Annotated in this window: 44 protein-coding genes and 1 rRNA gene (1 of these 45 cut by a window edge); 28 read left to right on the top strand and 17 right to left on the bottom strand. The window is 36.5% G+C overall.

All coding sequences use genetic code 11. The features are described from left to right. Together IGJ18_RS01340 and IGJ18_RS01345 are read left to right on the top strand one after the other, a co-directional pair. Window positions 1-826: the 3' portion of a PTS transporter subunit IIBC gene (locus IGJ18_RS01340; protein WP_438842761.1), read on the top strand. It extends 1,352 nt beyond the left edge of the window; only the last 826 of its 2,178 coding nucleotides appear in the window; its start codon lies beyond the left edge, outside the window; the stop codon is at window positions 824-826. A gap of 254 nt (window positions 827-1,080) precedes the next feature. Continuing rightward, a complete protein-coding gene (locus tag IGJ18_RS01345) occupies window positions 1,081-1,914 on the top strand; it encodes an endonuclease/exonuclease/phosphatase family protein (RefSeq protein WP_081128220.1) in 834 nt (277 codons plus the stop codon). Between the two features lie 117 nt (window positions 1,915-2,031). Here IGJ18_RS01345 and IGJ18_RS01350 read toward each other — a convergent pair whose 3' ends face one another. From IGJ18_RS01350 to IGJ18_RS01360, 3 genes are all read right to left on the bottom strand, one after another. Then, window positions 2,032-2,766, bottom strand: a complete 735-nt coding sequence (locus tag IGJ18_RS01350) for a hypothetical protein (protein ID WP_438842762.1) — start codon at window positions 2,764-2,766, stop codon at window positions 2,032-2,034. A gap of 219 nt (window positions 2,767-2,985) precedes the next feature. Next, window positions 2,986-4,602 carry a hypothetical protein gene (locus IGJ18_RS01355; protein ID WP_370566777.1) on the bottom strand — a complete coding sequence of 539 codons (1,617 nt, stop codon included), beginning with the start codon at window positions 4,600-4,602 and terminating at the stop codon, window positions 2,986-2,988. Window positions 4,603-4,897: 295 nt separating this feature from the next. Beyond that, entirely contained in the window at window positions 4,898-5,428 is a 531-nt protein-coding gene (locus tag IGJ18_RS01360; protein ID WP_034699269.1) for a phenolic acid decarboxylase, read from the bottom strand. A gap of 103 nt (window positions 5,429-5,531) precedes the next feature. Here IGJ18_RS01360 and IGJ18_RS01365 point away from each other — a divergent pair, with 103 nt between their 5' ends. After that, window positions 5,532-6,083 (top strand): PadR family transcriptional regulator, encoded by a 552-nt coding sequence (locus IGJ18_RS01365; protein WP_088775258.1) that lies wholly within the window; start codon window positions 5,532-5,534, stop codon window positions 6,081-6,083. Window positions 6,084-6,261: 178 nt separating this feature from the next. Here the strand turns inward: IGJ18_RS01365 and IGJ18_RS01370 are convergent, their stop codons facing one another. Continuing rightward, the gene (locus IGJ18_RS01370) at window positions 6,262-6,741 is read right to left on the bottom strand and encodes a MerR family transcriptional regulator (protein WP_096709682.1); all 480 of its coding nucleotides are present in this window, start codon (window positions 6,739-6,741) and stop codon (window positions 6,262-6,264) included. A 137-nt stretch (window positions 6,742-6,878) separates the two neighbouring features. Here IGJ18_RS01370 and IGJ18_RS01375 point away from each other — a divergent pair, with 137 nt between their 5' ends. The 3 genes from IGJ18_RS01375 (at window position 6,879) to IGJ18_RS01385 (ending at window position 9,469) form a co-directional block, all read left to right on the top strand. Further along, window positions 6,879-8,351 carry an MDR family MFS transporter gene (locus tag IGJ18_RS01375; RefSeq protein ID WP_010736928.1) on the top strand — a complete coding sequence of 491 codons (1,473 nt, stop codon included), beginning with the start codon at window positions 6,879-6,881 and terminating at the stop codon, window positions 8,349-8,351. Beyond that, window positions 8,348-9,061 (top strand): DUF4811 domain-containing protein, encoded by a 714-nt coding sequence (locus IGJ18_RS01380; protein WP_081128217.1) that lies wholly within the window; start codon window positions 8,348-8,350, stop codon window positions 9,059-9,061. The genes IGJ18_RS01375 and IGJ18_RS01380 overlap by 4 nt, the downstream gene beginning before the upstream one ends. Window positions 9,062-9,181: 120 nt before the next feature. Further along, on the top strand, window positions 9,182-9,469 hold the full coding sequence (locus IGJ18_RS01385) for a DUF1905 domain-containing protein (RefSeq protein WP_034699260.1): 288 nt from the start codon (window positions 9,182-9,184) through the stop codon (window positions 9,467-9,469). A 66-nt stretch (window positions 9,470-9,535) separates the two neighbouring features. Here the strand turns inward: IGJ18_RS01385 and IGJ18_RS01390 are convergent, their stop codons facing one another. The 3 genes from IGJ18_RS01390 to IGJ18_RS01400 form a co-directional block, all read right to left on the bottom strand. Further along, window positions 9,536-10,597: a hypothetical protein gene (locus IGJ18_RS01390; RefSeq protein ID WP_438842763.1), complete on the bottom strand. Its 1,062-nt coding sequence runs from the start codon at window positions 10,595-10,597 to the stop codon at window positions 9,536-9,538. An 11-nt stretch (window positions 10,598-10,608) separates the two neighbouring features. Further along, window positions 10,609-11,184: an RNA polymerase sigma factor gene (locus tag IGJ18_RS01395; RefSeq protein ID WP_240273835.1), complete on the bottom strand. Its 576-nt coding sequence runs from the start codon at window positions 11,182-11,184 to the stop codon at window positions 10,609-10,611. Window positions 11,185-11,656: 472 nt separating this feature from the next. After that, window positions 11,657-13,993 carry an ABC transporter ATP-binding protein/permease gene (locus IGJ18_RS01400; RefSeq protein WP_010736932.1) on the bottom strand — a complete coding sequence of 779 codons (2,337 nt, stop codon included), beginning with the start codon at window positions 13,991-13,993 and terminating at the stop codon, window positions 11,657-11,659. 141 nt (window positions 13,994-14,134) lie between these two features. On the opposite strand from IGJ18_RS01400, the gene IGJ18_RS01405 reads away from it, so the two are divergent. From IGJ18_RS01405 to IGJ18_RS01450, 10 genes are all read left to right on the top strand, one after another. After that, entirely contained in the window at window positions 14,135-14,809 is a 675-nt protein-coding gene (locus tag IGJ18_RS01405; protein WP_010720244.1) for a response regulator transcription factor, read from the top strand. Beyond that, a complete protein-coding gene (locus IGJ18_RS01410; protein WP_010736934.1) occupies window positions 14,806-15,831 on the top strand; it encodes a HAMP domain-containing sensor histidine kinase in 1,026 nt (341 codons plus the stop codon). The genes IGJ18_RS01405 and IGJ18_RS01410 overlap by 4 nt, the downstream gene beginning before the upstream one ends. 338 nt (window positions 15,832-16,169) lie before the next feature. After that, complete coding sequence (locus IGJ18_RS01415; protein WP_010736935.1) at window positions 16,170-16,487, top strand: PadR family transcriptional regulator; 318 nt, start codon at window positions 16,170-16,172, stop codon at window positions 16,485-16,487. Next, complete coding sequence (locus IGJ18_RS01420) at window positions 16,480-17,094, top strand: DUF1700 domain-containing protein (protein WP_010720241.1); 615 nt, start codon at window positions 16,480-16,482, stop codon at window positions 17,092-17,094. Before IGJ18_RS01415 ends, IGJ18_RS01420 begins: the two co-directional genes overlap by 8 nt. Window positions 17,095-17,111: 17 nt before the next feature. Continuing rightward, window positions 17,112-17,945 (top strand): DUF4097 family beta strand repeat-containing protein, encoded by an 834-nt coding sequence (locus IGJ18_RS01425; RefSeq protein WP_010736937.1) that lies wholly within the window; start codon window positions 17,112-17,114, stop codon window positions 17,943-17,945. A gap of 408 nt (window positions 17,946-18,353) precedes the next feature. Beyond that, window positions 18,354-18,848, top strand: coding sequence for a DUF5348 domain-containing protein (locus IGJ18_RS01430; RefSeq protein WP_010720238.1), 495 nt, complete (start codon window positions 18,354-18,356; stop codon window positions 18,846-18,848). Window positions 18,849-18,874: 26 nt separating this feature from the next. Then, the gene (locus IGJ18_RS01435) at window positions 18,875-19,744 is read left to right on the top strand and encodes an SPFH domain-containing protein (protein WP_034699254.1); all 870 of its coding nucleotides are present in this window, start codon (window positions 18,875-18,877) and stop codon (window positions 19,742-19,744) included. A gap of 801 nt (window positions 19,745-20,545) precedes the next feature. Then, a complete protein-coding gene (locus IGJ18_RS01440; RefSeq protein WP_010720236.1) occupies window positions 20,546-20,932 on the top strand; it encodes a YxeA family protein in 387 nt (128 codons plus the stop codon). A gap of 6 nt (window positions 20,933-20,938) precedes the next feature. Further along, on the top strand, window positions 20,939-21,691 hold the full coding sequence (locus IGJ18_RS01445; protein WP_010720235.1) for an ABC transporter ATP-binding protein: 753 nt from the start codon (window positions 20,939-20,941) through the stop codon (window positions 21,689-21,691). Between the two features lie 14 nt (window positions 21,692-21,705). After that, window positions 21,706-23,514, top strand: a complete 1,809-nt coding sequence (locus IGJ18_RS01450) for an FtsX-like permease family protein (protein WP_438842764.1) — start codon at window positions 21,706-21,708, stop codon at window positions 23,512-23,514. Between the two features lie 372 nt (window positions 23,515-23,886). On the opposite strand, the gene IGJ18_RS01455 is transcribed toward IGJ18_RS01450, so the two are convergent. The 3 genes from IGJ18_RS01455 to IGJ18_RS01465 form a co-directional block, all read right to left on the bottom strand. Then, on the bottom strand, window positions 23,887-25,992 hold the full coding sequence (locus tag IGJ18_RS01455) for a glucosaminidase domain-containing protein (protein ID WP_438842765.1): 2,106 nt from the start codon (window positions 25,990-25,992) through the stop codon (window positions 23,887-23,889). Window positions 25,993-26,314: 322 nt separating this feature from the next. Beyond that, on the bottom strand, window positions 26,315-27,340 hold the full coding sequence (rbsR, locus tag IGJ18_RS01460; protein WP_010720232.1) for a ribose utilization transcriptional repressor RbsR: 1,026 nt from the start codon (window positions 27,338-27,340) through the stop codon (window positions 26,315-26,317). 84 nt (window positions 27,341-27,424) lie between these two features. Beyond that, complete coding sequence (locus IGJ18_RS01465) at window positions 27,425-28,030, bottom strand: cysteine hydrolase (RefSeq protein WP_161638199.1); 606 nt, start codon at window positions 28,028-28,030, stop codon at window positions 27,425-27,427. A 163-nt stretch (window positions 28,031-28,193) separates the two neighbouring features. On the opposite strand from IGJ18_RS01465, the gene IGJ18_RS01470 reads away from it, so the two are divergent. The 3 genes from IGJ18_RS01470 to treC all read left to right on the top strand — a co-directional run bounded on the left by IGJ18_RS01470 (window position 28,194) and on the right by treC (window position 33,514). After that, on the top strand, window positions 28,194-28,895 hold the full coding sequence (locus IGJ18_RS01470; RefSeq protein WP_010720230.1) for an ABC transporter ATP-binding protein: 702 nt from the start codon (window positions 28,194-28,196) through the stop codon (window positions 28,893-28,895). Window positions 28,896-28,904: 9 nt separating this feature from the next. Beyond that, the gene (locus IGJ18_RS01475) at window positions 28,905-31,616 is read left to right on the top strand and encodes an FtsX-like permease family protein (protein WP_342082085.1); all 2,712 of its coding nucleotides are present in this window, start codon (window positions 28,905-28,907) and stop codon (window positions 31,614-31,616) included. A 269-nt stretch (window positions 31,617-31,885) separates the two neighbouring features. Then, window positions 31,886-33,514, top strand: coding sequence for an alpha,alpha-phosphotrehalase (treC, locus tag IGJ18_RS01480; RefSeq protein ID WP_438842766.1), 1,629 nt, complete (start codon window positions 31,886-31,888; stop codon window positions 33,512-33,514). 396 nt (window positions 33,515-33,910) lie between these two features. Here the strand turns inward: treC and IGJ18_RS01485 are convergent, their stop codons facing one another. Beyond that, window positions 33,911-34,477 (bottom strand): hypothetical protein, encoded by a 567-nt coding sequence (locus tag IGJ18_RS01485; RefSeq protein WP_438842767.1) that lies wholly within the window; start codon window positions 34,475-34,477, stop codon window positions 33,911-33,913. A gap of 228 nt (window positions 34,478-34,705) precedes the next feature. On the opposite strand from IGJ18_RS01485, the gene IGJ18_RS01490 reads away from it, so the two are divergent. The 3 genes from IGJ18_RS01490 to IGJ18_RS01500 all read left to right on the top strand — a co-directional run bounded on the left by IGJ18_RS01490 (window position 34,706) and on the right by IGJ18_RS01500 (window position 40,145). Next, the gene (locus IGJ18_RS01490) at window positions 34,706-34,882 is read left to right on the top strand and encodes a hypothetical protein (protein ID WP_438842768.1); all 177 of its coding nucleotides are present in this window, start codon (window positions 34,706-34,708) and stop codon (window positions 34,880-34,882) included. Window positions 34,883-34,964: 82 nt separating this feature from the next. Continuing rightward, window positions 34,965-39,635, top strand: a complete 4,671-nt coding sequence (locus IGJ18_RS01495) for a BspA family leucine-rich repeat surface protein (RefSeq protein WP_438842769.1) — start codon at window positions 34,965-34,967, stop codon at window positions 39,633-39,635. A gap of 369 nt (window positions 39,636-40,004) precedes the next feature. Then, a complete protein-coding gene (locus tag IGJ18_RS01500; RefSeq protein WP_178306220.1) occupies window positions 40,005-40,145 on the top strand; it encodes a hypothetical protein in 141 nt (46 codons plus the stop codon). A gap of 168 nt (window positions 40,146-40,313) precedes the next feature. Here IGJ18_RS01500 and IGJ18_RS01505 read toward each other — a convergent pair whose 3' ends face one another. Further along, complete coding sequence (locus IGJ18_RS01505; protein WP_223603620.1) at window positions 40,314-40,418, bottom strand: competence inhibitor ComI; 105 nt, start codon at window positions 40,416-40,418, stop codon at window positions 40,314-40,316. Window positions 40,419-41,015: 597 nt separating this feature from the next. Then, window positions 41,016-42,203 carry an AI-2E family transporter gene (locus IGJ18_RS01510; RefSeq protein WP_010720222.1) on the bottom strand — a complete coding sequence of 396 codons (1,188 nt, stop codon included), beginning with the start codon at window positions 42,201-42,203 and terminating at the stop codon, window positions 41,016-41,018. A gap of 294 nt (window positions 42,204-42,497) precedes the next feature. On the opposite strand from IGJ18_RS01510, the gene IGJ18_RS01515 reads away from it, so the two are divergent. Then, entirely contained in the window at window positions 42,498-44,015 is a 1,518-nt protein-coding gene (locus IGJ18_RS01515; RefSeq protein WP_438842770.1) for a zinc ABC transporter substrate-binding protein AdcA, read from the top strand. Window positions 44,016-44,119: 104 nt separating this feature from the next. On the opposite strand, the gene IGJ18_RS01520 is transcribed toward IGJ18_RS01515, so the two are convergent. From IGJ18_RS01520 to IGJ18_RS01530, 3 genes are all read right to left on the bottom strand, one after another. After that, window positions 44,120-44,848: a LytR/AlgR family response regulator transcription factor gene (locus IGJ18_RS01520; RefSeq protein WP_010720220.1), complete on the bottom strand. Its 729-nt coding sequence runs from the start codon at window positions 44,846-44,848 to the stop codon at window positions 44,120-44,122. 12 nt (window positions 44,849-44,860) lie between these two features. Continuing rightward, the gene (locus tag IGJ18_RS01525; RefSeq protein WP_010736951.1) at window positions 44,861-46,138 is read right to left on the bottom strand and encodes a sensor histidine kinase; all 1,278 of its coding nucleotides are present in this window, start codon (window positions 46,136-46,138) and stop codon (window positions 44,861-44,863) included. A 140-nt stretch (window positions 46,139-46,278) separates the two neighbouring features. After that, entirely contained in the window at window positions 46,279-46,881 is a 603-nt protein-coding gene (locus IGJ18_RS01530) for an accessory gene regulator B family protein (protein ID WP_010736952.1), read from the bottom strand. A 260-nt stretch (window positions 46,882-47,141) separates the two neighbouring features. Here IGJ18_RS01530 and IGJ18_RS01535 point away from each other — a divergent pair, with 260 nt between their 5' ends. Further along, window positions 47,142-47,372: a hypothetical protein gene (locus tag IGJ18_RS01535; RefSeq protein ID WP_010720217.1), complete on the top strand. Its 231-nt coding sequence runs from the start codon at window positions 47,142-47,144 to the stop codon at window positions 47,370-47,372. 126 nt (window positions 47,373-47,498) lie between these two features. On the opposite strand, the gene IGJ18_RS01540 is transcribed toward IGJ18_RS01535, so the two are convergent. Further along, window positions 47,499-48,188, bottom strand: a complete 690-nt coding sequence (locus tag IGJ18_RS01540) for a YoaK family protein (RefSeq protein ID WP_096708504.1) — start codon at window positions 48,186-48,188, stop codon at window positions 47,499-47,501. A 177-nt stretch (window positions 48,189-48,365) separates the two neighbouring features. Here IGJ18_RS01540 and IGJ18_RS01545 point away from each other — a divergent pair, with 177 nt between their 5' ends. From IGJ18_RS01545 to IGJ18_RS01560, 4 genes are all read left to right on the top strand, one after another. Continuing rightward, entirely contained in the window at window positions 48,366-50,570 is a 2,205-nt protein-coding gene (locus IGJ18_RS01545; protein ID WP_010720215.1) for an ATP-dependent helicase, read from the top strand. A 228-nt stretch (window positions 50,571-50,798) separates the two neighbouring features. Next, a complete protein-coding gene (locus tag IGJ18_RS01550; RefSeq protein ID WP_010720214.1) occupies window positions 50,799-51,203 on the top strand; it encodes a Spx/MgsR family RNA polymerase-binding regulatory protein in 405 nt (134 codons plus the stop codon). A gap of 21 nt (window positions 51,204-51,224) precedes the next feature. After that, window positions 51,225-51,575 carry a Spx/MgsR family RNA polymerase-binding regulatory protein gene (locus IGJ18_RS01555; protein WP_010720213.1) on the top strand — a complete coding sequence of 117 codons (351 nt, stop codon included), beginning with the start codon at window positions 51,225-51,227 and terminating at the stop codon, window positions 51,573-51,575. Window positions 51,576-52,560: 985 nt separating this feature from the next. Beyond that, window positions 52,561-54,120, top strand: a 16S ribosomal RNA gene (locus IGJ18_RS01560). Window positions 54,121-54,144 lie beyond the last annotated feature (24 nt).

Consider the following 54,144-nt stretch of genomic DNA (forward strand, 5'->3'; position numbering starts at 1 on the left):
TGATAGTGACAGTAACGATAGCAATGGGAATGGAGAACAAACGACAGTCCAAGCTGGCACGTCAGATCCACAAATCATCAAAATCATTCACTTATTAGGCGGGAAAGATAATATCAAAGATGTAGATGCGTGTATGACACGTTTACGTGTGAGTGTAGCTGATCGTGAGAAAGTAGGTTCAGAAGAAGAATGGAAACGTGCAGGCGCTATGGGGCTAATCGTCAAAGATAATGGTGTACAAGCTGTCTATGGTCCAAAAGCCGATGTATTAAAATCAGATATCGAAGATTTGCTTCAATCGGGGGCGCCTATTCCTGCTCCAGTAGAAGAAGTGGTCGTTGAAAAAGACACAGTTAATAACCAAACGTTAGGTATACGAAAAGAGTTGCAGACTGTAGCAGCTGGTGAAGTGATAGACTTGGCAACAGTCAATGATCCTGTTTTTTCAAAGAAAATGATGGGGGATGGCTTTGCTGTTATTCCGACGACTGGTGAAGTTGTGGCACCTGTTACTGGGAAAGTAGTTAGTATTTTTCCAACCAAACATGCTATTGGAATGGAAACAGAAGAAGGTGCAGAAGTACTAATCCATATGGGAATCGACACAGTCCAAATGGATCAACCAGCTTTTGAAATCCTGGTAACAGAAGGTCAAACCGTTGAAGCAGGAGCAAAACTGGCACAAATGAATCTAACCGAAATCAAAAATGAAGGAAAAGATATAACGATTATGGTGGTATTTACGGATGGGAAAGTCAATGAAATGATTCTCAAACATTTAGGACCAACGGAATTAGGAACAGTAATTGGCGAAATAAAACTGTGATCATTATAAAAGACACCCAACAATAATGAGTAAGATGACCAGTACCAAATTTAATTCCTTATTTGGTTTCCGATAGTCAGTTTTTCTGTTTCTCAAATAAGTCTGAAAACACGAAAACGCTATACTTCGTTTTTGAGTCCTCAGACTTATTTTTTTGAATATGTGCGAGCGGGTAAACAATCACAACTAATAATCCATGGCTGTCCTATCATAAAAGAAATGAAGTAAGTTTTAATCAATAAGGAGAATTGAAGATGAAGATGATGACTTTGAATACACATAGCTGGTTAGAAGAATCACCAGAAGAAAAGATGCGCCAGATCGTAGATAAAATCTGTCAAGCAGATTATGATGTGATTGCTTTACAAGAAGTCAATCAATTAATCACTTCCGAAAGTATCGTGAATGAAGAATTAAACAAATTTTGTCCAGTTATAGAACAATCGCCCGTCCATGTCGATAATTTTGCTTATTGTTTGGTGCGCTACTTAGCCAAACAAGGGAAAGACTATTATTGGAGTTGGGAAATGAGTCATGTCGGTTATGGGATTTATGAAGAGGGGAATGCGCTGCTTTCTAAGACACCACTAACCAGTGAAGCAATCTATGTTTCTGAAACAAAGCAAAAAGAGGATTACCACACTCGGAAAATTTTGATCTGTCAGACGATGATCGATGACCAAACAATCACTCTAGCAAGCTGTCATTTTTCTTGGTGGATAGATGAAACGAAGGGCTTTGCTTTTGAATGGCATCGCTTGATGGAACACTTAGCTAATCTCTCAAATCCGCTGTTTTTAATGGGGGATTTTAACAATCCAGCAGGAGAGGCAGGCTATCGCTTGGTTGAAAAAAGCCCTCTTGCGATTGTCGATTCCTATACTGTTGCCCAAGAAGTTCATGGTCAGGCAACCATTGAACAGAAAATCGATGGATGGGAAACGAATACAGAGCAGTTACGAATCGATTATATCTATGTACCACAGGAATTCTCAGTTCCTTCTTATCGTAGTATTTTTGATGGAAAACAAGAAATCATTGTAAGTGACCATTATGGAGTAGAGATAACGGTCAGCCCCATTCAATAAAAATGATCAAAAAGACCCGTGGAAAGAAAAATGGATAAATCCTTTCTTTCCATGGGTCTTTTTGATTGCAACAGCTTCAGCTACGTGCAGAAATTTGATTAGATAATGAAATGACTGTTAGTGCGATGGGAAGCACCAAGGAGGAAGGCAATAAAATTCTCTGTTTCTTTGGCCTCTGCATTGTTTTTTTAACTCGGCTGGACTTTTTTTCCGCGGGGCAGAAATGAGGTCTCGAACTTTTTTCAAGGAGTTGGACTCTTTAGTTACCGGTGTATTTTTTTGTAAATTGGTACTATGTAGTACTTCCTCATGTAAAATATCAAAATGGTCTATAAATCGATCTTTATCGGAATCGGTTAGAATTGGCAAGTTATCTAAAAGATTCAAAAGTACAACGAGGGAATCTTTGATTTTAGGCTCATGAGGTTGCAGATCTTCACCGCTAGGCTCACGATGTGGCAGTTCATTAATTAACTGCTCTATGATGCTGGTCAGCTCTTTTACCTCTTCAGGAGAGTTTGCAGTTTTTTTTAAAATGTCTAAAATGGTATTTCTTTTAGAATAATCTTGGTCATTAATACAAGTTGATTCACTCGTTGACCGAACATTTGAAATGGGCGTAGGTGATCGATCACCAATTACAGTTACATATAGCGGCTCAGTCTTACTATTTGGCAGCTCATACAGCTGTTCATTAGTTGATTCTTTAATTGATAGCGAATCCTCAGGTAGATCTTTAAGTATCATTTTAAGGTGAGACTCAGTATTAAGGGGAGTATTCGTAGATTGATGAACAAAAGCATGTCCGATTTTTTTTTTCAAAGTCAATTGTCGATTCGTTGTTTGAGGCATATGTATCACTCCTTCTTTTCTGTATTCTAGTATAGTTTATAAAAGAAGAGAGTAAATAAATATTTTTTCTTATGTTTAGAAAAAAAAGTAGCTACTAACACGATTCGTTTATTAGGACTACTATATTTGACGATTTGTTTGCTATTTTATAAAAAGGTATAAAAAAGAGACAGCTTCCGTGTTGAGAATTTCTCTTTTTGATCCACAGAAGCCAGTCCCTTATTTTTTAGTTATTCTCCAAACCTGGTAACGATTTTTGACAAAGAGTCCGATCAAAACGAACCAACCAATCAGGAAGAATGCCATCACAAAGTAAAAGAAAATTGGTAAATCATAATAGAGAGTGATCTCATTGATTCCATTGTGCTGTTTGACGATAGGAGTACCGATATCTGTTAATTGATAATCTGTCAATTTTTTGCCGTGTTGCAGTAACACTGTGCGGTCATAGACAATGACTGGTAAATGGACAGTTTCTTCCCCAGTGTTTTTCCATTTGATCGTTAAACGTCCTCCAGGATGAGATTTAATGAACGTGGTTTCTCCTTCCAAGATTTCTTCATTATAGCGATCATATTTATTTGCTTTAGTTTCATGATAGATTGGTAGATAATCGGGTGTTGTCTTTTGAAAAACGAATAAACTAGTCGACATATCATGGTCATAAAATGTTTTTCTTGCCTCTGCTGGTGTATCAAAGAGATACGTGTGACGGCTGACAAATGTTTCGTCTTGCCATTTATCCAGATGCTGATAGAGGTTTTGGATCGTTTGTGCAGAAGCGACAAAGAGAAATAGGACACTCAACGCACGATACCAATTTTTCTTTTCCCATTGATTTAGCGCAAGTGCTAAAAAGAGTAGAAAGAGCAAGGTAAATGGGACAAAGAAACGAAAAGGAAACTGGATCAAGCTTACGAAAGGTACCTCTTTTTCCACTAGTGTTGTCCAAGGGATCAAACTGGTTGAAAGTAGGAAGAATCCAAGACTTGTGCGTAAAAGTAACTTTGTAAAAATGTCGTAGTGACGGCGGAAAAGAAGATACAGTATTAGTCCGATCAATAAAAAAATTGGGAAAATCTTGGGATACGCTAACCAATAGCTGCCATCCAGATTGATTGCTTTTTGGCTCATCTCTCGGTTGACAAAAGGTGGCAAAATCTTATTTCCACCATAGACGATAGCTAATCCTGCCCAAATATTTGCTGTTAGTACAAAATAAAAGAGGACAGATTTGATCAGTTGCCCGATTGCTTTGCCTTTTTCTGTCTGAGTAAAGAAATAATAAAGATAAAAAGGGATATACATCAGTACCAACATAACGGTGGACAGTAAGTGGATCTGAGTCATCAGTGCAATTGAAAAGGTAACTTTCAAGACAGGAAATTTTTTATGAACAACAAAGTCCACTAATGGAATCATGCATAAGGGATAAAAACAGGTGCCCCAACTGGTAAAGCCCTGATTGATTGCCCAATATTGAATGGAATAAGTCGTCATAAATAATACCGAGATTGGTATGCTGACCCATTTTTTCACCTGTACATAATTCAATAGTGTCAACATCGACCAACCAGAGATCACAAAGAGAATAAAGTTTGATAAGATTTGATAGTGGAACCAACTGCCTGAAACTAAAACGATCAAGCCTTGAAAATAAGCAAACAACGGACCATAGATCGCATTGACGATACGCCCGCTTTGCTGAAATCCATACATGGAAGGGAAATAATGGAAATCCCAATTAGCGAATTGTTCAGCGGCATCGTAAAAACGGTTATAATGAAATGGTGCATCTGCTCCAATGATAAGGTCATGTGTTAGGATATTTGGCATAACAAATAAGAATGCAAATAGTAAAATTGTCAAATACGGAACATATTTTTTCAATTGTCATACTCCTTTTTTGATAGTGTAACTTATTTAATCATAAAGCTTACCTAAAAGAGTGGCAAGAAATTCGAAAAAATATGAAAAAAATTATCATTATTACAGGAAATTTTCAAAATACATCCTTTGTTGCTCGCTTTATTTAGATCAATAGTTAATTAAAAAAACAGCCATAGTATGAGATGCTATGGTTGTTTTTCCCTATTCGTATAAGACTAATAGTCAAATCTACGAATGATTCTTATTTTATCCGTTTATAGTTTTTATCAAAATAACGACCTTCTCGGATATCACTAGGCATTCCTTCATAAGGAGCTTCACTAATGACATCTTCATTATTGAGACCAGCATCGCCCATATAAGTAATGTTAGCGAACTCTGGTACTAACAATTTTGGATAAGTTTCATATTTTTCACGTGCTGCTTCCATCTCAGCTATATGTTCATTTTGGAAAGTAACTGTGATCTCAGGATGTTCTTCAACCCATTTAGGAAAGAAAATCGTTCCATGTAATTTTTTTTCATTGGGCATGAAATCCAAGGCCACGTCAGTACCAGTTGGTTCAGTCCAAGTAATTTTGAAGACGCCATCTGTTAACTTAACGATATCTGCTTCTTGATCTTTGACCCAACGGCCTTTGACCATTCCGCCGTGAATTCGATAGTCGACAGTATGGTCATTTTTAGCATACCATTCATATTCCCAACCATTATCGTACGTATAAATAAAGTGTGTACCGATAAAATCTTCTAGTTCTTTAAATTCTTTCATGAAACAACAGCTCCTTTTAAATTAAAACATGTAATAAAGTACATGTTTTTGATTACGTGATTATGATAGAATGAATAAAAGGATTTGTCAAGGAGGAGAGAGCATGGCGAGAAAAAATACGCTACGCTATATTTTGTTAGGATTGTTGAGTAAAAAAAAGATGACAGGCTATGAATTAAACCAATCGTTCAAAAATGAAATCGGTGAGTTTTGGCAAGCGAAGCATAGTCAAATTTATCCTGAATTAGCAAGAATGGAAGAACGAGGGATCATCAAACATGAAGTTGAAATTACAGGGATGAAATTGGAGAAGAAAGTCTATCAATTAACGGATGAAGGAAAGGCATTGTTAAACGAATGGATTCGGACGCCAACGAATGAATTACCAGTCAATCGAGACGAGTTTGTGTTGAAATTATATTTTGTGAAAGATGTGAATGATCCGATGTTGAGAGAGATCATTGAGCAGCAAAGGGATCTCCATGAAGAAAAGCGAGCACATCTATTGGCACGTCAAGAGAGGATATTTCCAACAAGAAAAGAACAAGAAGAAAATTATGGGCACTATTTGATTTTATCCCATGCGATCAATCGAGAAACAGAATATGCGAATTGGTTGACGGGCGTATTAGAAGAGCAAAAAAGACAGAAATAATAAATGGAATAGAGAATAGAAGATAAACTTAATTGAATAACTTCATTTAATGATAGTAGTGAATTGAAAAAGATAGAAAAGAAGCAAAAAATGTAGTCGATTATCGTCAATTTCTTAAACTGTTTTGGTAAAACACAAGAGAAATTGGGATAATTGACTACATTTTATTTTTCATTGCTTAAAGATTTTTCAATAATTGTTCGAAATCAATTTTTTCGCTTACGGGGACAATTTTATACGTGAGTTCATCTGTTGCTTCATCGTGGATGATATAAAGTTTTGAGTCTTCAGTTGTCTCTTTGAAATCACCGATCAATAAAACAGTATATCTTTCATCAATCAATTCGATTTCTTTGATTGATTTGGAAAAAACTTTGCGGACATGCTTCATTTTTTTTAGACGTTCTTCGGCTTTTTCAGCTGATTTGTTCAACGTATAGCCTTCATCTAAATATTTTTTGATAATCTCAACCTTGATAACAGTAGGTAATTGATATTTTCTAGGACAATTCACACCAGTAGAAACGGAACGAATGAATTCTTTTTGTTCCCAATATCGTAACTGACGTGGAGACACACCGACAATTTCACTTAGTTCACTGATTCCTACCAGTAAATGATCATTTTCTAATAAACGTTTCAGGGATGCTCCTACCATTTTTGTCCCTCCTTTTGTTGTCTAACTTTCCTTAATTATACTTGGGATAACTTATGTGTCAAGTAGGTTGACAAATGAACGAAATAGGACTAAAGTATTCAAGTGGTTTCAGAAAGAATTCAGAAAGAAGGAGAAATATGAATAAAAATCAACCCGTAGATATTTACGGCAAACCATATAATCGGACACTATTAGTTGTCGTTTTATTGATTGGTACCTTTTGTACGGTATTAAATCAAACCTTATTAACTACAGCTTTTCCTACGCTGATGAAAGATTTTGATATCTCTGCATCAAGTGTTCAATGGCTAACAACAGGGTTCTTATTGGTTAACGGAATCATGATTCCGATTACTGCTTGGCTGATCAATAAATTTAGTTCAAGAAGTTTATATTTATCAGCAATGTCAGTCTTTTTAATCGGAACAATTACCTGTTTTGTTGCCCCTAACTTTAGTACTTTATTGATTGGACGTTTGATCCAAGCCTGTGGTGTGGGTGTTTCAATGCCTTTATTACAAAATATTATGTTATCGATTTTCCCACCAGAAAAAAGAGGATCTGCCATGGGGATGTCAGGAATCGTTATTGGATTGGCTCCAGCTTTAGGACCAACATTATCAGGTTATATTATTGATAACTATCATTGGCGTGATCTATTTGGTATGGTCTTACCAATTGTCGTCTTAGTTTTGGTCTTAGCCTTTTTCTTGATGCGAAGCGTTATTCCGTTATCAAATCCAAGTATCGATATTCTATCTGCTATCCTTTCAACAATTGGATTTGGTAGTTTGCTTTATGGATTTTCAAGTGTCGGTGATGCTGGATGGGGCAGTGCGAAAGTGATCGGCTTCTTGATCGTAGGGGTAATATTTATTGCCTTATTTGCATGGCGCCAACTTCGTTTGGAAAATCCATTCTTGGAACTGCGTGTATTTAAATCATCAACCTTTACGATTGCAGCAGTTTTAGCTGGTGTGACGAATATGGCGATGGTCGGTGCTGAAATGGTTGTTCCTCTATATATCCAAAATATCCGTGGCGAATCAGCTTTTCATTCTGGCTTGATGTTACTACCCGGTGCCTTGATTATGGGGGCGATGATGCCGATTACAGGTGCGATCTTTGATAAACACGGTGCAAAACGTTTAGCGATTGTCGGGATGTTCGTGCTAACCGCTGCAACAGCACCATTTGCTTTCTTAACAAAAACAACGCCTGTTTTATATATTGTTGTTCTCTATGCGATTCGGATGTTTGGGATCTCTATGGTTATGATGCCAGTAACAACATCTGGTATGAATGCTTTACCAAACAAACTGATCAGTCATGGGACTGCAGTAAACAATACCTTCCGACAAATTGCTAGTTCGATTGGGACAGCTATTTTGATCAGTGTATTGACCAATGTAACAAAAGATAATCTACCTGCAAAATCAGTCTTAGAAAGCACGCCTTTAACTTATAAAGACCAAGCGATCAATGCGACATTATCTGGTTACCACGCAGCATTCTTTGTGGCGATCGTCTTTGGTGTGATTGGTTTTGTGATTGCCTTCTTATTGAAGAGAAAAGAACCTGTTCTAGCGAAAGCGGGGGATAAAGCATGATTATTTTCGTATTGATCATTAGTTTAGTGGCTTTTGCCCTAATGAATATCTTTGCAAAAAAAGCTTGGCAAACAATTGTATCATTACTTTTTGGGTTAGTCTTTGTGGCATCCTTAGGGTTGATCGTGGCTAATTTATCCAACCATTTTGGTATGGAAAAAGTAACTGAAACGAAAACCACTAACATCGTATCAAGTGCTGATTCAGATAGTGCAAATATGCTTTTATATCAAGCATTAGGTGACGGGACTGAAAAAGTCTACCTTTACCGTACGAATGAAGACCAAAAGAAACCAAAAGCTACCGGTACTGATAATGAAACCAATAAAGTAGAACGTACGACTGGTCAAGCGCAAAAAGTAGCAAAAACAACTTATTGGGTCTATAAAAATGATATGTATAAATTCTGGTTCAATCTAGCGGACAATAACCACGAGTATGCAAGTCGTGTGAACACCTTTAAAATTCCAGCTGATTGGATCGAATTAAGTACGGATCAAGCAAAAACATTAGCGCAACGAGTAAAAGAACAACAAAGTACGATGGAAAGCGACGCAAAGGCTTTTGTACAAGAAGGTCTGATGAAAGCTATGACTGAAAATCCAGCCATGACGCCAGAAGAACAAGCAACATTGTCAAAAGAATTAGCAACGCAATTCCAACAACAAGCATTAACGAAATTAGTTGAAGAAGTCAAAGCAAATAAATAGTCAGCTAATCAAGTAAGTGCAAGAATCAGTTAATTTCAAAAAGGGCTCCTCCCTACAGTAGAACGATCAGCTGTGGAGAGTCCTTTTTTTTGTTATACTGAACAAAAAAGGGGTGGGGAAATGCAAAAAAAATATTCTTTCCAGTCAAAAATTTATGCTTCTGAAATAGGTAAGGGTGGCGCATATATCATTTTTCCTTATGATCTCAGAGAAGAGTTTGGTGTAGGCCGAGTCAAAGTTCAAGCGACATTTGATGGAGTAGCATATGAGGGAAGTATTGTGAATATGGGGGTGAAAAACGAAGATGGAACAATTTGCTACATCTTAGGGATACGTAAAGATATTCGAAAAAAAATTGAGAAAGACATCGGTGATATCGTTTCTGTAGAAGTGATTCCAAAAAATTAAAGCAGAAGATAGTTGTCTTCTGCTCATTTTTTATTAACTACCATGATGGATTTGCCACAATCTGATCTATTTTTCTAACTCAATTTCTCCGATTCCTTTCAATTCGAGATAAATCGAGGCTTGTTGATCATATCCAGAATAGTCAAAAGTCATATCCCAATAGTTATGTGATCCTTCAGTAACAGAAGTAAATTTAGAATATGGGTAATAGGTTGTCGTCTTTTCAGTTACTATTTTTAATTGAATATTGTTGTCGGCATTACTTTTTGGCTTTGGCAACTTTTTCAAAAAGTCTTGTTCATCTTTAAAACGAATGACAAAATTAGTAGGATACGCCATTGCTTGCTCAATCGGTAAAAGGTGATTATTTTTTGGAGTAAAATTTATTTCGTCAAAATAGTTGATTTTACTTGTATCAATAGGTAGTTCCCATTCGCCTTTAAAAATAGAATATGCTTTTGGGTCACTTGTTCTGTAGGCTGTGATGCCATTGATTTGTATGGTTGTCTCTTCAAGAGAGGGAACCGAGCCCGTTTTTGTAGGATGTAGATTGTAAATAAATTCCAATGTGTTTGTTTCTCGATCAATGCTCTGTTCCTCATTGATCGAACGGAATAGCGACAAGTCTTCTTTTTCTTCTGCTAGTCCTGAACGAAAATCAATCAAATACTGATCTTGCCCATTTTTGATCCCAAAATTTAATCCATATTTCTCCCATTTTTTGTTTAAAAGCTCCGAGTTTTTTGGAAGATGAACAGTAAAATGTAACCCTAGTTCATTTTTATCTACATAGAGTTCTGTTAACTGTATATCTGCTTTTTTATCATAGGCTGTAAGTTGTTGGTTGGAAATAAACCCTTCTTGATTCAATGTTCCAGAAGTAAATTTCCCAAACCGTAAAAAATTAGCAGTTGCAGTGCCTAAGGGTGAGTAAGCATACAAACAGATACTTATGAGAAATACGGCAACAGCTATCAAATAAACCCGTTTTTTTATGTAGTTTTTAAGTGGAACCTGTTTCTCCTTTCGTATAGAGTCATAGGTGGCTTCTAATTTGGTTCGTACTTCTGAGGGTAAGCGTTCCTCTTTTTTGAGTTCTTCCATAAATTTCTTTTCAGAAATAGTCATTTTTTCTCCTCCTAGCTCTCCTCTATTTTTAGTAGTTTTTTCCCTCGAGCAAGGTGTGTCTTCACTGTATTGACTGGTTCAGATAATATCGTGCTGATTTCTTTGATGGAAAACCCATTATAGTAATAGAGCACCAACGGAATTCGATATTTCAAATCTAATTTTTGTAGCATGTGTTTTAATTCCATTGAACGTATCGTTGTATTTTTTTCTTCCTCATATTCTACATAAAAAGTTTCTTTCTTTGATTTTTTGAGAATTTTTTTGCAATTATTAATGAGAATTTTGCATAACCAGGTGTTAAAATATTCTGGTTTTTGCACGCTTTGGATATTTTTGTAGGCCGTCAATGCTGTTTCTTGTAAACAATCTGCAATATCTTCTGAATTGTTCAAAAACTTACGCGCTGTATTATAGAGAACAGCTTCATAACTTTTAAACAATTGGACAAATGCCTCTTTATCTCCCTCCTTTGCTTTTTTTACTAAAAATAAATCACTGGGCACACGATTTTCCTCCCACTTCATAAAGATTTTTTCTCTTACATCTATTAGAGTCAAATAAATAGGAAAAAGTTTCAAATACATAAAAATAATTTTGGCTATTTAAGCGTTTTCTAAAAGATGCATATTCTATCATTTAACTGTAAAAAACATAGATACAGAAATAGGGAATACCTACAGCTCTAAAGTTGCAATTGGAGAAGCAATATGTGCTGGGGGGGTCTACACGCAAGAGTGGTACATCTACTATTCTTACAATCCAGTCAACAGTGCATGCTATGTTGTTTCTAACACATAATATTACTGACTAAAAAATAAAGAAGAAACTGAGCTAAAACTTGTCTCAGTTTCTTCTAGTATCTCTAAAAAAGAATAAATAGTGTTCAAAGTCTGACCTTCGGCAATAAGCCGAAATTGTCCAAAAATTTGAGAAGAACCAAGTAGACGACAATCAACAGGGAAAACAAGTATTTGTGTTTCTTGTCAATTGTCGGAAATTCCTTCTTATTTCTTGCTGCTAAGGACTTCTCAATCTCTTTCAAACAATATCAATCGTTTATTCTGCCCGCAAAGCAATCGCTGCATCTTTTTTAGCAGCCATTCTTGCTGGGATGTGCCCACCTAACATCGTTAAGATCGTAGAGACGATCACGAGGATCAGTGCATGGAGTGGGTTCAGTTGAGCCACATTTTTTAGATCAGTCATTTGATAGAGTAAATGATTGATTGGGAACGTTGCTAACCAAGCAATCAAAACACCTAATAAGCCCGAAGAAATTCCTAAGATACAAGTTTCTGCGTCAAAAACACGAGTGATATCTTTTTTACGAGCCCCTAATGCTTTTAACACCCCGATTTCTTTGGTACGTTCGATGACTGAAGTATACGTGATAATACTGATCATGATCATACTTGTCACTAGTGAGATACCAGCAAAAGCAACCAATACATAAGTGATGGCATCCATCAATCCACCAGTCAATTCAGTCATTGTTCCTGCTAAGTCAGAGTAAATGATTTTATCTTCTTCTGCTTTTCCTTTGTTGTAAGCATCTAAGTAATCAAGGATTTTTTCTTTGTCACCAAAGTTATTTGGATAGATCATGATGCTAGTTGGGATGCTATCACCGCCTAAATAGCTGATCAGTGATTGTTTAGCTGTTTCATCCACTTTTTCGTTGGACATCACATTCGTATCACTATCTTTTTGCGCTTTTACAATTTCAGAATCTTTATTTTCGTTAACGATTTGTGTCGTTAATTGATCACTATATGCAATTCCAGGGGAAAGAAGATTCATTGTTGAAGAAGATTTTACTCGTAAAATCCCTGCAATCTTTACTTCACTCGTTGAATTAGCATACATCGTATCGTAATCAGTATTTGGAATAAAGTTGCCAGTAGGTAATTTCGTGTAGTAATCATTGTTGTTGATCACTTTGAAAGTTGTCCCAACAATGCGATCAAAGTCTAGTTTTTGACCGTCTTTTACGTCAAATCCTAGGTTTTTCAAAGCATTGATATTTGTATTGTTGTTACCATCTACGATCAAGACCACGTCATTCGCAGAAGCAGGATAACTGCCTGAAAGCAGTGAATAGTTCGCTTTTAAAAAGTTTTCTTTTTGATTGTCTAACTGTGTTGGAAAACTGGAAACACCGACACCCGTCATAGCAGACATCGTGCTTGATAATGATAATGATTCGTTTTCAGGGTTTTGGTTAGAGAAACTTACTGGTTGCACTTTACCATCAACTTGGCGAAGCATATTGATACCAGTAGCACGAGTAAAGCCAATATTATTACTTAAATTAGGATCGATATCTTTGACATAATCTACATAAGATTGGTCGATTTTATTGGTGTGCTGTGCTTTATCTTCATCACTGATTTTAGCAGTTACCTGTTTTGTATTTGGATAATCCGCTTTACTAGTACCCAATGAAGCAGAATCTGTTGAACGATTGGTTGTCACTTTGGAGATAGTGATCGGGAATTTTGCCATCGTTTCAGACTGTGTTTTATCAATTTGTTTTTGGAAGCCTGAAGATAATGCCAAGACGATCGCAATCCCGATGATCCCAATACTTGAAGCAAAGGACGTCAAAAATGTTCGCCCCTTTTTCGTGCGGATATTATTAAATGAAAGTTTCAAGGCTGTCCAGAAACTCATTTTTGTCCGACGTAAATTGAATTGATCATCTTTTGGTCGTTCGATATGAGGATGTGAATCTGCCAAGATTTTACCATCTGAAAATTCAATGATTCGATCTGCATATTGATGAGCAAGATCGGGGTTATGTGTAACCATGATTACTAGCTTCTCATTAGATAGTTCTTGGATCAATTCCATGATTTGGATACTTGTTTCGGTATCTAGAGCTCCAGTTGGTTCATCGCATAAGAGGATATCTGGATCGTTGGCTAAAGCACGGGCAATTGCGACCCGTTGCATTTGTCCGCCAGATAATTGGTTTGGTTTTTTGTGCATATGATCCGTTAAACCGACACGGCGTAAGGCTTCCTCAGCCTTTTGGCGTTTTTCTTCTTTGGCCACACCGCTAAGTGTCATCCCCAATTCAACATTTTCGATGATTCCTAAATGTCCAATCAAGTTATAACTTTGAAAAATAAAACCAATCGAATTATTTCGGTAAGCATCCCAATCGCTATCTTTAAAGTCTTTTGTGGACTTTCCGTTGATCACCATATCTCCGGAATCATAGTTGTCTAAGCCACCGATGACATTCAACATCGTTGTTTTTCCTGAACCACTTGGACCAAGAATGGCAACAAATTCTTTTTTTCTAAAGGCAACAGATACGCCATCTAATGCTTTAGTCGTTGTTTCGCCAACTTTATAATATTTCTTTATATCTTTAAGTTGTAGCATATTCGTCCTTCTTTCTTATTAGAATATTCGGTATACTTAAAAGTATATCAGAACAATAAACGCAGTATAATCAATGAATGTTAACTCAATATGAACAATCAGAAAGAAACAAGAAATTTTTCAAAAAATCGAGGGAATAAAATGAACCGTATATTAGTAGTAGAAGATGATGAAAATTTACAATTGCTTTATCGTTCAGTATTAGAACATGCTGGGTTTTCGGTAGTCACAGCTAGTAGTGGAACAGAAGCACTAGCACGATTGGAAAATTTTCATGTAGAATTGATTATTACCGATATCATGATGCCTGAGATGGATGGTTATGAATTGTTGGAAAGTTTACGAGATGGAAAAATAGAGCTTCCTGTGCTGATGATCACGGCTAAAGCCGATTTTGAAGATAAAAAACGTGGTTTCCAGTTAGGAACGGATGATTACATGACGAAACCCGTAGATGTCAATGAAATGGTTTTACGTGTGGAAGCGTTATTAAGGCGAGCAAAAATCAATCATAGTAATCAATTGAATATTGGAAATACTACCTTAGATCAGGAAACGTATGAAGTAAGACAAAATGAAAAGGTCAGTGTGCTGCCTCAGAAAGAATTTCTTTTGCTTTACAAACTGTTAGCTTACCCGAATAAGATTTTTACGAGACAACAATTGATGGATGATATTTGGGGATTGGATACAAATACAGAAGAACGAACGATCGATGTACATATCAAACGATTAAGGACACGTTTTGAAGCAAGTGAAGATTTTCAGCTCATCACCGTTAGAGGACTCGGGTATAAAGCGGAGGTCAAAAGATGAAAAAGAAATTATACTCTCAACTGTGGATCTACTTTGCTAGCATTGTGTTTGTTTCAATATTAGTGACTCTACTGTGCTTCTTAGGCTTTATTTTTTTGCTTTCTCATCAAAACGTTACGCCATCTGAACGACCAACACTCTATCCGTTATTCGTTTTTGCTTTTTTTAGCATGATCGTCGGCACGGTAATCTCTGGCTTTGTCGGTCATAGGATCTTGAAGCCAATCAGTGAACTACGTAAAAATATGAGTAAAGTAGCTACAGGTGATTTTTCTATTCGAATGGAGGAACCTCCCAAAGTCGCAGAAGTCCAACAGTTATATAAAGATTTCAACGTGATGGTCCAAGAACTCAATAGCATCGAAACGCTAAGAAATGATTTTGTTTCGAGTGTTTCACATGAGTTTAAAACACCACTAGCGACGATCCAAGGCTATGTCCAATTGTTACAAGCACCAGATATTCCAGAAGAAGAGAAGCAAGTGTTTTTGCAACGATTGATTGAAAATATTACTCAGCTCTCACAGTTGACTGAAAATATCTTGAAACTAAATAAGTTAGAAAACCAAAGTGTCAAAATCGAAAAGCATAAATTTCGTTTAGATGAACAAATACGAGAAGTCATCGTGTTTTTGCAACCTAAATGGGAAGGGTTGAAGTTGCATATCGATTTGGATACGGTCTTTTATGAGGGAAACGAAGAATTTTTATACCAGGTGTGGTTGAATATCATGGATAATGCGATCAAGTATAATCAACCTGATGGCAAGATCGAAATTCGTTTGACTCAAAATGCTACAGATATTTTATTGGAAGTAACGGATTCAGGTGTAGGGATGAACGAAGAAACTCAAAATCGCATTTTTGAAAAATTTTATCAAGGAGACACAAGCCGTCAGATGGCTGGCAATGGCTTGGGATTGTCTTTGGTAAAAAAAATCCTTGAATTGCATGAGGGTACGATACGCTATAACAGCATTCCTGAGGTAGGAACCACAGCTGTGATCAGCTTGAAAAAATAAAAAGCTAAACTTTAATGATGAAGTAGTTGCTCTGTTCAATTGTTTTATTATGAACTAAAACCAGATCAATTACGTTATAAAAGAAACATACTAAGATGAGTGGGTAAGGTATTCCGTCGAATATCTTGCCCACTCATCTTAGTATGTTTTTGTCTTTCTCAAATGGCTCAACTCTAATAATCTGAAGCAGCAATTGATTTCGGGGCGTTATTTATAGATTTTAGATCTAAGTATTATGCTATTTTATTTAAAAATAATCAACATTTATATTTTAAAACAATATTATATGTAGTATAATATGTTGTGAAAGAAGATATTGTATAAAAGAAGGTGAAGGAATGCACATCCAAGTTCCAACGATATTACTTGATGGCACTGTCTTAGCTGCATTGAGTAAAGAAGATATGTATGGTTATGCGTTGACTAAAATCGTACAGGAAAGCCTGTCGGTAAGTGAGTCAACGATGTATCCCGTCTTAAGAAGGTTAAAAAAAGAAGGATTTTTAGATACTTATGATGAACCCTTTGAAGGAAGAAATCGTCGATATTATCAATTAACACCAGCGGGGTATAATCGGTTAGAAGATATTATTGATGAGTGGATCGTCTTTCGAGATTCCTTAAATCGATTATTGGAGGATAATAAACATGAATGAATATTTAGATGAGGTAATAGAGGAAATCCAAGAGATTCCTGAAGATGACCGATTCGATTTGATTCAATATTATGAAGAATATTTTTTAGATTCTGGCAAAACAATTGATCAAATCATTGAAGAATATGGTACGCCTAAACAGTTTGCGCTTAAATTGAAAATCAATTATTTCTCTGAACAAGATGATTCAGCAACAGATGAAGTCAACCCAAGAAGTTCTAAACGACAAATTCGGTTGATTTGGATGATCGTGATTGGCTTATGTGCCTCCCCTCTGTTGATTCCTTTGGCGATTGGTTTTGTTGCAGTGATCGTGGGGTTATTATGTCTATTAGTCGCTTTGCTGGTAGGTGGTTATGTCGGTTGTATTACTGTTTTAGGGCTTGGATTATTTTCAGTTGTTTCGGGTATTGGTGTGTTGGGGCAGTCGATAGAAAGTGGATTATTTTACGTTGGATTAGGGCTATTCGCTACCGGAACCGTCGTCTTCTGTGCGCCGCTCCTTCTGAAAATGACAAAATGGATATTTAAAATGATGATGAATTTTGTGAAGTGGGTCGGACGTCGTTTTGTAACGAGACGTGCGATTCATTCGTCGAAGTTATAAGAAAAAGAGGTGTGAAGATGAAATTAAAATATTTTTTAATGGCTGGTCTAGGCTTGATGGTTAGTGGTGGCTTACTTGCTGGGACAACCTATGCGTTTGGGACGCACCGAAGCCTTGCTTGGGAAAATGGCCCTCAATTGGTCGAAATGAACCATGACTCACAAGTGATATCGACAAAAGAAAAAATCAACAAAATAGTGGTCAATGCACAATACCAACAAGTTGAGATCAAACGTGGCAAAAATTTTGAAGTTAACTCTACGTATGAAAAAGCAAGTAAACCTCAAGTCACTACTAAAGGAGATACTTTGACGATTAACGGAAATGGTCGTGAACAAAACGTCTTGTTTCATGTAATGAATAACACATCCAAAATCACCCTGACAGTTCCTAGCGAACTTCCTTTAGATCAACTTGTGTTAGAAGGAGAGCAAGGACAACTTTTATTAAATGACGTAGTGAGTGAGAATGTTTCCGTTACAAATAATGGTGGATACATTACATTTAATAAAGTTGATGGAAAAAAAGTTAAAGTAAATTCTGTGCAAAGTTATGTAAATATTGATAATTCAGATATTTCAAACATCGAATTGAATGCCAAGTATGGGAATCTATTCTTAAATGGATTCAAAAATACCCAAGGAACAGTTATGTTAGAAAATTGCTATGTAGACTTTCTTGATAATGGAGAGATTGGATTAGATATTGATCTATTAGGGATGTCAACTGTCACAAAAAATAATGAAGAATTACCAATCAAAACAGTGATCAAAGGAGAAAACAATATAAAAATCACTGGTTATGATAGTAGTGTGGTGATAGCTGACGAAAACCATCAGTATGATGTTTAAAAAGGATAAAGTCTGTCATTAAGAGGAAGTAAAGAGAAATAAATCGAAGAGGTTCAAAGATAGGTGCAACTATTTTTGGAACTTTTCGATTTTTTGATTAAGCGATTTTTTTCAAAAGATTTTGAATGGCGGTCGTTGATTATGGATGATGATCCACGTAAAAGTTTTTTTCGAATAACGGTTTATTCACATTTAGATAACGATTTTACATCTTTTATCTCGGATAGGTGTTTGATAGATAGTTTCTCAGATAGGTTAGCTAATATAACAGACATGACTGTTAGGATGCTAAGACATCGGGCAGTATCATGGGGAAGAACGATTTTTTTCATCGCTTAACTTACAAATCTGTAGTAAAATAAGAGAAAATAGAGAAAACACAGCTGAGATAATAAGGTGGAAAAATAGATGAGAATAGATGAAGCGAAACGAGAAGAGCTACAGTTAGAAATAACAAAATTACATAATTATCTCACGGAACTTAATCATAAATATTATGATACAAAAAAAGAACGTGTGATGATCGATTACCCGAATAACTCAGAAGGTCGGCAATTAGAACAAGTTTACAATGAAGTATTCCATCATTTATTGAAAGTAAAGAGGGAATTAGACTATTACTCTTTGCCGATTTTAGATACAGGGATCTTAAAGTACGACGAAGAAAAAGAGCGTTTTGTGTTCAAATCAGTTCGAGAGAATTTGATTCTTTCTGCAGGAATTGATTTAGAGATTTTAGTGGAAGATTATTTTACCGAAGAAAAACATTGGGTACGCACAAGGTTAGAATATCTACCCCAAACTTCCGGAGGACCACAAGTGAGCGGTTGGTATATCACAGAAGATAAGGAATTAGAATTAGAGGGAGTGATGGCACGGATTAGAAAGAAACCAATCATGTAGGAATGGTCTAAGAAAGGAACTAAGTGATGAGTGAAAAGAAAGCGGTTTATGTAAATGGGTATATTGGATTGATCGGTTTGGTGTTATTAGTTGGTATCGGCGGCTTCTTATTCTATTTTGGCATGACAAGTGGAGCGATCTTCCAGACGGTCATGGGTTTCGTTTGTTGGTTGATTGCTATTGCACTATTAAGCTCCGCAACGGTTGTTAGTCCCAACCAGGCAAAAGTTATTTTGTTTTTTGGACAGTACATTGGGACGATACGAGAAAGTGGGTTTTTCTTAACGGTTCCGTTTGCACAAAAAATCAACTTATCTTTAAAAGTACGAAATTTTAACAGTTCGGTTTTAAAGGTGAACGATCTAGATGGCAATCCCATCGAAATATCTGCCGTCGTAGTCTTTAAAGTTGTTGATACGGCTAAGGCGTTGTTCGATGTGGCGTATTACCAAGACTTTGTTGAGATTCAAAGTGAGACAGCGATTCGTCATATTGCCAGCCAATACCCTTATGATACTTTCAATGAAGAAGATTTGACTTTGCGAGGCAATACGACTGCCATCTCTGATGAATTAGCCAACGAGCTACAAGAGCGGTTATCTGTTGCTGGGGTCGAGGTGATTGAAACGAGATTGAATCATCTAGCGTATGCGACTGAAATTGCTAGTGCAATGTTACAAAGACAACAAGCAAAAGCTATTTTATCTGCTCGGCAAACGATCGTTGAAGGAGCAGTTACGATGACACAAATGGCATTGGAACAAATTGAAACAGGACAAGAAATCAATTTCACAGATGATCGGAAAGTCCAATTGATCAATAACCTACTTGTTTCGATTATTACAGATAAAGGAACACAACCAGTCATTAATACAGGGACAGTGAAAGAAAAATAGCCATTATTGAGTAAATATCGTATGATTGTAACGAATTTTTCAACTGTATTTTTTCTATAATAGAACAGTAGAGTAGTCAGAGACTGAGCCAAAACTCAGTCTTTTTTAGTATCTCTAAAAACGAATAAACGGTGTTCAAAGAGCTGACCTTCGGCGATAAGTCAAAAATCTCAAAACATGGGGAGCTGTTTCAAGATTTTCATCCTTAACGCTCAGGTCAAGTCACTCTTTTCACGACCTCTTGCTAAACGGCGTTCAAGAAGCAACTCCTCAACAATAAGCGATGATTTTCTAAAATATGAGGAGCTATTTTAAAAAATCCTCTCTTATTCGCTCGGAGTTGAACACTTCTTTCACAGCCTCTTGCTTTAAACGGTGTTCAAACATCAGCTCCTTGAAATAAGCCTGAATTTTTCAAAACATGAGAAGCTGTTTCAAAAAATTCCTTCTTATTGTCATCAGAGCTACCCGATGTTTTCACGACCTCTGATTCACGGCGTTCAAAGAGCTGACCTCTTGTTCACGGTAAGATCAAAGCGGCATCTTCAAAAAATTTGAGAAGCAGTTTTCGGAAATTCCTTCTTATTTCTTGATGCTAAACACTTTTATCTCAACTTCTTTTTATAAAATTCATCAAACTATTATCTAAATAAAAAACGATTCGATTCAAGCTTGCGAATCACTCTTTTGCTTTGTGATAGATAAATGACAATATTGAAAGATATTTGACAGTTAAATCAAAGGTAAAATACGGTCTTTTTTTTTATAATTGCCCTATCATATGTGAAAGAAGGAGAGGAAATGAAGAAACTACTGGTCGGGATTGGCATTTCCATTGCAGCGTTGGTATTAGGTTCGGTAGTTTTTATCTTTGGGGGCCTAAAAATTGCGGATCGAATGATCATGGGTGGCGATAGCTACTATGTCAAAATTACGACAGATGGAGAAAAAGAGGAAATAAAAGATAATCGTGATGAAATAACCATCCAATATAAATATACTCTTCCCGGATATGATGAAAAGGGAAGTGAAAAAATACTAACATTTAATGGACAAAAACCGCGTCCTTTAAGAAAAGGAGCCTATTTAGAGATTACATGGAATAAAAGCAAAGGTGTCACTTCTTATGAAGAAGTCAAACAAAACGATATACCTAAGTTAGCACAAGAAAAACTAAGTAAAGGATAGATGAAAATGGAAAAAATTGTTGAGGTTCAAAATGTAACAAAAATCTACGGTAAGAATAATGAGAAGAAGACACAAGCCTTAAGTGGGATTAGCTTTACAGTAGAAAAAGGAGAATTTATCGGAATCATGGGGGCTTCTGGATCTGGTAAATCAACGTTGTTAAATATTTTATCTACATTAGATAAACCCACAGACGGAAATATCCGAATCAATCAAAACGATGTAACGAAGTTAAAGGGAAACCAATTAGCAGACTTTCGTGCGAAAGAGATTGGCTTTATTTTCCAAGATTTTAATTTACTAGAAAACTTAACTGCACAAGAAAACATTGCAGTACCACTTTCCTTACAAGGTGTTAAACCTAAAGAAATCAAGCGACGGGTCAAAGCAGTAGCAGAACGTTTATCGATTTCTCATATCATGGGAAGTTATCCTTCTGAAATTTCAGGTGGTCAAAAACAACGGGTAGCAGCAGCTCGTGCCTTGGTTACACAACCAACGATCTTATTAGGTGATGAACCGACTGGAGCTTTAGATTCTAAGAGTGCGCGTGATTTGCTAGATACGATGAAAGAATTGAATCAAAAAGATGATGTTTCAATTCTATTAGTAACACATGATCCGTTTTCTGCCAGCTACTGTGAACGAATCTTATTTATCAAAGATGGCGGTATCCACGAAGAAGTCAAACGTGGCGAGCAAAGCCGTGATGAGTTTTATCGTCATATTCTAACGATCTTAGGAAATCTAGAACAGTAAGGGGAGGAAAAAACATGCTTTGGAAATTATCGCTTACTGGGATTAAAGGGCGTTTAAGAGATTATATTGTATTATTTTCAGGTTTGGTTATGACTTCAGCTATTTTTTATATGTTCGAGTCAATTGCAAGCAATGAAGCGTTTTTAGAAAGTAATTCTACCGTTGGCGCAACTGTTTTAATTTTTCATTTTGGCTCGGTATTATTAGCAATCATTACTTTTGTGTACATCCTTTATGCTAATTCATTTTTAATGGCGATGCGTCAGAAAGATTATGCAATGTTTATGATGTTAGGGGCTAAGGGCAGAAAAATTGCACAAATGATTTTTACCGAAACATTTGTTGTGGGTGCTACAGCGACCGTCGTCGGCTCTGCGATTGGTGTAGGGCTAACAAGTATTGTGGAACGAGTACTCGTTGAACAATTAAACATTTCAATTACACATTTTACACCATTTAGTGTAAAGGGTATTCTGATCACTCTTTTCTTTTTTGCTGTTTTATTTTTATTAGCAGCAATCACCAATGCTTTTTCAATTGTGAAAAAGCCAATTCTTACATTGATTCGTGCGGAAGCTACACCAACACGAATGAAACAAAATAAATTTTTATTTTTACTTGAAGTTGTATTAGGGGTTGTTTTATTAGGCGTTGGTTATTACGTTCTATCAGAAATTGTACGTATCGGATTGTCTGGTTTAGGGATTTCCCTCGTAACGATTTGTCTGGGAACCTATTTCATTTTCCATTCAGTGATTATTTTCTTCTTGTCTTTACTGAAAAAATCAGAAGGTATTTCATTGAAAAAGTTGAACAACTTTACCTTATCACAATTAAGCTTTAGGATTCGGGACTATACGCAAATGCTTTCAATGGTAGCGATCTTATTTGCTTTAGCTTTAGGAGCGTTAACAGTTGGTTTAGGATTCAGAAATCAAATCTCCGCATTGACCAATTCATCAAACGCTTATGATTTAGTTCTAAACAATGCACAAAAGATTGACCAAGGAAAAGTCAGAGAACTAAATCCAACGTCAAATAACATCTATGCTCAAAAAGAAGATGAACAATACGTTTATTACAATTATGATGAATGGGAAAAAGAGCCGCTTAGATATATTGCATATAGTGGGAACAATTTTGCGGATAACAAAGTAAAGACAGCAACTGCTGAAGAAATCGCAAAATCAAGTGAGTTGCAAGAGACATTAAGACAAAACGAATTACCTACGCAACAAGCGAAGGGAATAAAATTAGTTCGTGCGAGTGAATTCGATCAATTAGCGTTGCCAGAAACAACGTTACAATTAATTACAGTCAAAGATTTTGAAGCAAGTTTACCAGGTATCGAAACATTAGTAAAAGAAAATAATCAAGTCAATCCAGAGTTGAAAGATTACCAAGCCATGAGTGGACAAAAATATGAAATGTATCAACAAGTGAATGGTATTTTCTCAGGGATGGAATTTATGGGCTTCTTCCTAGGAATTGCGTTCTTAGCGATGTTAGCAAGTTGCTTGATGTTTAAGATTCTCTCAGGTAGTAAGAGCGATATTGGTCGATATACGATGTTAGAAAAAATCGGTGCGACTCGTGGCTTATTAAGACAATCGATTCGACGAGAAATTGGTGTTTTATTCTTAGCACCTGGTATTTTAGGAGCGATCCATGTCTTATTTGGTTTAAGACTATTTGAATTTTTAATGAATGATCCATATCGTGATGTGTTGATACCGTTCGGAATTTTCTTTGTCATGTACTTTATTTACTATGTATTGACTGTTTGGTTATATACAAGTATTGTTTTGAAAAGAGAGAAATAAAAATACTCTAAATAGGTGAAATTGGTTGGTTTCATCGATAGCACTTGTTAAAGAGACGAAAAAGAAGCATTGGTTCATCTGAGGTATTGACTAGGTAATATCAGCTTCTGGAATAAATTGTTCCATATGGGTTACTGAAGTGGTTTGATGGACGATCCAATAGTTTAACAAAAGGCACACTCCTTTGATTTTTGTTCGTTACTTGAATCTTACAAGGTTGTGTGCTTTTTGTGTACGCTAAAACAAAAAACATCTGAGACATCACACGTTCACTCTAAACATGAATAAGCCGGAGAAGAGACTGAGACAAAACTTGTCTCAACCTCATCTCCGGCTTGTTTTCAGAGCTAGACACTTCTGTCATAGCTTTTTTTAAGTTAATCTACTCCATGATGGATGGATGATCGCTAAGTTTTTCAATAAAGGAATGGTGTCGGCTTTGACTTTAATGACAGTCGTTTTTGGAATTTCTCTGGCAGATAGTTGCAAGTACAATTCCCAGTAATTTGGTGTTTTCATTGTAGAAAGATATTCTGGTTTTTTCGTAATTGTTTTTAAAGACCAAGTGTCTACATCAACTAGCGACATCTCATTCTTATCCCAAGACACAGGTACTACCAAAGGTTTTGAAACATTTTTAACTTTGGTTTCTTTATTATCTTCTTTTTTCGGTTCATCGTATTTAGTTAAATCATACGATTCAATGATCGCATTCAATTTTTTGGCGTATTGTTTATCTGTAGCATAGCGGCCTTCCAGATACTTCGTTGCCTCTTTATAACTTTTGGCTTCAGATTTCCAAGTTGGTTTGTAGAAATCTTTGTTATTGGACAACCCGCCTTTGATCAATTTCGCATAGTCTTCTAAGCTTTCTTTATAAGAAGGGTATTTACGGAAGGTTGCATGGATTTGGTAATTTGCACCGTTGCTGTCTTGTTCCAAAGTATTGAACAAAACACTTTTTCCTTCATAAGTTCCTTTTATGCCAAACAGATTATAGTTTGGTTCACTTGCCAACAAACTATTGCCAGAACCACTTTCTAAAATCGCTTGAGCCATCATAACAGAAGCGTAGATGCCTTCTTTTTGACCAATTTCTTGCGCGCTTGTAGCAATTTTTTTCAAAAACTGATCCGTTGTTTGATTTTTTGTAAAGTTGAATGAATCATTTAAACCATCTAAAATCGACTGGTTTTTCAGTTGGTCAGTCACGCTTGGTAGACCTGCGATATTGACACGTACTGCAAAATCTGGTCTGAAATCAGCAATTGAAGTAATCCGAACTTTGTCACCTGGTTGAGGGGCATGAATAAATTGTCCATTACCAATATAAATCCCAACGTGATGAGTGACACCTGAGGAAGGTCCCCAGAATACTAAGTCACCTGGTTGTGCTTGATCTACTGGAATCTGTGTTCCAGCGTATTGTTGTTCACCTGTCCATCCACCGATATAATGACCAGTGGCCTTCATGTAAACATAATAAGCTAAACCCGAACAGTCAAATGTACTTGGTCCTTTTGCTCCCCAAACGTAGGGTCTGCCTAAATATTTATAGGCTTCTTTCACGATTTCTTTTTGAACTGCTGTCGTGTTTGTTGGTAAAGTTGTTTCAATCGGTGTTTTGCTGACAAAATCGGAGGACCCGTCTACAGGATTTTCAATTCCTGCCTGTTGACCTTTATTTTTGTCATTTGTTTGGTGATTGGAAGAATTATTGGTATTCGCTGAAACAACTGAATCGTTACTGGTTGACGTTGACGGTTTCGATTGTTCTTTTGAACTATCAGTTGGTTTATTTTTGTCTGTGCTAGGTTTCGTTGTATCATTAGGTTTTGTCGTTTGAGAAGAATCTTGCGTATTTCCAGCTGAATTAGTCGTATCCTGAGTAGAAGAGTCTTCAGATGGAACCGTTGGTGTGTTGAATGAAGCAGTCAATGATAGATCCATTACACCAACGACAAAGAATCTTTTTTGATAATTCACTTCTTGGGCACCATTTACTTGGAAAGAAAGTAATTTTTCACCTTTAGGAGGGGTGATTTCATAGAACACTTTCGTTCCTTCTTTCAATCCACTGACCGTGCCATTAGGTTGGATGGTCAACTCTTTTTCTTCTCGAGGGGCGTTACTGATAACAGACAGCTTAATTTTCCCCAGTAATTCGGGATTAACCGTCAGTGTATGTGTCGCAACTTCTTCCGCAGGTTTCTCAGTTGATTCACCTGTTTCAGTCGTTGATGAATCAGTGGTTGATGATTCACCCGTTGAGCCAGTTGTGGCTGATGAATCTGTGGTGGACGATTCAGTTGTGTCTGTACTTGATGCTGTTGAAGTTACAGAATCATTTCCCGAAACAAGTGAGCTACTTGTAGTTGTTGGTTGGTTTTCTGTTGCAAAAACAGCTTGAGTCGATAAAATCGTTGGAGCAATCAGCCAAGATGCAGCAAGTAGGCGTATTGCTTTATTTTTGTTCATATGCGGTACTCCTTTTCTTTTTGCTTGTGACGAGTCTCTATGCTCATGCAACTGTTGTTAATACATAACAAAGATCTGATTTTTTTGATTAATAAGCTACGATTCTTTTTTCTAATAAGTCGCTTCGCTTTAACATTTTAATTATTCTGCATGCCATTAATTTGTTGGGGGAGAACAAATTTGGGGGAAATGGTCATACTACTTAAATTGTACCAAAGGAGATAGATTTCTACAAAATATTTGTAAAAATAACGACCGTAAAAAACAAAAAAAAAATAAAACACAAAAATACTTCATCATGTTTTATTTTTTTCTTCATAATTTATTCACAAATGCTACTTACACGCTTAGTTGAAGCTCTTTTTTTCAATTCTACTGGTAATAATTTTTCGCTCCATTCTTTTTCAGGCGACTGGATACGGGCTAATAATAATTGAGCAGCAGATTGACCTAATTCAAAAATTGGTTGAGCGATCGTCGTTAATTTTGGTTTGACATATTCACACATATCCACATTATCGTATCCAATCACACTATAATCTTCGGGGATTTTCTTTCCATGTTCTTCCAACCCACGATAAATACCAAAAGCGAGCTCGTCGTTTAAGGCAAAGATTGCGGTCGCAGAGGAATTAAGAATCGTTGGAACGACCTGGTACCCACCATTTTTAGAAAAATGAGTAGGTAGTAACAATAAATTGTCGTGCGAGAGCTGATAAAAATCTAGTGCATGTTTAAAACCCTCGATCCTACGATAGACGTTTTCAGGGGGATTTTGTGGATAAACGAGCGCAATGGATTGGTGACCTAAATGAAGTAAGTGTGTACCAGCCAAGTATCCTCCACGAAAATCATCTGTGCTGATCGCATCACTAAATCCTTCAGCCTTTTTTTGATCCAACACAATAAAAGGTCGATTTTGTTTCTTGAGATTTTCATTGATTGCTGTAGTCGAAACAGCGGAAGTAGCTATGATAAACCCATCGACGCCTCGTCGTGCTAATTCGGCTAAATACTCAATTTCTTTTTGATGGTCAGAATCAGCGTTACATAAAATCGTCACGAAGTTTTGTTTGTATAACACATCTTCAATTCCACGCATTAGCGTATTAAAAAAAGGGTTGGTGATATCCGGCACGAGGACACCAATCGTTTTTGTTTCTTTCGTAATCATTTGGCGAGCGACATAGTCAGGTTGATAGCCGAGAATGTCTTTTGAAGCAAGCACTTTTTCAACTGTTTTAGCGCTGAATTTTTCTTCATTACCATTTAAAATCAATGAAACAGTGGCAATGGAAACACCAGAATGTTTTGCCACGTCTTTAATCGTTATTTTCTTTTTTTTCATTCTGATACTCCTATCTAACGGTTACCTTTATTTTCCCATGGAAAACCAGCAATGTAAATGAAAAACAAGGTGTGTTTGGTTCCTTTATCTGGCTTCTTCGATTGCTTGAAGGATTTCTTTGGTTGTACGCACTCGTGCTGTTTTTGGAAACATTTTTTCAAAAAAGAGCGTATGAAGTTCTAGATCTCGATCACTACAACCATCTTCAATAACAATAACATGGTAACCATGTTGAAAAGCATCTAAAGCGGTGGCATAGACACCGTTTGAAGTTGCTACACCTGAAAGAATGAGCGTATCGATCTTTCTTCGACGAAGTTGGGCATCTAAAGACGTTCCAAAAAAAGCACTTGGATTATGTTTAGTGATCGTGAGTGTGTTTTGTGTTCCTTTGGTGGTAGGTTCAAGTAATAAATCAGTAAATTCTTTAGGGGGGTTATAAAAAGCACCTGCTTGTGCTCGGTCATTTTTAGCACTCAAATACTGAAAGCTGGTAATATCGACATTGACTAGTATATTCCAAGCAGGTGTATGCTTTAACTGCTCAGCAATCAGTTGATTGTTTGAGAGGATGGTGGTTGCATCATAAGGGAATAATTGCCCAGAATTCACAATTCCTTTTTGGAGATCGATCGGTAAAAAAGCTGTTTTTGCTAATTCGAGTGGAATAGGTGATTTTGTAGTAGTCATGGGTTTTCCTTCTTTCAATAAATAGATCGTTTTCCATGTAAGTAAAACATAATTTCTGTATTTGTCAATGAATCGTCTATCAAATCTTTAGTCTGATTCATTTCAATGGTAAAATAAAAAGTAGCGACTTTATTCGTAAAGAGATGGAGATGAGAGAAGAAGGATGAGCTATGTAGAAGTAATCAACGAATGTAAACGGTACAAAATGGGAGAAACAACGATTACCGCAAATGATAATATTTCATTTGCGATCAAAAAAGGAGAACTAGTCATTATACTTGGTCCAAGTGGTGCAGGGAAGTCAACAGTTCTTAATATATTAGGCGGGATGGATAAGCCAGATGAAGGGCAAATCATCATTGATCAGACAGACATCGCTCAGTTCAACGATAAACAATTGACCGCCTATCGTCGAACAGATGTCGGATTTGTATTTCAATTTTATAATTTGGTACCGAATTTAACAGCAAAAGAAAATGTCGAGTTGGCAACAGAAGTTTCACCAGATGCGTTAGATCCAGTGGAGGTATTGACACAAGTAGGTCTGGCACATCGGCTGGACAATTTTCCTTCACAGCTTTCAGGAGGAGAACAGCAGCGTGTTTCCATTGCTCGAGCATTAGCAAAAAATCCGAAATTACTTCTATGTGATGAACCAACAGGTGCGTTGGATTTTGAAACAGGGAAACAGGTGTTGAAGTTATTACAAAATGCGAGTAGAGAACATGGAAATACGGTGTTGATCATTACTCATAATTCTGCCTTAGCACCGATTGCTGATCGTGTCATCCATATCAACGATGCGAAAGTCCGTTCGATTGAAACAAATGATCATCCTTCAACCATTGATGAGATTGTGTGGTAAGGAGGGGCTATGAAAACAAAAACATATCTTAAAGCAAGTGCTAGAGAAATCAAACAATCGAAAGGCAGATTTATTGCCATTGTATTGATCATTTTGCTAGGGACCTTGTTATTCGTAGGCGTTAAAACGGCGGGGCCGGTTATGCAAAAAACGATGGATCACTATGTTGAAAAAGGCAATCTATCGGATTTACAAATCATTTCAACTGGTGGTTTAACGGAACAAGACGTAACTAGAGCCGAAAAAATCCCTGATGCACAACTGGAAACGGGAAAACAATTTTATTATTCCAGCTCAAGTAAAAACGAAGTTGTGCAAGTTTTTTCTTATAAAAAATCAAATAAACAAAACCTTTTAGAAGTAGTAGATGGGCATTTACCAAAGAATAAAGACGAACTCGTACTAGATGAAAAAGCAAAAAGTCTAGGCTATAAAATAGGCGAAACGTATACGATCGATTCTGACAACGTGAAAAAGAAAGACTATCAAATTGTTGGATTTGTACGATCGCCACTTTTCATCAATAATTTAGAACGTGGTTTTGCAAATGTCGGGAACGGCACAATCGATTATTTTGTTTATTTACCTGAAACAGAATTTAACACAGACATTCAATCGGTTATTTACTTAACGTTTAAAAATGTTTCATCCTTTGATACTTATAGTAAAGAATATCGGGACAAAATGGCACAAAACCAAAAAAGCGTGGAGAAACTTTTTCAAGATCGACCAGCTGCACGTTTAACTGAACTAAGGGAACAAGCTAAGGAGTCTTTACAACCAGAAAAAGAAAAGGTGAGTGCTGGTCAAGAACAAATTAGTCTGGCACAAAGTCAATTGGCAGCTGCCAGATCCCAACTAGAGCAACAACGTTCAATGATCGAACAATTGCCTGAAGTACAACGAACAGTAGCAACTAATGAACTAGCTACGCAAGAAGCACAGCTAGCTGAGCAAGAAAAGCAAGTCGCTGAACAACAAGAAAAACTGAATGATGCACAGGCCCAAATTACCGAAAATGAAGAAAAGATTAATCGTTTGGAAAAACCAACCTATCGTTTCCAAGAGCGTTCCGATAATGTGGGCTTTCAAGAATTTGGTGATTTAGCTGAACGGATCGCAGCCATTGCTAATGTTTTTCCTGTTTTCTTCTTCTTTATTGCAGCATTGATCACTTTTACGACGATGACACGGATGGTCGAAGAAAACCGACGAGAAATCGGTACGTTGAAAGCATTAGGCTATACTAAATTTGAAATTGCAAAAAAATATGCTATTTATGCAAGTTTAGCTTCCGGTCTAGGAATTATTTTAGGAACCGTCTTAGGAACCAATCTATTACCAAGAATTATTTTTGAACTATCGAATGAACGCTATGATATCGGATCAGCAGTCATTTTTTATGATTGGTCTCCGATTTTACAAGCGGCAGTGGCGTTTTTTATCGCTGCATTTGGTGCAGCAATGATCGTATTATTCAAAGATTTAAGAGAAAGACCGGCAGCTTTATTACAACCCAAAGCGCCAAAACCAGGCAAAAGAATATTATTGGAATATATCACACCACTGTGGTCAAGATTAAGCTTTAATCAGAAAATCAGTTATCGAAATCTGTTCCGTTATAAATCCAGAATGTTTATGGCAATCGTTGGGATTGCTGGTTGTGCTGGTTTAATGGTAGCAGGCGTAGGGTTGAAAGACTCTTTAAGCTCTGTTTCTGATAAACAATTTGGCCCAATTACGAATTACCAAGCAATTGTCACTTTAGATGGAGAAACAGAAAACAGTGAAACAAAAGCAAAGGAACAGTTAGAATCCGATCCGAAAATTACTGATTTGCTAGCAGTAAACATGCAAACGATCGAGCTTCGGCAACAAGGACAAGCGACTCAAAGCGTTACGATGATCATACCGGAAACGTCAAAAGGTCTATCGCCGTTTATTCACTTGATCTCATTAAAAGGACGTAACATGGAGTTGAATGATTCAGGAATCGTCCTCACACAAAAAGCTGCCGAACTGTTTGATGTATCTGAAGGAGACCGCCTTTCATTGTACACGGATGACCAAAAAGAGTTATCGGTTACGGTGAAAGCCATTGCTCAAAACTATTTAGGAAACTTTGTTTATATGAGCCCTGCCTATTATCAAAAAGTATCAGGAAACGAAGCTTCTACAAATGCTTATTTAGTTCAAGCTGACCCAATGTCTAAAAAACAAGAGAATGCTTTGTCAGAAAAGCTATTGGGAACCAATGCAGTAACAAATACATCATTTGTTTCGAAACAAATGGAAACCCAAGAAGAATCACTTGCGAACCTCGATTCAATCGTTGTGATTTTTGTCGTTTTATCAGGGCTGTTAGCGTTTATCGTGTTGTATAATTTAACCAATATCAATATTTCTGAACGAGTGCGGGAATTATCAACGATCAAAGTACTAGGCTTTTTTGATAAAGAAGTAACGATGTATATTGTGAGGGAGAATATTATTTTTACTTTAGTTGGTATTGTAGGTGGATTTGGCATCGGCTACGTCCTAACTGACTTTATTTTACAACAGGCTTCAATGGAGACGGTGATCTTCCCCTTAGTGATCACTTGGAAAGCATATGCTCTTTCTGCTGTTTTGACTATTGAATTTACAGTTATCGTTATGATAGCGACCCACTTCAAGCTGAAAAATATCAATATGATTGATGCTTTGAAATCAAACGAATAAAAAAAGCTTCTTGCTAAAAGTTGAGTAGACTTTTGCAAGAAGTTTTTTTATTAAGTAACTGGTTGATGAAAAGAAAATTTGGTATAGGGAAAATAATACGCAGGTTTTGTTATGCCAATTTGTTGGATGTGCGACAGTTTATAATGGGTGAGGTCTTCCTATTAGAGGACTTAGATCTGTCCTTGATAAACGCTTCCTTTTCCTTTATAATAGGATTTGTAAACTTGTATATATAAGTTGGAATAATAGCTGATTGGAGGCGAATGAGGATGTCGTTTAATGAGAAAGTAGTTTATCAAATTTATCCTAAATCTTATCGTGATAGTAATGGTGACGGGATTGGCGATTTAAAAGGGATCAAAGAAAAATTACCTTATCTGCATGAACTAGGGGTCGATATGATTTGGTTGAACCCCATTTATCCGAGTCCACAAAAAGATAATGGCTATGATATTTCTGATTATGTAGCGATTGATCCACTATTTGGAACGATGGAAGAATTTGAAGAACTAGTCACACAAGCAAAGAGCTATAATATAGAGATTATGCTTGATATGGTTTTAAACCATGTCTCAATAGAACACGAATGGTTTCAAAAAGCTTTAGCTGGCGATCGTTTTTACCAAGATTTTTTTATTCTAAGAGATGAGCCAACCGATTGGGTATCTAAATTTGGTGGTAATGCATGGGCGCCTTTTGGAGATACGGGTAAGTATTATTTACATCTCTATGATCAAACACAAGCAGATTTAAATTGGCGAAATGAAGCAGTGCAAACAGAGTTGTTCAAAGTTGTTCGTTTTTGGATGTCTAAAGGGGTCAAAGGCTTTCGCTTTGATGTAATCAACGTGATCGGGAAAGATGAAGAACTCAAAAATAATGCAGAGAACCAAGGAAAAGCAGAATATACTGACAAGCCGATTACTCATACGTATCTTCAACGATTAAATCGGGAAACTTTTGGTCAAGATCCAGAAATCATCACAGTTGGAGAAATGAGTTCAACGACGATTGAAAATTGTATTTTGTATACGGAACCAAGTCGGAATGAGCTTTCGATGGTGTTCAATTTTCATCATTTGAAGGTTGATTACGAAAATGGAAACAAATGGAGTACGCCACCTTTTGATTTTGAAGCTTTAAAAAGTCTGTTTCATACATGGGGCGAAGCGATGAGTAAAGGAAATGGCTGGAATGCGTTGTTCTTAAATAACCACGACCAGCCAAGAGCCCTCAACCGCTTTGTAGCAATTGATAAATACCGCACAGAAGGGGCTAAAATGTTAGCGACGATGATCCATTTGAATCGTGGGACGCCTTATATTTATATGGGGGAAGAAATTGGGATGATCGATCCAGACTTTCAGCATATCGATGATTACGTCGATGTAGAAAGTTTAAATGCTTACCAAGAAATGCTGAACCAATCCTTCTCGGAAGAAGAAGCTTTTCGGCGAATCAAGGCGAAATCCAGAGATAACGCTCGGACACCGATGCAATGGACAAGCGATGAAACAGCTGGCTTTACCACAGGAACACCTTGGTTAGGTTTAGCAGCAAATCATGAGGTCATCAATGTAGAACAAGAACGTACATCTGAACAATCGATTTTCGCATACTACAAAAAATTGATTCAATTGCGAAAACAATATCCTGTAATTGCATCAGGGGACTATCAAGCTTATGAACCCGATCATCCTCAAGTATACGGTTATTTAAGACAATTAGACGGACAAAAATTATTGGTTTTAACTAATTTTTACGAAAATGAAACGACCATAGCGATCCCAGAAGAATTTGCTAGTGCCCAACCGCTTATCAGCAATTATGCCAATACTCTTATTCAAGAGGAATTGACCCTAAGGCCTTATCAAGCGATCGCCCTGTTGATCCAGTAAATAAAAGATCAAGAGCAAAAAATTGGTAAACGATGAGCCGATAGTAACTGAGCATGATCTTTGTCTCTAAAGTAATAAAAAATTTTCATGAGTTTAACAAATTACTAATGTCCTTATGAGCAACTGTTTTGAAAAAAACGATGAATCGGTTGCAGATAAAATTTTACACGAGATATTTTGAAAGAAATTTGAATTTTTAATGGACTATCAGCTAGTGGGAAAACATTCGACCCTTAATCCATGAGTTATTGGATTAAGGTCGTTTTTATTTTGTCTAAAAACAAATGTGAGATAAGAAGAAAGAATCATGAAAAAATCGATTAAGTAATGTTAAAATTGAGTATTGCAAATCAAAGAATATGATGGAAGCAATAACCATTTAATGTATGCTCTCATCTAAGAAAAAAGAGGATACAATATCATTAATATACCTAGTGTAAGATGGACTATAAATCTTTTATTTGTATTTTGCATAAAACTTGCCTGAAGTTTTTCTGAAACCCAAACAAATTGTAATTCGTTTTTGGGATGGTCTATTAAATACTGTTTAAATATTTCGCGTTCTTTTTTTTTGGATTTAATTAAGTAAAAACCTGTAACAGCACTGATGGTAAGGGCTATTCCCAAATGGGGAATTATATAATTCAAATTTTTAGGAACGTCTTCAATAGGGAAAAAGCAGCGAATAACACGTTCCAAAATAAAAAAGACAATAACATAAATGATAAATGAAAATTTTCTTTTTAGAGCAAAAGAAGGATCCTTTTTTTCATAATATTGTGAGATTGCTTTTTTTCGTTTCTTTTGTTCTTGTTCAGTTAGGTTTGGAAAAGTACGCTCTCTTTCTTGTTTATATAGAGCCATGATATCTGAATACTCCTGTTGGATCTGCCTGACTTTGTAGACTGTATAAATAAAACTACCATAATATATTAAAGTAAACATAAATTTAATTAAAAGCATTATTTAGTTCTCCTTAAAGACCTTTTTTTAATTATAGCAAACAACATTTGAAAGTAGCTTTAAAAATGTAATAAAAAAGAGAGTAGAGCAATAATCAGATTTTTTTCTGACTATTGTCCCACTCTCTTTTTCTTTTACCCATTAACTTTTACATAAAGCGTAACATGTAGGTGAAATATTTCTTCAGATGATAAGTAGTAGAAGAAGCTTGATTGATTTCCTCGATCAATGAAAGAAATATATATAAACGTTATGGTAAACGCTCAAAATTCAAGAATATTAATTGGGAATATTGAGCGTTTATGCTTAATTAGAACAAGTAAAATAAATGTTGCAGGGGAGATGATCCATACGATTTTGTCAGCTTCGGTAACAAAATGGACATTGGAAAGAAAAATCAATTGAAAACAGGGGAAACACCTAAAGCTGATGAAGTGGTATTGACGAGAAAATAATGATCAAAAATAAGAGCAAAAAAGGAGTAAATATGAGTAAGAAAAAATTAACAGCAAAACGTAAAAAACAGCTATTAACGATGTTTGCGGTGGCTGGTGTGATGGGAAATACTGGGATTGCACCAACGATGGCATTAGCGGATACTTTGACACCAACAGCCGAAACTTCTACTGAACAAACACAGGCGAATGAAGCAAAAGAAGTCATCGATCAAACGATACAAAACGTCACAGATCCGTTAGTAAACCCAACGGATTCAACCACTACAGCTAGTGATTCATTAGCACCAACGGATGAAGCAACGGATGAAACAACGGATGACGCCCAAGAACAAGCAACAGCACCGACTGCCGAAAGTGAAGGGGATGCAACTAATCCAACAGCGGAAGCGCCAAAAGTAGCGCAAAAAGCGAACGTGGTAGCTGCCTCCGAGATAACAGGAACATGGGGTACCAGCTCGTATACGTTTGATGAAAACACAGGAGTATTGACAATCGGAGCGGGTGAGTTAAGTGGTGAAGAATCACCATGGATCAGTGGAACAGTGGATATTGAAGCCATCAAAAAAATTGTCTTGGCTGGGAAAGTAGTTGCTCCGGAAAATTCTAGATACTTATTTAGTACAGGTATCCCTGGTAAGGATCTTACGAATGTAACTGAAATCGAAGGGTTACGTCAACTGGATACCAGTAACGTAACAACTATGAGTTATATGTTTTATGGTATGAGCAGTGTAACAAGTTTAGATGTAAGTAGCTTTGATACCAGCAAAGTAACAGATATGGGTTTTATGTTTTGCAATATGAGCAGTGTAACAAGTTTAGATGTAAGTGGCTTTGATACCAGTAAAGTAAAAGAGATGGTTGATACGTTTGCTGGTACTCCACTTAAGAAATTGATTCTAGGAGATACCTTTAAATTTGTAGAAGCATTTTACGGAAAAGCAGGTCTTACTTCTGCTTGGAAGCGAGAAGATGGCAAAGGAAAGGCTTATACAGCAGAAGATTTCATGGACAACTATGGCACCGGTGACTTGACTGCTGGCACGTATGTTTCTGCTACAGGATGGTGGGGTACCAGTCCGTATAATTTTGATGAAAACACAGGAACGTTGACGATCGGAGCAGGTGAGTTAAGTGGCTATGAAGAATCACCTTGGAACAGCGGAACAGTGGATCTTGAAGCAATCAAGAAAATTGTTTTGTCTGGAAAAGTAGTTGCTCCGGAAGATTCTAGATACTTATTTAGTACAAGTACCCCTGGTAAGGACCTTACGAATGTAACTGAAATTGAAGGGTTAAGTCAACTGGATACCAGTAACGTAACAACTATGAGGTATATGTTTTATGGTATGAGCAGTGTAACAAGTTTAGATGTAAGTAGCTTTGATACTAGTAAAGCTACAGATATGGGTTATATGTTTCGCAATATGAGCAGTGTAACAAGTTTAGATGTAAGTGGCTTTGATACCAGTAAAGTAAAAGATATGGGTTATATGTTTAGAGGTATGAATAGCGTAACAAGTCTAGATGTAAGCAATTTTGACACTAGCAAAGTAACATCTATGTCTTATATGTTTGCTGATACTCCACTTAAGAAATTAATTCTAGGAGATACATTTAAATTTGTAAATGGAACTGGAGCTCTTACTTCTGCTTGGAAGCGAGAAGATGGCAAAGGAAAGGCTTATACAGCAGATGATTTCATAAAAAACTATGGCACCGGTGATTTGACTGCTGGCGCGTATGTTTCTGCTACAGGATGGTGGGGCACCAGTCCGTATAATTTTGATAAAAACACAGGGACATTGACGATCGAAGCAGGTGAGTTAAGTGGCTATGAAGAATCACCATGGAACAGCGGAACAGTAGGTCTTGAAGTAATCAAAAAAATTGTCTTGTCGGGAAAAGTAGTTGCTCCAGAAAATTCTAAATACTTATTTACTACAAATACCGTTGGTAAGGACCTTACGAATGTAACTGAAATTGAAGGGTTAAGTCAACTGGATACCAGTAACGTAACAAATTTGAATGCTGCATTTTACGGTCTGAGTAGCGTAACAAGTCTAGATTTAAGCAATTTTGACACTAGCAAAGTAACATCTATGAGTAATATGTTTTATAAGACTCCACTTAAGAAATTAATTCTAGGAGATACCTTTAAATTTGTAAAATCAGCCAGCGGAACAGCAGGCCTTACTTCTGCGTGGATGAGAGAAGATGGCAAAGGGACGTTTTATTCAGCAGCAGATTTCATGAAAAACTATGGCACTGGTGATTTGACTGCTGGCACGTATGTTTCCGTTGAAACAGACACGTGGGGAACTAGTCCGTATATGTTTGATAAAGATACAGGAACGTTAACAATCGGAGCAGGTGAGTTAAGTGGCTATAAAGAATCGCCATGGAGCAGCAATAAAGTAGATAGTAAAGCCATCAAAAAAATTGTCTTGGCTGGAAAAGTAGTTGCTCCAGAAGAGTCTTTAATCTTATTTAGTGGAAATGACACTAATCATGAACTTACGAATGTAACTGAAATCGAAGGGTTAAGTCAACTGGATACCAGTAAAGTAAAAAATATGAGTTGGATGTTTTGCGGACTAAGTAGTGTAACAAGTCTAGATGTAAGTGGCTTTGATACCAGTAACGTAAAAGATATGAGTAATATGTTTCGCAATATGAGTAGCGTAACAAGTTTAGATTTAAGCAACTTTGACACTAGCAAAGTAACAACTATGAGTAATATGTTTGCTGATACTCCACTTAAGAAATTAATTCTAGGAGATACATTTAAATTTGTAGAAACAGATGGAAAAAACGCAAGTCTTACTTCTGCTTGGATGAGAGAAGATGGCAAAGGGACGTTTTATTCAGCAGCAGATTTCATGAAAAACTATGGAACGGGTGATTTGACTGCTGGCACGTATGTTTCCGTTGAAACAGACACGTGGGGTACTAGTCCGTATATGTTTGATGAAGATACAGGAACGTTAACAATCGGAGCAGGTGAGTTAAGTGGCTATAAAGAATCACCATGGAACAGTGGAAAAGTGGATTATGAAGCAATCAAAAAAATTGTCTTGGCTGGGAAAGTAGTTGCTCCGGAAGATTCTAGATACTTATTTAGTACAAGTACCGTTGGAAAGGATCTTACGAATGTAACTGAAATCGAAGGGTTAAGTCAACTGGATACCAGTAAAGTAACAGATATGAGTTATATGTTTTATGGTATGAGCAGTGTAACAAGTTTAGATGTAAGTAGCTTTGATACTAGTAAAGCAACAAATATGGGTTATATGTTTCGCAATATTAGCAGTGTAACAAGTTTAGATGTAAGTAGCTTTGATACCAGTAACGTAAAAAATATGGGTTATATGTTTAGAGGTATGGGTAGCGTAACAAGTCTAGATTTAAGCAACTTTGACACTAGCAAAGTAACAGATATGGGTTATATGTTTGCTGATACTTCACTTAATAAATTAACACTAGGCGATCACTTTAAGGCGATTGGAGACACTAAGTTATCAGCGCCTGAAGCACTGAACGAAGGGGATCAGCTGACAGGAAATTGGATTCGTGAAGATGGTCAGTCCAAAGGCTATTCACCTGCTGACTTTATGGCAAATTACGGAACGGGTGATTTAACGGCAGGAACTTATGTGGCAGAACTAGTGAAAAGTGAGTTGGAACCACAAGAATATCATGTAGGAGATGTCAATATCACTGGAACCTACACAGGGGATATGTCTCTCGGACGATTAACCGTTAATGGCAAAGTGGTCAGCTGGGGCGGTAGCTTCAAAGATGGTCAATTCAGCTACTATGTTGGTGCTGGCAAATTAAAAGTCGGCGACAAAGTCGTATTAGATGGCTACAACAAAGAGAAGAAATTGATGGATTCCAAAGAGATTGAAGTGATTTCCGAATCTTCAGGATCAATTGATCAAGTGGACGCGTATCAGTTGGGTGATTCAACCATTACTGGAACTTACACGGGGGATATCCATAAAGGAAAACTAGTAGTGAACGGAGAAGTCGTTAGCTGGGGAGGAACCTATAAAGATGGCAAGTTTAGCTATTATGTGAACTCTCAAATCATCAAAGCAGGGGATCAAGCAACGATTCAAGGCTATGATAAATTCGATACACCACTAGGGGACCCACAACCAGTGACTATAGGAGAACAACTGGGTCAATTAACAGAAGCCCATCGTGTGGGAATCAGTACAGTGATCGAAGGAAACTACACCGGCGATGTTTACCAAGGAATCTTGTTGGTCAATGGCGAAAAAGTTAGTCAAGGCGGCAGCTTCAAAGATGGCAAGTTCAGTTATTATGTAGGAAACCTTAAAGTGTCAGAAGATGATCAAGTAGTCTTGATGGGTGCCAACAATCGAGGACAGCAAATTCCAGGATCAGAGATTGATGTCACTATTCAAACACCAACAGCTGAAATCAACGAATTGACTTATAAAATCGGCACACAAACGATCAAAGGAGCCTATGGTTCTGATACCCAAGTCCACCAAGGACACTTGTTTGTCAATGGTAAACTGATCAGTAAAGGTGGAAGTTTTAAGGATGGGGCAATCAGTTATTATGTGAAGCCAGACCTAATCAAAGCTGATGATCAAGTGACAATGAATTTCTATGATGGAAGTGGCAACTTATTGGCTGAAAACCAAACAGTTTCTGTAAACTAAGGAAAAATAAATTTATGTAAGTCTAAAAACTGGGGCATTGATTAGAAAAAATCTGATCAATGTCTCAGTTTTCTTGATTTAAGATACGCTCAATATTCAAACAGGTTGAGCTAAATGATGAATACCGGAATGTGTACAGAGGTTTATATTTTTCGTCAAATAAAATTAAAAATTTATGCCATTTAAAAAGAAAAGTGACACACAAAAAATACATTATATCAGGGGTTTCTTCTTTTTTTAACTTGTGAACTTAGCTATCTTTTCCCTTTCTATTCTTACTTTTTAGTTTAAAAATATCTATTGTCATTGTGTCGCTCAAATCTCCATTTTCTGGACATTAATATCTAAAAATAAATATGATGTGAAATTATGCGTTACTTAGCGTTGTGTAGTAATCAAACTGATCAACCTGCCAAGATTCCAATCACAACCACCTTTGAACAACATGAAACAACGATGACTAATAACAATGGATTTAACGCTTCACAAAATCCATTGGATGGACAATGATATTAGCAATGATGATTTCCCATTCTGATTGTAAAAGATCAATAAAGTTGATATAATGAATACGAAAAGAGGAGTTGCGCTAACAACTTCCTTAACAGCACCGTTTAAGACGGTGACCAGTTTAATATTATTTTTGAAAAATAATCGTCGACCGGCTAAAGCTGACGGTTATTTTTTTTGATTGTTGTTTACAACTGCCAAGATTCCAAAAATGATTGTTGCGATTAAAGAACCGAAACCAATCATTAATCCTAGCGCCGTTTCAACAGGCAAAAGGCTTCTCCTTTCTGTAAGATTTTGGAAGTACGCACATACGCACCACCTCACTTTCAATCGGATAGCCACCGTCACAAACTTTACTGTCTTGATTATTATTAGCATATCTAAAATCGATTAAAAATTCTCGATTTTAGTTGTTTTTTCTATAATTTTAGCGAGGTGATCGTGATGGAATAATCTATTGTTTTACTCGGTAAAATTCAGGAAATCAAGACAAAGCCATTGCTTGTGCGATTTACATTACCAATGAGCCCTGAACCAATCAATCAGTAGTCAATATAGAAATAACGGATAAATTGCTTATTTTGGAAGAAGGCAATTATACTATTTCAGTAACAGGTCACTTCAATAAACGGAATCACTTAGTCATTGAATCGATGTAAATTAAAAAAACCAATCATTTTATGCGATTGATGAGCATACAAAAGAAGAGCTGCACTCCTAAATGTGGATTGCAGCTCTTGTTGTTTTACATAGAAACAGGAACAAAGGTCTGTTTAGTAGAGACTGGGACAATAGTCTTCTTCAGTAAGAAAAATAAGCTTGATCGTCCTAGTCCCTCGTTTTTTTGAGAGGTGTTCCAGACTTTCTTTACTCTTTTTCAAAGTAGTCTTTTTCCGAAAATTCTGCTTTTTGGTAGACACCCTGATCGCCATAATACTTGTTGTAGCGTTGTTTGAACTTTTTAAAAGTAAAGACAACCAATAATTTGATCAATGTGTAGATGGGGATCCCAAAAATTACACCCATGAGTCCTAGTAAATCCCCCATCACTAATAAAACAATCAAAATAGTGATGGGATGGACTTGAAGGCGATTGCCCATAACTCGAGGGATAACTAAGTCCCCATGAAGTAATTGGACGATGAACCAGACCAAAACAAACTTAATTGCCATGAATGTCGAATCTTGGAAAGCAATAAACAATCCAGGAAAGAAGGCAATAAATGGTCCAATGTAAGGAATGATACATAAAATCCCAGCTGCGATTGCTAGTATGCTTGCAAATTCTAAGCCGATCAATAAAAATGTGACCCAATAAACAGCTCCTAAGATGAAAGAAGCAATGATTTGCCCTTTTAAGAAATCACCTAATTGTTGATTGGCGATTTTAGTCAATGTCCGAAAATCTGTACGGAACTTGGGTGGTACGATCCCTAACACAGCTTGATAAAATTTCTGAGGATCTCTTAATAAGAAGAACGCAATGATTGGACCAGTAAACAATGTAATAAAGGTAGATGTTACTGCTGAAAAGATATTCCCGATACTTTGTGCGCCACTTTCCCAATAATCGCCAATAAACGAGGCAAAATTAGACGTCCAATCATCAATCGATGAAAAGAATTGATCGAATGTGTCCGCAAAAGGTGTTTGCGCTAGGAAGTTTTTCAAAGTTTGTATAAAATCGTTGAACAAATCAGGAAAACTAGTCATTAGTGTTTTGGCTTGTTGCTCCAAGAAAGGAACTAACCAAACACTCCCTAAGCCGATCAAAAATAAAATAATGACATAAACGATAGTAACAGATAAATTTCTAGATAGTTTTCGGCTCAAACGTTTGATCAACGGGTCTAGTAAATAATATAAAACTAACGCAAATAGTACTGGGGCGAGTGTCGTTGCAAAAATCACAAAAAATGGTTTAAAAATAAAACCGATCTGCTGAAAAAAATAGATCACTAAAGCTAACATAATCAACAACCCTAATACATAATAGGAAGTCGTTCCTCCTAGAAAACGTATCAGACGAGACTGATCTTTAGAATTATTCTTCAATTTATTACTCCTTTCAATGTACTAAATCGCTCTAAGTTCAAGATAAAAGTAAAAGGAAATTGTTTTTTACCTATCGGGAACGTCAAGCTGATTTATCTTATTATAGTCGGAACTAGTGACAAAAAGAAAATGATACTGTTCAGAAATGGCTAGAAAATAAAAAGAAATAGTTTTAAGAAAACGCTTGACTATTTATTTAGCGATATGATAAATTAAATCCTGTTGCTAAAACGTAAAGATTACGATTTGGTAACTTTAATCGTAAAATGAAAGAAGATGAAGGAGTGTCGTCAAATGAAGCGTTTGGTTTATTTATTAGGGATAGTAGTTACTGTTTGTATACTTGCCAGTTGTGGCAATCAACAAGAAGCCGCGAACAAAAAAGAAAAATTGCAGGTGATGACGACTTTTTATCCAATGTATGATTTCACGAAAGAAGTAGTGGGAGATGAAGGAGAAGTTGAGTTATTGATTCCTGCTGGGACAGATTCACACGACTATGAGCCATCAGCAAAAGATATGGCAAAAATTCAAAATGCGGATGTCTTTGTCTATAACAACGAAAATATGGAAACCTGGGTACCAGCAATCCAAAACACATTGAAAGAGGGGAATGTGTTAGCAGTCAAAGCGACTGAAGGGATGTTGTTGTTACCGGGTAGTGAAGAAGGACATGACCATAGTCATGGCGAAGCAGGGCATTCTCATGAATTAGACCCGCATGTTTGGTTAGCTCCAAGTTTAGCAATGAAACAAGTAAAAAGTATAAGGGATCAACTAATCACAAAATACCCCGATAAAAAAGAAGCCTTTACTAAAAATGCGGAGAATTATTTAGAAAAATTACAAGAACTTCATCAGAGTTATCAGGATACCTTAAGTAAAGCAAAACAAAAATCTTTTGTTACCCAACATGCCGCATTCAACTATTTGGCATTAGAGTATGGACTGAATCAAGTGTCAATAGCTGGCTTATCCTCAAGTGAGGAACCTTCAGCCGCAAGAATTGCTGAATTAAAACAGTTTGTAAAAGATCATGGGATCAAATATATTTATTTCGAAGAAAATGCTAAAGACAGTATCGCTAGAACTCTAGTAAATGAAGCCGGCGTTTCTTTGGCTGTCTTGAATCCTCTAGAAGGTTTAACGAAAGAACAACTTGCAAATGGTGAAAACTACGTAACCATGATGAAAGAAAACCTCAAGTCGTTACAAAAAACGACAGATACAGTGAATCCACTGGAAGCCACACTGACACCAGAAAAAGAAAAAAATGTATATAATGGTTACTTTGAAGATTCAGCTGTGAAAGACCGCAAATTGTCCGATTGGAAAGGGCAATGGCAAACGGTCGATAACTATTTAGCTGATGGAACCTTAGATCCCGTATTTGAGTATAAGGCAAAAATCGATCCAAAAAAATCAGCAAAAGAGTACAAGGATTATTATACCGTCGGATACCAGACGGATGTCGAAAAGATCAAGATTGACGGAGATCGAATGGCATTTACTTTTAAAAATGGTGAGACGAAGCAATCATCATACCGATATGCAGGTAAAAGAGTTTTGAATTACGCTGCAGGAAATCGAGGCGTACGCTACTTATTTGAAGCAGTAGAGCCAGAAAGTGGCGCTTATCGATATGTACAATTCAGTGATCATTCGATTGAACCAACAGATTCGGAACATTTTCATATCTATTTAGGGAATGAAAGTCAAGAAAGTTTACTGGCAGAAATGGATCATTGGCCAACTTTTTATCCAGTGGAGATGAGTGGGCAAGAAATTGCGCAAGAAATGCTGTTACATTAAACTACAAAATAGGAACAAGAAAAGATAAATAAGAAAAAATGAGCAAAACAAACAGACGAGTTTTGCTCATTTTTTTTGTTTGTTTTTGGGGAGAAGTCTGAGATTTACGAGATCAATTTTTTTAAACCACGTACAGAAGCCGGAATCACTTCGCCATTTGCTAACGTGATTTCACGAGTTTTTTTGTTGATCGTACGGACATTTTGAGTATTGATCACGTATGATTTATGGCAGCGGATAAAATGACGGTTCATTTTCTCTATTTCTTTGATTTTATCATAGAACTGCATTTGCGCATGAGTCAAATGAACCTCTAATTTATGTGGCGTTCCTGGGGAAGTAGAGAAATACTGGATATCTTTGATCGGAAGAAATTTTATTTCATCGTTAAATTCGATTTTAAAAATATCTTTTTGTAAAGGAGTCGCTTTGACATCTTCAAAGATCTTACTTAAAATACGTTCCACATTTTCTTTTAAATCAAAAATATCTTCTTTGATAATATAATCAGTCGGTTCAATATTACTCTTTAAGATAGACATTGAAAGATCCGTATGAGAAGTAACATAAATAATTTTTCCTAAAGGATCTAGATCTCTTACGCGTTTTCCGATCATAATACCATCTAGATCGCTATCTTTTAATTCAATGTCTAAAAAATAAATACCAAAAGATGAGGTTCGTACTCTAGCTGCTTGAAGAAGTTCAATTGGATCAGAAGTGGCGATATGGACATAACTATCCAAATTCTCAATCATAATTCGATTTTTGATCACTGCTGAAATTACTTCCAACTGTTTCGTGTCATCTTCGCAAATATAAATTGGAATCATACGAATACTCCTTTATTTTGTTTGTATATAGATTGTCTGAGAAAAACGTTGATTCTCAATAGATGTCTCTAAAAAGATATAAGGATTGGCCTTTGACAGCTCATCCAAAATGAATAAACCGAGTCCTTCGTTTTTAGGATCTTTTTTTGTTGAAAAACCTTTTTGTTTTAATTGATTTAACGGAAGTGTATTCATCGTTGTATTGATGACACGAATAATCACTGAGTTTTTCTTTTTTAAAACAAAGAGTTCAATTTTCTTCTTTTTAGTAATTAAAGCTCCTTCAATCGCATTATCTAAAATAATACCTAACATTCGGACGATGTTTACTGTGTGTTTTTTCTTTAAAGTGATCTCTTCTGGAATAACAAGATGCACGGATAATCCTTTTTCTTGTGCCATCATTAATTTCAAAGACAATAAGCTTCTTATTTCAGGAATTTTTATGTTATCTAACAGACTAAGGTTTGCTGGGAAAAGATCCATCATTTGACGAGTGGGTAAGATATTTTGATTGTAGTACTTACGTAATCCCTCCAGGTCACCTTCAGCAAGATAACTATTCATTGAAAAAAGCAAGTTTTGATAATCATGCTTGAATTCTCTAAGGTCTTGATAGTTTTTTTCTAGATCGCGGATGTAATCTTGTTGCATTTGCATACGCTGTTCTAACAATTGGTCTGCCATTTTTCTCTTTGAAATTTTCCAATAATAAATGAGGATAAACAGCCCGCCACAGAGATAAAGAATGAAAAAGCCAGTGTTGATAGTTAAAATTTGGGGAGTCTCGCCAGAAAAACGTGTATAAAAGATAACGATATAATAGGTAAATAACATCAACGCGCCAACGGTTCCAATCATTCGGCGATCCAACCCATGAAAATTTTCTAAGGCTTTTTTAAAGGCTAAAGCAAGTAAGATCGATAACGTCGCAGAAATGACGATATGAATATACTGCAAGGAATCTCCTGGTTCAATGACAGCAGATTTCAAAATAAAAAAATCGCTGATGCTCGTCAAATGGTCTCCTAAAAGCGAAGTAAGCAATCCCCAAGGAAGAGCATAAACCAGTTTTTGCGGGGAAGTAGAAAAGAAGAAGAATGTTAGCATCAGCATACCTATAGCAAATAAAGCAGTAAATATCCCAAATAAAGGATACATAAAACCTAACAAGACACAAGAGATTAAAATAGTGGTAACGAATAAGTATTTCTTTTTAATTTGGTGTTCAATGAGTAATACACAAATTGTGTAAATTAAATATTGCAAGGCTATGGACCACAAAAACATAAAGTACAGCTCCCATTGATTTTTACCAAATTATAGCATATTTATTGAATTATTTTTTTAATTTTTCAGGGATTTTAAACTCTGAACTCATACCAAAGCAGCATCCAGACACAAAGAAGTCAGACAAATTAGTAAGTTGTTTAATGATTGTTTTTTTCATAGAAAATTCCTCCAAGATTCATTATATAATTCGTAATTGGAAGCAGCGTAGCTATTTCTAAAATAATCCCGAGAAGCAAGTAAGTAGAAAAGTAAGAATTAGCGAAAAATAAAATAGTTATTGCAAATAGAAGAAACATGAAAATTGCTTTTTTTAACAGTGGTGGGCGTTTTTCAGGTTCAATGGGATTGATTGCTGTACCTTTTGATCCATAGCGAAGCAACAATAAGAAACAGATGATCAATGAAATGACCTTCAGTGGGGAAGAGATGGTCACATCAAAGTGTTTCATTAAGAGGGGAACGCCCCACAAATAAAGCAAAGTCCATAGTAAACAAACAAATTCAGAATCAGAATGAAGTCCGTAAGCATAGCGACGGATACAAATATAAGAAAGAAAGGTCAATCCTGTTTCGACCCAAGAACCGGTTATTAAAGAAAATACTAAAACAACGGCCAATTTGCCAAGGTTATTCATTAATACATCAAGGGCAAATTTTACTTGGAGATAAACCATTTCATCTTCTATTTTTTCACCACTGAATAATGTGTCTAATATTCTATTTACAACTTTATTTTTCATCCAACGTACCTCCAATAACGATTTTATTCTAAATTTGTTAAAAATAGTGTTTCGATTCATAAAAGGTTGTTTTGACATCAAAACCGTAAAAAAAAGATCAAAAAATTCAGTTAGATCTTTCTTTTTTGAGTATTTTATAAATGGCAGATAAAAAAAGTGAACGGTTTTGACATGAAAAGGGCTTTTTATGATTTTTATGTGTTCTCTGCCTAGAAGTGTGTTAAAAATTGATTGACTTAAAAAATATTGGAGGAACTATCATGGGGAATGAACAAGTAATGGAGAAAATGGATGAGCAATTATTTGAAGTTGGTGAAACAGGTGCTTTTGTTTCAGATTTATTTGAAGCGCCTATCAAAGGAGAAATTGAAAAAGTTTATGAAAACAGCGTGATGATCCGGGTCATCAAATGTGCAGTAGAAGATAATGAAACTGCCGACAGTTTGCATTGGCAACTTGTTGTTCGAAAATCAAGTGCGATAATGGAATGAATAAAAATAAACATAAACACAACAAATAGGCTGAGGTACTGTCCGAGTATCCTGTAAATCAGTCTATTTGTTGTGTTTTAGTATAGTGATTTTTTTAGTTGGTCATTAAAGTGAACACGCTTGTCCTTATTTTTTGGATAAGACTATATGACGTTGGTAAAATTTCCATACTTGAATGCTTTGAACAATTGCTATGATTAAAAATAAAACAGCCACTAATAAAATAGCAAAATGCCCAAATAAATGGTGGCAAAAAACGAGAACGCCTGCACCACTGATGAAAGCCAGAACAACTGTCAGAAAATGGAAAAAACGATCGAACGCTGCTTTTTCTTTTGTGACAAGAGAATCGTATAAGTTAGTAGCAACTCCTTTTAGATTCCCCGTAGTAAAAAGATTAGTATAAGCTCGTCCATCGATTTTATCAAAAGCGACCCATTGAATAGCTGCTGTAAATGCAATCATGATGGTTACGATGGCTGGGTGGATACTGATTGGAGTCAGACTGACTAAGAAAAAGATAATTGCTTCGTAGTAAAGAACATACAAACGCCAATAGTGTTTTTCTTTCTTTTTGAAATAATCAATCAAAAATTTTGTCAGTAATATCCCTAAAAAAAAGAAGACAGTAGAAAGAACTTTTTTTCCAACGCTAATCCATTCACCATCGAAAGCTTGGATGATTGCTAAGACAATATTACCCGTTTGTGCTGAAGCAAATGCGTTATATTGAATATATGTATAACTGTCCATTGCGCCACCGATAAAGGATAATAAAAGTCCGATTGTCCGTCCTTCATGAAATGAAGTACTCATTTATATTCACCTTCAAATTAATATATTTGTCTTTTTTATTCTATCATATTGGTTATATGTTTTTGATATTTTATAGATAATTTTCAGAAAAGGTCAGTGTTTGCTAAAGTCATTTTAATTTTTAGAAAGGTCTGTTAGTATAAAAGAAAAATATTGACCATTTATATATAGAAAGATGTGAAAACAATCAATCAAGGGAATGAAAAAGAAATACTTCGCTTACAAAGAGAAATCAGTCATTGGGAAAAAAGATATGAGAAGCTCCAACAAATTTTCCGGATGCAAGAAGAGATCATTGCAAGCTATGAAGCAGCTTATGGTGAAGCACCTGGGCTGATTGAGGAAGAAAAAGAAACGAATAATAGTCATTCATTTTTCGATATGATGGAAAAGCGCTCCTACAATCGTTTTAATTACGAGCAAAAAGCAGCGATTACTTACAATATGGAAAAAAATCTAAGGATCATTGCAGGAGCGGGAAGTGGGAAGACCCAAACAATTTGTGCAAAAGCTGTCTATTTAATGACTGAAAATCAGGTAGATGAGCAACGGATATTGATGATTACTTTTACGAGAAATGCTGCGAATGAATTGAAAAAGCGAGTAGATAATTTTAGCCAACGAAAGACCAATGTTCATATAGGAACTTTTCATAGTATCTTTTTTCGTTTGTACAATGATATTTGTCGCCAATTCCCAGAAGTAGTCACTGAAGGGATACAGGGAGAATTTTCAAAAGAGACCTCATACAAAGTCAGTGGACTAATACAACAACTTATTCGTAAGTATAATTTATACGCTTTTGATCAATATGGAGAAAAAAATTTGGCGGCACGTCTTGATTATTGGCAGAATATGAACTTATCAATAGAAGAAACGCGAGTGTTGATAAAAGAAAACTTTGACTTTATTGAACCGAATGCAACTATGCCGATTTCCGAAAGAATGACTCACTTCATGCGAGAACTGCAAGCACAAAAGAAAGAGCAACATCTTTTTGAATTCAATGATGTTCTAAGTAATTTAAAACAAGCCTTGCAGAACGAAGAAATCAGAAACTTCGTGGGACAAAAATATGATTATTTATTTATTGATGAATTTCAAGACACGAATCCTTTACAGTGGGAAATTGTTCGCCTGATCACGAAGGAAACACCAATGAAACTTATTGTGGTCGGTGACGATGATCAAAGTATCTATGGGTTTCGAGGTTCGGAACCTTCTTATATTAAAAATTTTGACCAAGAGTACGCAACGAAGACGCTTTTTTTATTAACCAACTATCGTTCACGTGCCACCATTGTTCAAGGAGCGAATCGCTTAATTACTTTTAATAAAAATGATCGTATCCAAAAAGCAATGATTCCAGCTAAGAAAGAGGCGGGGATTATGCAGGCGCTGGCTTTTGATGACATACAAGCTGAAAGTCGCTGGATCATTGAACAAATCAAAACATTGATTAAACATAAAGGAAAATACAAAGAATCAATCGTTTTATATCGGTCGTTAACGCAAACCCAGCAATTAGTCCAAGACTTGTTACAGACGGATATCCCCTTTGTGCTAGAAGCAGATGGCCCATACGAAGGGATATTTGGGATAAAACTATTTCAACAGTTCTATCAAAGGATTCTTTACTGGCAAAATGCAACTACTTATCAAAAAAAGACACAGGGTTATCAACAAGTACTCTATCAGTTAATGATTAATTGCTATTTCAAGAAGGCTGAATGTGAGGACTATTTTTCTAAACGAAATAAAGTAACAGATATTGTGGAATATATCCTTTCTGTAAAGCCGCATTTAAAAACAAAAGAAAAAGAGATTCATCGGTTTGTAAAGGACCTTCATACTTTTGATAAAAATGGCGGGAAAGGTTTTGATCGTTTAATTCAAAGCTACCTTAAATTAAGTCGACCAACTAAAGAAATAGACGGTAGTGAGCGTGAATGGTTGTTAGGAACGCTCAAACAATTTCCAACATTAGAAAAAATCAACCATTTAGAAAAAGACATCCAAGCAGTTGCGAAACAACTAAAAACTCGTTTAATCGCTTACCGACAAGGAAAACTTGATGCTTTATGCATTCAAAGTATTCATAGAAGTAAAGGCTTAAGCTATCGCAATGTTTTTTTAGTTGGTTGTAATGAAGGAGCTATTCCTTACAATGGTGCCTCTGATAAAGCAGCTATTAGTTTGGATAAGGTCAAGGCAGAGCATGTGACAACAGTCGAAGAAGAACGCCGTCTTTTTTATGTAGCAATGACCCGAGCAAGGAATCGTCTCTATTTGTGTATACCTTTGATGAAGGGGACGAGAAAATTGAAAACTTCTAGATTTATTAGAGAAACAGGTTGTAAAATTAAAAAAATACATGTTTGATCACATAAAAAACGATATTATTAGGTAAAAAATACTAATAATATCGTTTTTTTTATGTATTTTTCTTCTTTTTTTTATACAAAATAAATTAATTTTTTTCATATAAACACAGGATTAAAAGGGTTTAATAGCAAAGAAGAATAAATTTTCTGAATTTTAATAGCTAATAATTGGTGTTTTTTATAACTTTCAGTTAGAATGGGATTATAATTAAAAAGGAGTGAGAGAATGATAAAAGTATATACTTCCCCTAGCTGTACTTCTTGTAGAAAGGCAAGAGCATGGTTGCAAGAAAATCGTTTAGATTTTGAAGAAAAAAATATTTTTGCAGAGCCGATATCAGAAAATGAAATACGTGAAATTTTAGCAGCCACTAACGGAGGCGTTGAAGACATTATCTCTACTCGCTCAAAAATATACGAAAAATTAGCTATTGACTTCAACGAGCTCACATTAAAGCAAATGATCGTCCTTTTTAAACAATATCCTTCTTTACTAAGACGTCCGATCTTAATTGATGAAAAAAGAATATTGATCGGTTTTAATGAAGATGAAATTCGTTCGTTTGTTCCAAGAGAAATTCGTTCAGTTGCAAGAAGAATGATTTATATGCAAAACAGTATCTTCAGTTAAATTTAAAAAAGGAGGAATCTTGTGAAGGTATACGGGTCGGCGCATTGTGTGACGTGTCTAAAAGCAAAGCAGTGGTTAGAAGAACATCATCTCTCTTATCAGTTTATTGATTTAGATCAGAGAGAGCTAACCGTTAAGGAAGCAAAAGAATTGTGTGGGTTTGAGAATGTTCACGCGGAACGACTGTTCGCCACTTGGTCACAAGGTTTCAAAAATCTGGAAATTGATTTATCTACTATTAATGAACAACAATTGATTGTTTTGTGTAGAACACATGGAGAACTAATCAGACGTCCGCTGATTATTTTTGATAATGTTTTATTTGTTGGGTTTAATGAGGAATTAATGGAGAAATTAATTGCAAGCCAATAAATACAGGATGACCTCAGTGGCAAAAAAACGAAATAGTCGGTTAGAGGAGATGGATGGCTATTCATTTCCTTTTTTTGTGAGTGATCTTTTCTAAAAGAAACTTGTCTCGGTCTCTTCTAGTATCTCTAAAAACGAATAAACGGTGTTCAAAGAGCTGACCTTCGGCGATAAGTCAAAAAATCTCAAAACATGAGGAGCTGTTTCGAGATTTTCATCCTTAACGCTTAGGTCAAGACACTCTTTTCACAACCTCATTGATCAACGGGAAAACGATGAACGCTCATCAATGGGGCAACTGTGTGGAGTAACCAAAGATGTCATAAATGGACAACAGCTGAAAGAAGTCTTACAGTTCGATTATCTGGATAGCCAGAATCAGTAGAATGACTATGGCTTATTTAATATAGAAAAGCTGAAACCAAGAGTGATAACCTATACCAAATGTTTAAATACTTATTGACATGTGTAAAATTACATGGTATATTCTTTTTTGTTGTTTTTAGTTACTCGTTTTAAAAAAATGAAGTAATAAAAAAGATTCAAAAAGTTCTTGACGTGTGAGTTATCACATGATAAGATAACTGAGTCGTTAAAAACCGACAGCTTATGAAGCTTGATTTCATCGAAAAAAACTTCAAAAAAGTTATTGACAAATAACAAACGATGAGTTATGATAAATGAGTTGCTGAAGCGCTTCTGAAAAACGAAGTGAAAAAAACTTTTAAAAATAGTTGACAAACAAATGTCGATCTGTTATGATATAAAAGTTGCTACGGCAATATCGAATGATTAATCGCTAGCTCGTTAAGAAGTTTCAACTTTAAATCAAGTAGCATTAATCAAGTAGACCTTTGAAAACTGAACAAAGCAAAGACAAACCAAATGTGTAGGGCGTCTTGATTGATTCAAGACAACAAACATTTTTAACAAGCAAGCAATATGCTAGCAAACAATTGAGCTTAACAATCGCAAGATTGTTCGAACTTTTTATGAGAGTTTGATCCTGGCTCAGGACGAACGCTGGCGGCGTGCCTAATACATGCAAGTCGAACGCTTCTTTTTCCACCGGAGCTTGCTCCACCGGAAAAAGAGGAGTGGCGAACGGGTGAGTAACACGTGGGTAACCTGCCCATCAGAAGGGGATAACACTTGGAAACAGGTGCTAATACCGTATAACAATCGAAACCGCATGGTTTTGATTTGAAAGGCGCTTTCGGGTGTCGCTGATGGATGGACCCGCGGTGCATTAGCTAGTTGGTGAGGTAACGGCTCACCAAGGCGACGATGCATAGCCGACCTGAGAGGGTGATCGGCCACATTGGGACTGAGACACGGCCCAAACTCCTACGGGAGGCAGCAGTAGGGAATCTTCGGCAATGGACGAAAGTCTGACCGAGCAACGCCGCGTGAGTGAAGAAGGTTTTCGGATCGTAAAACTCTGTTGTTAGAGAAGAACAAGGATGAGAGTAACTGTTCATCCCTTGACGGTATCTAACCAGAAAGCCACGGCTAACTACGTGCCAGCAGCCGCGGTAATACGTAGGTGGCAAGCGTTGTCCGGATTTATTGGGCGTAAAGCGAGCGCAGGCGGTTTCTTAAGTCTGATGTGAAAGCCCCCGGCTCAACCGGGGAGGGTCATTGGAAACTGGGAGACTTGAGTGCAGAAGAGGAGAGTGGAATTCCATGTGTAGCGGTGAAATGCGTAGATATATGGAGGAACACCAGTGGCGAAGGCGGCTCTCTGGTCTGTAACTGACGCTGAGGCTCGAAAGCGTGGGGAGCAAACAGGATTAGATACCCTGGTAGTCCACGCCGTAAACGATGAGTGCTAAGTGTTGGAGGGTTTCCGCCCTTCAGTGCTGCAGCTAACGCATTAAGCACTCCGCCTGGGGAGTACGACCGCAAGGTTGAAACTCAAAGGAATTGACGGGGGCCCGCACAAGCGGTGGAGCATGTGGTTTAATTCGAAGCAACGCGAAGAACCTTACCAGGTCTTGACATCCTTTGACCACTCTAGAGATAGAGCTTCCCCTTCGGGGGCAAAGTGACAGGTGGTGCATGGTTGTCGTCAGCTCGTGTCGTGAGATGTTGGGTTAAGTCCCGCAACGAGCGCAACCCTTATTGTTAGTTGCCATCATTTAGTTGGGCACTCTAGCAAGACTGCCGGTGACAAACCGGAGGAAGGTGGGGATGACGTCAAATCATCATGCCCCTTATGACCTGGGCTACACACGTGCTACAATGGGAAGTACAACGAGTCGCAAAGTCGCGAGGCTAAGCTAATCTCTTAAAGCTTCTCTCAGTTCGGATTGTAGGCTGCAACTCGCCTACATGAAGCCGGAATCGCTAGTAATCGCGGATCAGCACGCCGCGGTGAATACGTTCCCGGGCCTTGTACACACCGCCCGTCACACCACGAGAGTTTGTAACACCCGAAGTCGGTGAGGTAACCTTTTGGAGCCAGCCGCCTAAGGTGGGATAGATGATTGGGGTGAAGTCGTAACAAGGTAGCCGTATCGGAAGGTGCGGCTGGATCACCTCCTTTCTAAGGAATATTACGGAGACTACA

Source organism: Enterococcus sp. AZ078 (assembly GCF_051714985.1).
In the GTDB taxonomy this organism is placed as follows: Bacteria; Bacillota; Bacilli; order Lactobacillales; family Enterococcaceae; genus Enterococcus_B; species Enterococcus_B hirae.

Excerpts from the sequence above, each read along its gene's own strand:
- IGJ18_RS01360 (WP_034699269.1), bottom strand. The coding sequence starts at position 5,428 with ATGAAAGAATTTAAAGAACTAGAAGATTTTATCGGTACACACTTTATT.
- IGJ18_RS01470 (WP_010720230.1), top strand. The coding sequence starts at position 28,194 with ATGAGCTATGTAGAAGTAATCAACGAATGTAAACGGTACAAAATGGGA.
- IGJ18_RS01390 (WP_438842763.1), bottom strand. The coding sequence starts at position 10,597 with ATGACTATTTCTGAAAAGAAATTTATGGAAGAACTCAAAAAAGAGGAA.
- IGJ18_RS01515 (WP_438842770.1), top strand. The coding sequence starts at position 42,498 with ATGAAGCGTTTGGTTTATTTATTAGGGATAGTAGTTACTGTTTGTATA.
- IGJ18_RS01550 (WP_010720214.1), top strand. The coding sequence starts at position 50,799 with ATGATAAAAGTATATACTTCCCCTAGCTGTACTTCTTGTAGAAAGGCA.
- IGJ18_RS01530 (WP_010736952.1), bottom strand. The coding sequence starts at position 46,881 with ATGAAAAATAAAGTTGTAAATAGAATATTAGACACATTATTCAGTGGT.
- IGJ18_RS01355 (WP_370566777.1), bottom strand. The coding sequence starts at position 4,602 with ATGCCAAATATCCTAACACATGACCTTATCATTGGAGCAGATGCACCA.
- IGJ18_RS01500 (WP_178306220.1), top strand. The coding sequence starts at position 40,005 with ATGCGTTACTTAGCGTTGTGTAGTAATCAAACTGATCAACCTGCCAAG.
- IGJ18_RS01495 (WP_438842769.1), top strand. The coding sequence starts at position 34,965 with ATGAGTAAGAAAAAATTAACAGCAAAACGTAAAAAACAGCTATTAACG.
- IGJ18_RS01520 (WP_010720220.1), bottom strand. The coding sequence starts at position 44,848 with ATGATTCCAATTTATATTTGCGAAGATGACACGAAACAGTTGGAAGTA.
- IGJ18_RS01365 (WP_088775258.1), top strand. The coding sequence starts at position 5,532 with ATGGCGAGAAAAAATACGCTACGCTATATTTTGTTAGGATTGTTGAGT.
- IGJ18_RS01475 (WP_342082085.1), top strand. The coding sequence starts at position 28,905 with ATGAAAACAAAAACATATCTTAAAGCAAGTGCTAGAGAAATCAAACAA.
- treC (WP_438842766.1), top strand. The coding sequence starts at position 31,886 with ATGTCGTTTAATGAGAAAGTAGTTTATCAAATTTATCCTAAATCTTAT.
- IGJ18_RS01380 (WP_081128217.1), top strand. The coding sequence starts at position 8,348 with ATGATTATTTTCGTATTGATCATTAGTTTAGTGGCTTTTGCCCTAATG.
- IGJ18_RS01400 (WP_010736932.1), bottom strand. The coding sequence starts at position 13,993 with ATGCTACAACTTAAAGATATAAAGAAATATTATAAAGTTGGCGAAACA.
- IGJ18_RS01540 (WP_096708504.1), bottom strand. The coding sequence starts at position 48,188 with ATGAGTACTTCATTTCATGAAGGACGGACAATCGGACTTTTATTATCC.
- IGJ18_RS01375 (WP_010736928.1), top strand. The coding sequence starts at position 6,879 with ATGAATAAAAATCAACCCGTAGATATTTACGGCAAACCATATAATCGG.
- IGJ18_RS01525 (WP_010736951.1), bottom strand. The coding sequence starts at position 46,138 with ATGTTTTTGTGGTCCATAGCCTTGCAATATTTAATTTACACAATTTGT.
- IGJ18_RS01445 (WP_010720235.1), top strand. The coding sequence starts at position 20,939 with ATGGAAAAAATTGTTGAGGTTCAAAATGTAACAAAAATCTACGGTAAG.
- IGJ18_RS01450 (WP_438842764.1), top strand. The coding sequence starts at position 21,706 with ATGCTTTGGAAATTATCGCTTACTGGGATTAAAGGGCGTTTAAGAGAT.
- IGJ18_RS01420 (WP_010720241.1), top strand. The coding sequence starts at position 16,480 with ATGAATGAATATTTAGATGAGGTAATAGAGGAAATCCAAGAGATTCCT.
- IGJ18_RS01485 (WP_438842767.1), bottom strand. The coding sequence starts at position 34,477 with ATGCTTTTAATTAAATTTATGTTTACTTTAATATATTATGGTAGTTTT.
- IGJ18_RS01350 (WP_438842762.1), bottom strand. The coding sequence starts at position 2,766 with ATGCCTCAAACAACGAATCGACAATTGACTTTGAAAAAAAAAATCGGA.
- IGJ18_RS01535 (WP_010720217.1), top strand. The coding sequence starts at position 47,142 with ATGGGGAATGAACAAGTAATGGAGAAAATGGATGAGCAATTATTTGAA.
- IGJ18_RS01370 (WP_096709682.1), bottom strand. The coding sequence starts at position 6,741 with ATGGTAGGAGCATCCCTGAAACGTTTATTAGAAAATGATCATTTACTG.
- IGJ18_RS01490 (WP_438842768.1), top strand. The coding sequence starts at position 34,706 with ATGAAAGAAATATATATAAACGTTATGGTAAACGCTCAAAATTCAAGA.
- IGJ18_RS01410 (WP_010736934.1), top strand. The coding sequence starts at position 14,806 with ATGAAAAAGAAATTATACTCTCAACTGTGGATCTACTTTGCTAGCATT.
- rbsR (WP_010720232.1), bottom strand. The coding sequence starts at position 27,340 with ATGAAAAAAAAGAAAATAACGATTAAAGACGTGGCAAAACATTCTGGT.
- IGJ18_RS01435 (WP_034699254.1), top strand. The coding sequence starts at position 18,875 with ATGAGTGAAAAGAAAGCGGTTTATGTAAATGGGTATATTGGATTGATC.
- IGJ18_RS01440 (WP_010720236.1), top strand. The coding sequence starts at position 20,546 with ATGAAGAAACTACTGGTCGGGATTGGCATTTCCATTGCAGCGTTGGTA.
- IGJ18_RS01465 (WP_161638199.1), bottom strand. The coding sequence starts at position 28,030 with ATGACTACTACAAAATCACCTATTCCACTCGAATTAGCAAAAACAGCT.
- IGJ18_RS01425 (WP_010736937.1), top strand. The coding sequence starts at position 17,112 with ATGAAATTAAAATATTTTTTAATGGCTGGTCTAGGCTTGATGGTTAGT.
- IGJ18_RS01385 (WP_034699260.1), top strand. The coding sequence starts at position 9,182 with ATGCAAAAAAAATATTCTTTCCAGTCAAAAATTTATGCTTCTGAAATA.
- IGJ18_RS01395 (WP_240273835.1), bottom strand. The coding sequence starts at position 11,184 with ATGTATTTGAAACTTTTTCCTATTTATTTGACTCTAATAGATGTAAGA.
- IGJ18_RS01405 (WP_010720244.1), top strand. The coding sequence starts at position 14,135 with ATGAACCGTATATTAGTAGTAGAAGATGATGAAAATTTACAATTGCTT.
- IGJ18_RS01455 (WP_438842765.1), bottom strand. The coding sequence starts at position 25,992 with ATGAACAAAAATAAAGCAATACGCCTACTTGCTGCATCTTGGCTGATT.
- IGJ18_RS01345 (WP_081128220.1), top strand. The coding sequence starts at position 1,081 with ATGAAGATGATGACTTTGAATACACATAGCTGGTTAGAAGAATCACCA.
- IGJ18_RS01415 (WP_010736935.1), top strand. The coding sequence starts at position 16,170 with ATGCACATCCAAGTTCCAACGATATTACTTGATGGCACTGTCTTAGCT.
- IGJ18_RS01430 (WP_010720238.1), top strand. The coding sequence starts at position 18,354 with ATGAGAATAGATGAAGCGAAACGAGAAGAGCTACAGTTAGAAATAACA.